The following is a 56,510-nucleotide window of genomic DNA, read 5'->3' as shown; positions in this document are numbered from 1 at the left end:
CCGTCTGCCCCGCACCCCGCAGCAGCTGACCGCGTCCCGACGCGCCCTCCTCGGCCTCGGTGCCGCTGGCGCCGGCGCCCTGGCCCTCGCCGCCTGCGGCGGCCCCTCCGTCGGCGGCGGCGACTCGGCCGCGAGCGACGCTGGCGGCGAGGAGGTCGACTTCTCCGCGATCGAGCCCGCGACCGAGATCGCCTTCTGGACCAACCACCCCGGCGGCTCCAAGGACGTCGAGGCCGAGCTCATCGCGGCCTTCACCGAGGAAACCGGCATCACCGTCAACCACGTCACCGCAGGCTCCAACTACGAGGAGATCGCGCAGCGCTTCCAGACCGCGCAGGCCGCCCAGGACGACCTGCCCGCGGTCGTGGTCCTCTCGGACGTGTGGTGGTTCCGCTACTTCATCAACGGCAACATCGCTGCGCTCGACCCGATGATCGAGCAGCTCGGCATCGACGTCGCCGACTACCGCGACTCGCTCGTGGCCGACTACCAGTACGACGGCAAGCAGTGGGCGCTCCCCTACGGCCGCTCCACCCCGCTCTTCTACTACAACAAGGACCACTTCGCCGCCGCGGGCCTCCCGGACCGCGCCCCGGAGACCTGGGCCGAGTTCGAGGAGTGGGCACCGAAGCTGACCCAGGGCGATGTCCCCTACATGTACCCCGACCTCGCGGGCTACGCCGGCTGGACCCTCCAGAACGTCCTCTGGGGCCGCGGCACCGCCTGGTCCGAGGAGTGGGACCTCGCCGCCATCACCTCCCCGGAGACCGTCGAGGCCTTCCAGTGGGTGCAGGACTCCGTGTACTCGAACGGCTGGGCCCAGGTGTCCTCGGGCGATTCGGCCGACACCTTCGCGGCGGGCGTCTGCTCCACCACGATCGCCTCCACCGGCTCCCTCGTGGGCGTCCTCGAGGCCAGCTCCTTCGAGGTCGGCGTCGGCTTCCTGCCGGCTGGCCCGGTCGACGGGCCCGTCTGCCCCACCGGCGGTGCGGGCCTCGGCGTGCCCGCGTCCATCACCCCGGAGGAGCAGCTCGCCGGGGCGATGCTGATCGAGTTCATGGGGCGCCCCGAGTCCACCGTCGCCTTCTCCGGTGCGACCGGCTACATGCCGATCCGCAAGAGCGCCGACGTCACCGAGCTGCTGGAGACCACCCCGCAGATCCAGACCGCGATCGACCAGCTCGAGGTCACCCGCACCCAGGACTACGCGCGCGTGTTCCTCCCGGGTGCCGACCAGGAGATGGCCAACGCCGTGGGCACGATGCTCACCGCCGAGGGCGATGTGGAGCAGGCCCTGACCGACCTGCAGGCGACCCTCCAGGGCATCTACGACTCGCAGATCGAGCCGAACCTCCCGGCCTGATCAGTCCCCGCCCCGGCACCCGCCGGAACGACGACGGCGCCCCCGGGATGTTCCCGGGGGCGCCGTCCGCGCTCGTCTGAGCTGCGGGCGTCAGGCGGTCGTGCGCGCCCCTCCCCCTCGCCCGGCGGCGACGAAGAAGGCGCTCGAGACCAGGGCGCCGAGGAGGATCGCGAGGGCCATCGGCAGCGAGGAGTGGGTGCCGGCGAGGCCGACGAGGGGCGCCGCGATCGAGGCCGAGAACGAGAAGCCGAGGCCGAGCATCGCCGAGCCGGTGCCCGCGAACTCCCGCGCTTGGTCGCTCGCGAGCGCACCGCCGTTGCCGAGGATCAGGCCCTGCGGGGCGACGGTGAAGAAGAACGCCGGCAGCACGATCCATGTGGGCGACCCCAGGAAGAGGCTGCCGATCAGCAGCACGGCGCTGGCGATGATCACGATGATCAGGCCCACGCGGATGATCGAGCGCGGATGGATGGTGCGGGTGAGCCGCGCCGAGAGCAGCGAGCCGGCCATCATGCCCGCCGAGTTGATCGCGAAGCTGATCGAGTAGGCGGTCGAGCTGAAGCCCAGCATCTCCTGCACCACGAAGCTCGACGCCGAGACGTAGGCCATCACCGCGAAAGCCGAGAAAGCGTTGACCAGCAGGTACGCGACGAACTGGCGTCGGCCGAGGAGCACCCGGCAGTTGTGCAGGAAGGTGCGGAAGCCGCCGGCATGACGGCGGCTCGGCGGCAGCGACTCGGGGATCAGGAAGATCGTGCCGAGCAGCGAGACGAGTGACATCGCGGCGATGATCAGGAAGATCTCCCGCCACTGGCCGACCAGCAGGATGAGCCCGCCCAGCAGCGGCGCGACGATCGGGGCGATGCCGCCGATGCCCTGCATGAGGTTCATGATCCGGAACAGCTCGGGGCCGTCGGTCATGTCGATGAGCACGGCGCGGCCCAGCACCATGCCGAAGCCGCCGCCGATGCCCTGCAGCACCCGCATCGCCATGAGCAGCTCGGCGCTGTCGGCGAGGGCACAGCCGATCGAGGCCAGCAGGCACAGCACGATGCCGATCAGCAGCGGGGTGCGCCGACCGAGCCGGTCCGAGAGCGGTCCCGCGACGACCTGGCCCGTCGCGGTGCCCAGGAAGAAGGCGGTGATGGTCAGCTGCATCCGGGTCGCCGTCGTGCCGAGGTCGTCGGCGACGTCGGGGAAGGCGGGGATGTACATGTCCGTGGCGAGCGGGCCGATCGCGCTGAGGGTGGTCAGCACGACGATCACCAGGACGGTGACCTTGGATCGGGTGCGCCGCAGTTCCTCCTCCGTGGGGAGGTGGGCGATGTCCTGGTCTGCCGGGTCCTCGAGGACCGGGATCGCGCCGGTGATCGTGGGGATCTGACCGGTGACGGTCGGCACCTGACCGGTGGTGACCGGCACCTCGCCGGTGCGGGAGAGCGGCTCGTCGGCGTCGTCGGGGCGGGGGGAAGGGGCGGCGGGTGCCACGGGGGTCCTTTCGGGCGGGCGTGGGCGAGCCGGGTGGGATCCGCGGATCCCACCCGGCTCGAGGACACGATGCTATGCCCGTCCCGGCCCGACGAGGAAGGGGTCCATCGGGCGAGATTCCCACGCGGGAGTCACACCGTGGACAGCGACTCCAGGCCGCTCCGGACCTGCTCCGTCGGGATCTGAGTGCTGCGCTCGACGCGCGAACGGCGCCGCTCGAGCAGCCACACGATGCCGACGAGGAGCAGGTCGACGCCGATCATCAGCAGCATGATCGGGCCGCCGGCGCCGGCCGAGCGGTCGATGACCACGCCGCCCCCGCCGGTCATCAGCGCGCCGAGGACCATGGCGAGCAGGTTGTTGACCACGTGGAAGGCGATGGGAGCCTCCAGGCCGCGGCTGATCAGCGCCATCAGCGCCCCGCACAGGCCGAAGGCCACGTAGTAGGCCATGAGCCAGAGGTCCCCCGCGCCGTGCGAGAGGCCGAAGACGATGCTCGAGAGGGTGATGCCGACGGCGAGGGCGAGCCGCTCGGGGCGGATCCACGAGGCGATCGCGGGGGTCATGACGCCGCGGAACATGAGTTCCTCGGCGGCGGCCTGGAGGGGCGTGCTCAACAGGGCGACGACCACCAGGGCGATGGTGGTGCCGGTGACGGTGATCTGTACGGACGGGTCGAGCAGCGAGGTCCCGCCGACCACGAGCCCGAGCGGGAGCACGAAAGCGGCCGCATAGAGGCCGAGTCGGCCCCAGCTGACGCCCCGAGGATGGCTGAGGACGGAGCGCAGTGGCACGCGGCCCACGAACCTCGTCAGCAGCAGGCCGACGACGGCCGCGACGACCAGCGAGAGGTTCAGGGCGAGCAGGCCCAGCGGTCCGATGGAGAGGAAGTCCTGCGGGTCACGGCCGAGCGCCATAATCTCGACGAATATGGCCACGGTCATCAGCACGATCTGGGCGAGCAGCATGATCACGCCCATCGGGACGATGATGACGAGCGGCTTCCACCAGGCCATGCGGAGGTGCGCTCCGAAGCGGCGGGACGCATCGACGGCGCTCGGGCGCGGTGCCGGGGCGGTCGCCGGGCCGTTCGGGGCCGCGGCCGCGTCGCCGGCGTTGACGGCGGAGGCGGGTGCGGGAGGAGGGACGGGGGCGGGAGCTGTGGTGTTCATGCGGCCACTGTGGTCCACGTCATGGACCCTGCGACAGCTCGGGGAGGCGAGGGACGTGCCCGACCTTCGTCGGCCCGGCGCGCCCCTCGCCCTCGCCGTCAGTCGCGGGCCGGGAGCGCCGCGAGTCGGGCCTGGTAGGTGGGATCGGTGCGTTTGAGGAAGCGGATGACCGCGGAGGTCACGGGGATCATCGCGTACTGGACGGCGACCTTGTAGGCGAATCCGAGGATCGTGTACTCGGCCCACTGCTCGATCGTGGTGATGCCGATCGCCGCCGCGGCGATGGTGCAGAAGATGATCGTGTCGACGAGCTCGCCGAGGCCGCTCGAGGTGAACAGGCGCCCGATCAGGCCCCGCTCCCCCATGCGCTGCTTCATCCGCGCGACGACGAGGGAGTTGAGGGTCTGTCCGGCGGCGAAGCCCGCGAGGCCGGCCAGGACCACGATCCACACCGGGCCCAGGGCGAGCTCGAGGGCGGCCTGCTTCGCGAGGCCGTACTCATCGGGGAAGGGCGGCAGCGCGATGATCACGAAGTAGCTGAGGGAGGCGATCACGCTCACGGTGAAGGAGGTGATCACGGCGCGGCGCGCGGCACGCGGGCCGTAGAGCTCGGTGACGATGTCGCCGAGGACGTAGGCGAGGGGGAAGAGGAAGAAGCCGCCGTCGGTGATGATCTCGAATCCGGTGCCCGGGACGGTGCCGAAGCTGACGCCCTTGGCGGCACCGATGCCGGAGAGGATCACGACCGTGACCATGGCGGCGAGGAGGATGTCGAAGTGGGAGGAGCCCCGGTCGGCGTAGACGGCGCCGGCCGGGCGTCCAGACACGGGGGCGGGGGACGGTGCGGAGGTGCGTTCTGTGTTGTTCACCGGGGCAGGCTACACAGCGGGCCGGGTCGCTCCCCCGTCGAGGTGACCCGGCCCGCAGCGCGGGATCAGATGCCTTCGGCGCCGTAGTCCTTCTCGCCGACGAAGCGGGCGAAGGAGTCCTCTCCGCCGTACCAGCGCACGGAGTCCCCCGCGAAGGGGCCGGAGTCCGAGTACTGCCACAGCTCCCAGGCCCACCAGCGGCCCGGCAGGCGGGTCGGGGCGGCGTCCTGGTAGGCGGCCAGGAAGAGCGGAGAGTTCTTGGGGGTCCAGTCCCCCACCACGTCCCGCCACCAGTAGTAGTTGGTGTAGATCACGGGGCGCCGGGTGGTGGCCTCACGGTACCGGGTGGAGAAGGTCGCGATCCATTCGCGCATCTCCTGCTGCCCGAGCCCGTAGTCCGCGGGCAGGCCCTCGTAGCCCTCGAAGTCGACCATTCCCGGGAGGGTGCGGCCGTCGTCGCTCCAGCCACCGCCGTTGGCGAGGAAGAAGTCGACCTGCTCCTCCGGGCCGCCCGAGTCGGGGCGGGCGAAGTGGTAGCCGCCGCGGACCAGTCCCGCATCGCCGGCGCCGCGATACTGGTGGTTGAAGGCGGGGCTGCGGTAGGTGCGGCCCTCGGTGGCCTTGACCCAGGCGAAGCGGGAGCCGGCCGCGGCCTGAGCGGCCCAGTCCACCTCTCCCTGCCAGCCGGAGACGTCCTGGCCGTGGATGCCCGCGGCCTGGGCCGCGGGGGAGGCGAGGGCGGAGGCGCCGACGCCGAGTGCGGCGGCCGAGAGGACCCCTCCCCGCAGGAGCGAGCGCCGCCCGGGATCGGTGCTGGAGCCCGGGGGCTCGGCCAGGTGCTTGGGGCGATAGGAGGACAGACGCAGTGAGGCCATGGAGGTCTCCCGGGGAAGAGGGGACGTGGGGAAGGAGGGTGCGGCGTCCTCCGCACCTGTGTCGACCCTAGGAGTTCGCTGGGGGCGAACCGGGGGTTTCCCCGGTGCTCGGCGTGTCGTGGGTTACGTCGGAGATCGCCGCAGAGGCCGACGAGGCGGACGGCGCGTCCGCTGGGGCCGACGGTGCGACCCGATCGAGCGGCTCCACGAAGGCGCGGAGCGTGCCGAGGATCGTGGTGGCGGCCAGCTCGGTGATGTCGCGGCCGTCCATCTGCTCGCGCACCATGAGGTCGACGAAGACGCCGATCAGCAGCTGGGCGAGGTCCTCCGGCGGGAGCAGCGGCCGCTCCCCCATCGCCTCCATGCGCTCGGCGAGCAGCGCGCCGATCTGGCCGCGCAGTCGACTGCGCTGGGCGGCGACCTCGAGGCGCATCGTCTCGTCCCGCAGGGCGCGGGCCACGGCCTCGGAGTACAGCAGGTACCACTGGCGGCCGAAGGGGCGGATCCCCTCGAACACCGCGACCATCACGTCGGCGTCCTGGAAGGCGCAGAGGCCGGTGCCCGCTCCCCGGGAGGCGGCCTCCTGGACAGCGGCCTCGACGGAGCTGTCCGCGATCGCGAGCACCTCCTCGGTCACCGACGCGAAGAGGGCGACGAACACCTCCTCCTTCGTCGAGAAGTTGGAGTAGAACGCCCCGCGGGTGAATCCGGCGGCCTTCACCAGGTCGTCCACGGTCGCACCGTCGATGCCCTTGTCCACGAAGACGTCGAGCGACGCGCGCACGAGCTTCGTGCGGGTGTTCTCCTTGCGACGGGTGCACGCGGACTCCGGCAGTGGATCGAACAGGTCGCTCATGGCGCGGTCAGGTCTCCTCGGGGGAATCGGCGGGGTGGCGCAGTGCTCGCGTCTCATCGGCTCGAGGAACGTCGAGGCTTCTGCGGACAGGTGGATGGTATCCCACTGGATGCATTAGTGTATCGAATGCGCGGGCGTCTCGAGCGACGGGCCGCCGACCGCCCTGCCCGCTCCTGTTCCTCTGCTGGAGGCCGCGTGTCCTCGTCCCTGTACCGCCTCGGTCTGTCCATGGCGTCCCTCCGCTGGAAGGTCGTCGCCGTGTGGACGGTCCTGCTGGTCGTGATCGGCGGCCTCGCCGTGGGCCTCGGCGGCTCCTTCTCCACCGAGTTCCAGATCCCCGGCACCGAGGCGCAGCGCGGCATCGACCAGCTCGCCACCCGCTTCCCCGAGATGGCCGGGACGGCTGGCCAGGTAGTGCTGGTGACCGAGGACGGTTCCGACATCGATGAGCACCAGGGGCAGATCGTCGCCCTCATGGAGGACATCTCCGAGGTCGAGGGCGTCGGCGCCGCCCCGGACCCCTTCGACGACCTCTCCCCCGGCACGCGGGATGACACGGACACCGCGATGATCGCCCAGTTCCAGATGGACGGCCAGATCGGCGAGTACCCCGCGGAGTCGGTCGACGAGATCGCGGCCCTCGTCGAGGCGGCCTCGACCGACGGCCTCGAGGCGCATCTCGGCGGCCAGGTCCTGCAGAGCGCCGAGATCCCCTTCAGCGCCGGCGAGGTGCTGGGCATGCTCATCGCGCTGATCATCCTCGCCGTCATCTTCCGCTCGTTCGTGCCGGCGCCCGTCCCGATCATCACCGCCGTGGTCGGCGTGGGCGTCTCCATGCTCGCCGTGATGGCCCTCTCCGCCGGCATGGAGATCCCCTCGGTGACCACCTCGCTCGGCGCGATGCTGGGCCTGGCCGTCGGCATCGATTACGCGCTGTTCATCCTCTCCCGCCACCGCGACCAGCTCAGCCGCGGGGACGATGTGCGGGAGTCGATCGGCGCGGCACTCGCCACCTCCGGCAGCGCCGTGATCTTCGCGGGCCTGACCGTGATCGTCGCCCTCGTCGGCCTGTTCATCACCGGCATCCCCTTCCTCACGATCATGGGCGTCGCGGCGGCCGGCACCGTCGCGCTGAGCGTGGTCGTGGCGCTCACCATGCTGCCGGCGATCCTGGGCATCCTCGGCGAGCGGCTGCGGCCGCGCGCCGTGCGCCGCGCGATGGCCGAGAACGGCGGGGTCCTGCCCCCGTCGGCCGACGGCGACCAGGCCGCACCGCGCCGTGGCCTCGGCCTCGCCTGGGTGCGCCTGGTGACCCGCGTGCCGCTGCTGACGATCCTCGTCGTGGTGATCGGCATCGGCGCCCTCGCGATCCCCGCGAAGGACCTCGCCCTCGCCCTGCCGGACCTCGGCACCGAGAAGCCGGGCACCGCGGCCCGCGACACCTACGACCTCGTCGACGAGACGTTCGGGCCCGGATACAACGGGCCCCTGCTGGTCACCGCCGACATCATCAACACCACCGACCCGCTCGGGGTCGTCGACGAGCTGGAGGCGGACATCGCCGCGCTCGACGGCGTGCAGGAGATCCAGATCGCGACCCCGAACCGCGGCGCGGACCTCGCCGTCATCTCCGTGATCCCCGAGGGTGGCCCCACCGAGCAGTCCACCAAGGACCTCGTCGCCGAGCTGCGCGGCAGCGCCGCGGCGTGGGAGGACGAGCTGGGCATCTCCGATGTCACCGTGACCGGCGCGACCGCCGTCGGCATCGACGTCACCGACAAGCTCTCCGAGGCGCTGATCCCCTTCGGCACCTTCGTGGTCGGCTTCTGCCTCGTGCTGCTCGCCCTCGTGTTCCGCTCCGTCTGGGTGCCGATCAAGGCCGCCCTCGGCTACCTGCTCTCGGTCGGCGCGGCCTTCGGCGTGACCGCGATGGTCTTCGAGTACGGCTGGTTCAACGGCGCGCTCAACGTGAGCGTCAACGGGCCGGTCGTCGCCTTCATGCCGATCTTCGTCATGGGCGTCCTCTTCGGCCTCGCCATGGACTACGAGATGTTCCTGGTCACCCGCATGCGGGAGGAGTTCGTGCACACCGGCGACGCGAAGGGCGCGATCGAGCGCGGCTTCGTCGGCAGCGCCCCCGTGGTCGTCGCCGCCGCGCTGATCATGGTCGCCGTCTTCGGCGGCTTCATCTCCTCCGGCTGGTTCATGCTCCAGCCGATCGCGATCGGCCTCGCCGTGGGCGTGCTCGTCGACGCTTTCGTGGTGCGCATGACCCTGGTGCCCGCGGTCCTCGCGCTGCTCGGCGCGCGCGCCTGGTGGCTCCCCCGCTGGCTCGACCGCCTGCTGCCGCGGGTGGACGTCGAGGGCGAGGGGCTCGCCGGGGTGCTCGAGCACCGCCGCTGGACCGAGGAGCACGGCGTCCACGCGCTGCGGCTCGAGGAGGCGGTCGTCCCGCTGCTCGGCGATCGCGGCACGCTCGGACCGCTCACCGGCTCCGTCGTGCCCGGCACGCTCCTCGTGGTCCGCGCGCCCGACGACGTGGACCGCGCGACCTTCCTCGCGCTCGCCGCCGGACGCGTCGCCCCCGTCTCGGGCATCCTCGCCGCGCACGACCGCCTCGCCCCCGACGACCTCGGCACGATCCAGTCCCGGGCCCAGTGGATCGGCGCCGGCGAGGATGTCGCCGGTCGCCTGCGCCGGATCGAGGGGCACGGGGTCTCCCGCTGCGTGATCGTGATCGAGCAGCTCGCCGACCTCGCGCACGCCGCCGAGGTCCGCGACGACACCCTCGTCGAACGGCTCGACGCCCTCCTCGCCGCGGGCGCCACCGTTGTCGTCGGCTCCCGCTCCGCCGCGCCGACGGACGCCGAGCGCCGCCTCCGGGCGACACTGCGCGAACCCGATCGACTGCTCGCCCTCGACGTGCGGCGCCACCACGCTCTCCCCGACAGCTCCCCCGCCACCCAGCCCGAAGGAGTCCCGGCATGATGCGCCTCGCACATCCCCGCACCCTGGTCGTCGTCCTCCTGCTCCCGCTGCTCGTGGTGGGGCTCGGGCTGTGGGCGCTGAGCGGTCGCGTCGACCGGCTGGACACCGTGCCCGCCGCCGTCGTCAACCTCGACGAGGGCGCCGAGATCACCGATGCCGACGGGAACACGCAGACCGTCCCCTTCGGCCGCCTGCTCGCCGGGGCCCTCACCCAGCCCGGCACCGTCGACGGCCAGGACGCCCCGGAGACGACCGGCTTCGACTGGCAGCTGACCAGCGAGGAGGATGCCGAGGAGGGTCTGCGCAGCGGCACGTACGCCGCCGTGGTCGTGATCCCCGAGGACTTCTCCGCGCACCTCGCCACGATCGGCACCCCCGAGGCGTCCCGCGCCATCCTCGAGGTCACCACGAACGACGCGAGCGGCCAGATCAACGCCCTGGTCGGCACCGCCGTCGCGGACGCCTCCGCCACCACCATGGGCGGCCAGATGGCGCAGCAGTACCTCGACGGCCTCTACCTCGGGTTCAACGACCTGCAGACCGGGTTCAGCGACGCCGCGGACGGTGCCGAGCAGCTCGCCGAAGGCACCTCGACCCTCGACGACGGCACCCAGCAGCTCGCCGACGGCACCCGCGATCTGGCCGACGGCGCCGAGGCCGCCGCGACCGGCACCGAGGAGTTCTCCGGCGGCGTCTGGAGCCTCGCCGACGGCGCCGACCAGACCGCGATCGGCACCCGGCAGCTCGCCGGCGGCCTGGACGAGCTGGCGACCGGGGCCGACGGCGCCGCGTCGGGGACGGGCGAGCTCGCCACCGGGCTCGACACCCTCGCCGGCGGCACCGAGGACCTCGACACCGGCGTCGCCGCCCTGCAGACGGGCATGCGCGGCACCGATACCCAGCCCGGTTTGCTCACGGGCGCCGAGCAGCTCGCCGCTGGCGTCGAGGGCGACGGCACCGCCGAGAACCCGGGCCTCGTCGCGGGCGCCGAGCAGCTCGCGAGCGGCGCCGAGACCTACGCCGAAGGCGTCGCGCAGGCCGGAGCGGCCGTCTCCGGGGACGGTACCGCCGAGAACCCCGGCCTCGTCCCCACCGCCCGGTCCGTGGCCGACGGCGCGGTCCAGCTCGGCGAGGGCGCGCGGCAGACCGCCGACGGCGCCGCGCAGCTCGGCGAGGGCGCCCAGCAGGTCGCCGACGGCACCGCCGCCCTCGCCCCCGGCGCCACCGATCTCGCCGACGGCACCGAGCAGCTCGCCGCGAGCGTGGCCGGCGACGGCACCGCCGAGAACCCGGGCCTGCTCGCCACCGCGCAGGGCCTCGCTGAGAGCCTCTGCGCCGAGGACGCCGCCTCCGCCGACTGCGCCCAGGCGCAGGGCCTGGTCGCCTACGCGGAGGGGATCGATACGGGCCTCACCGGCGACGGCACCGCCGAGAACCCCGGCCTCGTCGCCGGCACCCGCCAGATCTCCACGGCCCTCGCCGGCGACGGCACCGCCGAGAACCCGGGTCTCGCCGCCGGGGCGCAGGGCGTCGCCGACGGCCTGAACGGCACCGCCGAGCAGCCCGGGATCGTGCAGGGCACCGCCCAGATCGCGGACGGCGTCCAGGGCACCGACGAGCAGCCGGGCCTCGTCCAGGGCGCCCAGGGCACCCTCGCCTACGCGGAGGGCGTCGGCACCGCCTTCGCCGGGGACGGCACCGCCGAGAACCCGGGGCTGGTGACCGGGGCCGAGCAGCTCGCCGACGGCGCCCGCACGAGCGCCGACGCCGCCCCCGCCCTCGTCGACGGGGTCACCGCGCTGCGCGACGGGCTCGCGGACTACGCCGACGGCGTGGACCAGCTCGCGACCGGCACCGGCCAGCTCGCGACCGGCGCGCGCAGCAGCGCCGACGGTGCGGGTGAGCTCGCGACCGGCATGGAGCAGCTCGCCGCCGGGACCCGCACGAGCGCCGACGGCGCCGGGCAGCTCGCCGACGGCACCGACCAGCTCGCCGCGGGCGCGACCGAGCTCGGCCAGGGCGGCGACCAGCTCGCCACCGGCAGCCGCCAGCTCGCCGACGGCACGGGCGAGCTCGCGACCGGCACCGAGGAGCTGGCCTCCGGCACCGAGGAGCTCGCCTCCGGCACGGACGAGCTCGCGACCGGTCTGCGCGAGGGCGCCGACGGCGTGCCGACCTACTCCGGCTCGGAGCGGGAGCGGATGAGCGAGATGGCCGCTGACCCCGTCGGCACCGAGGCCACCCGCCAGAACGAGGCGGACGGCGCGACCACCGCGACGTTCCCGTTCGTCGCGGCGCTCGCTCTGTGGCTGGGGGCGTTCGCAAGCTTCCTGCTGCTGCCCGCCCTGTCCCGGCGTCTCCTGGACCGGGCGGTGCCGATGTGGCAGGTGGTGCTGCGGTCCCTCGCCCCGGCCCTGCTGATCGCGCTCGTGCAGACCGTCGCGGTCCTCGCCGTGCTGACGGCCGTGGGCATCGCCCCGGTGTCGCCGCTCGCGGTGGGGGTCGTGGCCCTGACCGGGTCGGTCATGTTCGCCGCCTTGCACCAGGCGCTGCTCGCGGTGCTCGGTGACCGGATCGGACGGATCGCCTCGATCCTGGTGATGGTGCTGCAGGTGGTGGCGCTGGTGGGGATCCTCCCCATCGCGACCGCTCCCCCGGCGCTGCAGGCCGTGAGCTCGCTGATGCCGCTCTCGATCGTCACCGAGGGCCTGGTGCACGCGGCCCTCGGCGGCTCGCTGGTCTCCACCTCGGGGATCCTGCTGTCGATCCTCGCGTGGGCGGCGGTGTCGCTGATCGCGACGCTGCTCGCGGCCCGCACGGCCCGCCGCGCCGAGCGCTCGGACCGGCTGCGGTTCGCGACGGTGCCCGCGACCGCCTGAGCCTCCCGGGCCCGTGCCCGAGCGCGGCGGCCCGCCGCACCGCTCAGCGGAAGTCCCTGGACCTGCCCGCCGCCGGCAGGTCCAGCGGCTCGACCCCGTCGGCCACCAGGTTCACCGCTCCCGTCGCGTTCTCCACGATCCCGCGCAGCACGACCGCCCGGGTGGTGCGCAGCAGCGCCCGGTGCCGCTGCCAGAAGCCCTGCGAGCAGATGACGTTGAGGATCCCGGTCTCGTCCTCGAGGCTGAGGAAGGTGATGTTCCCGGCGGTCGCGGGGCGCTGTCGGTGGGTGATCACCCCCGCGACCCGGATCCGGGTGGAGTCCTCCGCCGCTCGGGTCCCGCCGATGCTGAGCACCCCGTCGGACTGCAGGCGCTCCCGCACGAGCGCCATCGGGTGGTCGTCGAGGGTGATGCCGGTCGCCCAGGCGTCGGCGTCGGCGAGCTCCGCATCGCTCATCCCCGGCAGCATCGGCGCCCGCGCCCCCACCGCGAGGTGCGGGAGGGTCTCGGGGGACTCCTGGGCCGCGGCGCCCGCCGCCCACAGCGCCTGCCGACGCGACGGGGCGAGCGCGTCGAGCGCCCCCGCGGTGGCGAGCGCCTCGAGCTGGCGGGCGCTCAGCCGCACGCGGCGGGCGAGATCCGGGACCGAGGCGAAGGGACCGCCCTCCTCGCGGGCGGCGACGATCGCCTCCGCGGTCTCGGTGCTGATCGAGCGCACCTGGTCCAGACCCAGCCGGATCGCGGGCCCGGCCGCGGCGGCCCGGCCCTGCACCTGCTCGCGGGCGGCCCCGGCGGCGACCTCCGCGTCGGAGCGCACCCGGTAGCCGTGATGCTCCGCATCGGTCTCCAGACCCGTGCGGGCCGCGCTGACCAGCACGTCGGGGCCGCGGGTGAGCACGCCGTGGCGGCGGGCGTCGGCGACCAGGGACTGCGGCGAGTAGAAGCCCATCGGCTGGGAGCGCAGCAGCGCCGCCGTGAACGCGGCCGGGTAGTGGCACTTGAGATAGGAGCTGGCGTAGACGAGGTACGCGAAGGAGTAGGCGTGCGACTCGGGGAAGCCGTAGTTGGCGAAGGCGAGCAGCTTGCGGTGCACCGCCTCGGCGTCCTCCCCGGTGATGCCGTGCTTCGCCATCCCGCTGAACAGGGCGTCGGAGAGGTCGAGCATTTTCTGGGTGGAGCGCTTGGAGCCCATGGCGCGGCGCAGCTGGTCCGCCTGGGCGGGGGTGAAGTCGGCGATGTCCACGACCATCTGCATCAGCTGCTCCTGGAACAGCGGGATCCCCAGGGTGCGGCGCAGCGACTTCTCCAGCCGCGGGTGGAGGAACGTGACCTCCTCCTCCCCGGTGCGGCGGCGCAGGTAGGGGTGGACGCTGCCGCCCTGGATGGGGCCGGGGCGGATCAGCGCCACCTCGACGACGAGGTCGTAGAACACGCGCGGCTTCAGCCGGGGCAGGGTGGAGATCTGGGCGCGGGACTCGATCTGGAACACGCCCACGCTGTCGCCGGTGCAGAGCATGTCGTAGACCGCCGGGTCCTCCTGCGGCAGGGTGCGCAGCTCGAAGTGCTGGTCGTGGTGCTCGGCGACGAGGGCGAGGGCGTGGTCGAGCGCCGTGAGCATCCCGAGCCCCAGCAGGTCGAACTTCACGAGGCCCGCGTCGGCGCAGTCGTCCTTGTCCCATTGCAGCACCGAGCGGTCCGCCATCGCCGCCCACTGCACGGGGCACACCTCGATCACGGGCCGGTCGCACAGCACCATGCCGCCGGAATGGATGCCGAGGTGACGGGGCGCGTCGCGCAGCTGTCGGGCGAGGCTCAGCACGTCCTCGGGGATCCCCGCCCCCTCGATCGAGGAGTGGGAGTGCTCGAGCCGACGGGAGAAGGCGTCCTGCGCGCCGACGTCGTGGCCGAGCGCCCGGGCCGCGTCGCGCACCGCGAGCTTGCCGCGGTAGGTGATGACGTTCGCGACCTGCGCCGTATTCTCCCGTCCGTAGCGCTCGTAGACGTACTGGATGACCTCCTCGCGGCGGTCGGAGGCGATGTCGATGTCGATGTCGGGCGGACCGTCCCGCTCGGGCGCGAGGAAGCGCTCGAACAGCAGGTGGTGGCCGACGGGCTCGACCGCGGTGATCCCCAGCGCGTAGCAGACGGCGCTGTTGGCGGCGGAGCCGCGGCCCTGCGCGAGGATCCCCTCGCGGCGGCAGAAGGCGACCAGGTCGTGGACGATCAGGAAGTAGCCGGGAAAGTGCAGGTCGGTGATGACCCGCAGCTCGTGGTCGATCTGCGCCCACGCCCCGGGGATCCGCTCCTCGGCGCCGCCCCCCGCGCCCGCACCCGGCCTGGGCCCGTAGCGCTCGCGGCCCTCGACCTCCACCAGCTCCCGCAGCCAGCTCGCCTCGTCGTGCCCGGCCGGGACGGGGAAGGGCGGCAGGTCGGGGGCGAGCAGGCGCAGGTCGACGGCGCAGTCCCGGCCCAGGCGCGCGGCGGCGGCGAGGGCCGACGGGTAGCGGGGCAGCAGGCGGTCCATCTCCTCCCCGCTGCGCAGGTGCGCGGGGCGGGAGGGGAGGTGCGCGTCCGCCTCGGCGAGCGGCACGGCGGCGCGCAGCGCGGCATGGGTGTCGGCCAGGCGCTTGTCCGCGGGCCGGGCGTAGTGGGCGTTGGTCGTGGCGACGAGCGGGAGGGTGATCGCGTCCAGGCCGTGGGATTCGCGCACCAGGCGGGCGCCCTGGGCGAGGGCGTCGTGCAGCTCGTCGGCCTCCCCGCCGCCCCCGGCGACGAGCTCGACGGCCACGTTCCCCACCCCGAACAGCTCGACCAGGCGGCCGATCTCCTCGGCGGCGGCCTGGGCGGCGCCCTCGAGGTCCCCCGCGGCGAGACGGGCGCCCGCGGCGCGGGTGACGGCGCCCTTGCGGCAGCCGGTGAGGATCTGCCAGTGCCCCTCGGCGGCCAGACGGGACAGCTCGGCGAGCCGGTAGCGGGGCGTGCCCTTGCGGCGGCTGTCGAGGTGGGCGCGGGCGATCGCGGCGGAGAGCATCCGGTAGCCCTCCTGGTCCCGGACCAGCACCAGCAGGTGCTCCCCGTCGGGATCCGGGATGCCGGTGCGGGGCGCGGCGATCATCGGGGAGCCCCCGGCCCGGTGCCCGCCGGGCTCGAGGCCGAGGGTCAGCTCCGCACCGAAGACGGTCGCGATCCCCGCCTCCCGGGCGGCCTGGGCGAAGCGCACCGCCCCGGGCAGGCCGTCGTGGTCGATCAGGGCGAGGGCGTCGAGGCCCAGCCGGGCGGCCTGGGCGACCATGTCCTCGGGGCTCGAGGCGCCGTCGAGGAAGCTGAAGTGGGAGTGGGCGTGCAGCTCCGCGTAGGCGACGCGCTGTGCGGGCCGGTAGCCGTCCTCGGCGACCTTCCCGGTGTGCTCGACGATGATCGGCGGGGAGACCAGCTCCGCGGGACGGTCCGAGAGGATCGCCTCGATGTCCTTCCAGGCGGGCGGGCCCAGGAACCAGCCGGCCATCAGCGGGGCCCCGGGGACGGCGGGGTCAGGGCGGCGGCGAGGGGCGAGGGGTCAGTCATAGATCCCCTCCAGGGTCCAGGCGCCGGTGCGGGAGAGGGCCAGCGCCGCGGTCTCCTCCCCCGTGGCGGTGCGCAGCACGAGCGGCAGGCGGGCGGCGCGGGTGCCCGTCGGAGTCCACCAGCGCTCGTCGAGCACCGTCGGCGCGCCGTGGGAGAGCACGGGATGCGCCGTGCCGACCCGCAGCCCGAGCGCCTGCAGCGCGGGCGCCCCCGGGGCGGGGACCAGCAGGCGCGCGGGCGGGGCGCTCAGCAGGCCCCGGGCGGTGACCACCACCGGCTCCCCCGCCGCGTCCTCGAGCCGCACCGGCGGCGGGGTGCGGAACACGGTGGCGGGCACGGGACGGGGCAGGGAGCCCGGCCAGGGGCCCTCGCGGCGGGCGGGCCGCTCGGTGCGCCAGGGCACCGCGACCACCTCGTCCGCGAGCAGCCGGCCCCCGACGGGGACGGGGATCTGCACGGCGTCCTCCCCCGCGAGACCCTGGGCACGGGCGAAGGCGCGGGCGGCCCGCTGCGCGGCCTCCCCCGAGCTGCCCCAGAGGGCGGGCGCGGCCTCCCCGGCCGGGGCCAGCTGCAGGGGGTGCAGGCCCAGGTGCACGATCGCCCCGGTCCGGGGCCCGCCGAGGCGCGCGCGGGTGATCCAGCCGTCGCACTGCCAGCGGATCCGGTCGACCACGTCGGCGACGCCGAGCGCGCCGTCGTGCCGCCAGGTGCGCTCCATCTCCTCGCCGCTCTCGGTGCGGGCCACGATCCGCAGCCGCGTGCACACCAGTCCCCGCTCGGTGAGCATCGCGTGCAGCTGCTCGGCGAGCGGGCGGGCCACGAACGCCGCCTGGTCGGTGCGCACCAGCGGGGTCTCCAGGGCGGCCTCGGCGAGCACCGGCTGGGTGGGGTGATGGGCGGAGGGCGGGGCCGGCTCCCCGCCGCGGGAGAGCAGGTGGAGGGCGGCCACGTCCGGGCCGAAGCGGTCGGCGACCGAGGCCGTAGGCAGTGCGGCGAGATCGCCGAGGGTGGCGACGCCGAGCCGCTGCAGCAGGTCGACGGTCTCGGCGAGCTCGAGGCGCCTCTCGGGCCGGGTCGCGGAGGGCTGGCCGCGATGCCCCCAGCCGGGGCCGACGGGGGCGTGCCGCAGCGCCTCGATCGGGTGCGGGGCGAGGTAGTCGGCACTGCGGCCGGGGCGGATGATCCTCCCGGCCGGGGCGGCGAGCAGGGCCGCGAAGGGGCCGTCGGCGATGCCCACGGTGCACTCCCAGCCGGTCAGCTCGGCGACCGCGTCGAGGATCCGCTCCGCGAGCGCCGCCTCCCCGCCCTGGTGCCGGGCGGGCCCGCGGGCCGACATCAGCAGCACCCCGGGGCGGAGCACGTCGACCCCCGCGGCGATGGTGTCCACGGCGGCGGCGACCAGCTCGAACAGGGCGGACTCGGCGTCGCGGTCCGTCTCCAGCACGAGCGCCTCGGGGCAGGCGGCGCGGGCCGCGCGACGGGTCATGCCGGGACGCACCCCCGCCTCCCGGGCGGCGGGGCCGACGTGGGTGACGCGATGGTTCTCGAGCAGCAGCACCGGCACGGCCGACGGGTCGACCGGCCCCGGCGGGCCCGCGCTCTCCTCCCCCGTCGCTGCGGTGCTCGCCTCCGCGCGGCGCTGATGGCGGTCCAGCGCCGCGAGCAGCGGCCAGTCGGGCACGGTCACGGCGACCGTGCGGGTGGCGTCGGCCATCAGCCGGCCCTCGGGACCATCTGCAGCGGGCGCACCTCGGCCGCGGCGGGACCGGCGGCGGAGCTGGCCGCGGCGGTGCTGGACAGGGCGGGGCCGGGGATCGCGGCGAGGAGCCCGCGGACCTCGGGCAGCAGCACCTCCACGCTGCGGCCCGCGCCGATCCCCCGCCCGCTCGCGGTGACCGCCAGGCGCCGCCGACGCAGCCGTCCCGAGCCCTGGCCGAGACCGGTCCAGCCGCGGCTCTCGGTGCGCAGCACGAGATCCGCCCGACCGGGCGGGGAGGCGGCCAGCAGCAGGGTGTCGGCGGTGCGGGCGCGGCCCTGGAGGGTGCGCCACAGGGCGGGGGCGGGCAGCGCGCCGGGGCCGAGCACGAGCACCCCCACGCCGTCGGCGAGGGCCGAGAGCACCTGCGGGGCGCGGTCCCCGTCGGCCGGGGCGAGGGCGAGGCGGAAAGGATCCAGCCCGGCGTCCAGGGCGGCACGCAGCCCGAGGTCCGGCAGGCCCGCGAGCGCGCACCAGGAGTCCTCCCCCGCGGCGGCGGCCGCGAGGGCGAGCAGCAGCGACGTGCTCCCCGCGCCCTCGATCGCGACCGAGCTGCCCGCGCGCAGGCCGGTGCGCGGGAACAACGGGGCCAGCGGGGCGGGGACCGGCAGCCGGGTGCCGGTGGGATCGGCGGCGGTGAGGCCCGCTGCGGACCCGCCGGGCTCCCCCGCCGTCGGCCTCTCCCCCACCGTGGCGGGGCCGACGGGAGCCGACGCGCCGGGGACGGACGGCGCCGCGGGCTGCAGCGCGGTGCGGTCGATCCGCCCGCCCCAGCGGGCGGCGGAGCGCTCTGCGGCGCTGAGCGCGGCACGGGCCCGGGAGAGCCGCTGCTCCCGGTCCTCGCTCTGCAGGGCGGTGCTCATCGTGCTCCTCCTCCCGGACGCCATTCCCTCGCACACATGTTCGAACAGGGATTCGAACTGTACGCCGCGGAGGGGTGGCTCTCAAGGTGTCCTGGTCGTGACATCGAACGTATGTGCGAAGTCTGCGGGAGGGGTGTGACAGACGAGTCGGGGGCCTCCCACTGGGAGACGGACACCCTCGCGCGGCGCGAGCAGAACTGGCGGCGGTGGCTCGAGGGCGGCAGCGCCGTCACCGTGGCCGAGACCGTGGCCGAGCCCGTAGGAGAGGAGAGCGGCGCGATCATCGGTTTCGCCATGACCGGGGACGCGCGGACCGTCGGCGAGCACGCTCCCGCCCGCGAGCGGGAGCTGTTCTCGATCTACGTGCTGGCCGCGCATCACGGCGGCGGCGCGGGTCAGGCCCTGCTGGAGGCCGCCCTCCCGGCGGGCACCCCGGCCCAGCTGTGGGTCGCCGAGCAGAACCCTCGCGCCCGACGCTTCTACGCCCGCAACGGCTTCGCCCCCGACGGGGTGCAGGTCCTGGATGCCGTGCTCGACCTGGAGGAGCTGCGACTGGTCCGCTGAGCCGTCAGGGGCGGAACAGGCCGGAGCTCGACCCCGCGCCCGTCAGAGGGCGTCGAGCAGGCGCCGCCGGTCCAGCAGATGCCAGCCCCACAGCAGCGCGCCCACCACCACGTAGCCGAGCGCCGCGAGCGCCAGCACGGTGAGGCTGCCGGTAACCAGCGGGGCGACCACCCCGGAGAGCAGCGCGTTCATCACCAGGGTGAAGAAGGTGCCCAGCGAGGCCGCGGCGCCGCGCTGGTGCGGGAACAGGTCGAGGATCTCCAGCTGCATCGGGGCGAAGAACAGCGAGGCCGTGAAGGTCATCAGCATCGGCCCCACGAGCACCGGGATCAGGGAGGGGTCCAGGCCGCCCGACGGCGCCGGGACCAGCATCACCACCACCAGGTTGAGCACGGTGGTGATCAGCGTGCCGAGGAAGCCGAGGGTGATCAGACGGCTGCGGTCCATCGACTCGGCCACCCGACCGACCACGAAGGACCCGGCCATCATCCCGAGGATCAGGGGGCCGAAGAGCACCCAGAAGTCCTGCTCGCCGAGGCCCAGCAGGCGCACTACGACGATCGGGGCAGCGGCGACGAACACGAAGTGGGCGGCGAAGCCGAAGGCCGTCGCGAGCGCGATCCGCACCATCATCAGCGAGCGGCCCACCTCCCACAGTGACCCCAGCACCGCCCCGATCCGCAGCGGGATCCGCTGCTCGCGGGGCAGCGACTCGGGCATGAGCGCCGTCAGCACCAGGACGAGCACGCCGTAGAGGCCCACGCCCGCGAACACCCACCGCCAGTCCCCCAGCAGCATCAGCCAGCCGCCCAGCATCGGCGCGATGACCGGGGAGAGGGCGAAGATCATCATCACCCGGGCCATCAGGCGCTGTGCCTCGGCTCCCTCGAAGAGATCGCGGATCACCACGCGGGAGACGATCGTGGCGGCCCCCGCGCTGACGCCCTGCAGCACGCGCAGGGCGATGAGCATGCCCATGCCGGAGGCGAGCACCGCCCCGAACATCGCGAGGATGTAGATCGCGAGCCCCGTGAGCATCACCGGCTTGCGGCCCAGCGCGTCCGAGAGCGGGCCGTGGAAGACGCTCATCACGGCGAAGGACGCGAGGTACACGCTGATCAGCTGCTGCAGCACCACGTCCGAGGCGCCGAACTCCCCGCCGATCTGGGCGAAGGCGGGGAAGATCGTGTTGATCGTGAACGGACCCAGCATGCCCAGCGCGGCGAGGGTCAGCGTGATCCGGGCACCGCCGACGCCCCGGGGCGTCGAGGGGGCGGAGCGGGACGGATCAGCGGTGGTCACCGCCCGATCCTAGTCGGGAGGACGACCGGCGTGGCGGACGGTCCTGACGCCCCCGCGTCGGCCGATGCCATGATGGGCGGACGCCGATCCGATGGAGGAGAAGAGCATGCGAGCACTGGTGCTGCACGAGAAGGGCCGGATGGCCCTCGAGGACGTCCCCGCGCCGGGAGCGCCCGGACCCGGTCAGGTGCGCATCGGGATGCACACCGTCGGCATCTGCGCCTCGGACGTGCACTACTGGACCGACGGGAAGATCGGCCCCTTCGTCGTCGAGGCGCCGATGATCCTCGGCCACGAGGGCGCCGGCACCGTCCTCGAGGTGGGCGAGGGCGTCACCGGCCTCGCCGTCGGCGACCGCGTCGTTATGGAGCCGGGCGTGCCCGACCCCGCCTCCCGCGCCGTCAAGGAGGGCAACTACAACGTCGATCCCGGCGTCGAGTTCTGGGCCACCCCGCCGGTGCACGGCTGCCTCGCCGAGGAGGTGCTGCACCCCGCGGCCTACACCTACCGGCTGCCGGAGTCGATGAGCTTCGCGGAGGGAGCGCTGATCGAGCCCTTCGCCGTGGGCATGTTCGCGGCGACCAAGGCGGAGATCTCCCCCGGGGACGTCGCGGCCGTCGTCGGCGGCGGCACCATCGGGATCATGACCGCTCTCGCCGCGCTCGCCGGCGGGGCGAGCCACGTGTTCCTCTCCGACGTGCTGCCCGAGAAGCTCGCGCTGCTCGACGGCATCGCCGGGATCACCACGGTGAACGCCAAGGAGCAGGACCTCGGGGAGGTGGTCCGCGAGGCGACCGGCGGCTGGGGCCCGCAGGTGGTCTTCGAGGCGACCGGCGCCGCGCCCGCGTACCGGGCGCTGTGGTCGCTTCCCGCTCCCGGCGGCCGCATCGTGCTGGTGGGCATGCCGGTGGACCCCGTCCCCTTCGACATCGCGACCGCGCAGAGCCGCGGGATCTCGCTCGAGACGGTGTTCCGCTACGCGAACGTGCACCAGAAGGCGATCGACCTCGCGGCGAGCGATGCCGTGGACCTCTCCCGCTTCGTCAGCGAGACCTTCGCCTTCGAGGACTCGGTCGCCGCCTTCGAGCGCTTCCTCGAGGGCCGCCCGACGGACGTGAAGATCCAGATCACGCTGTGAGGCGGGTGCCGCCGGTCCTCCTGGGCCTCGACGGCACCCGGGAGGACCGGCAGCGGGCCCTCGAGGACTGGGCGCGGTCCTTCCTCGACGGGGCCGGTCACAGCGTCCCCAGCGCCTCCCCGGGTCCGCGTCGAGGTCGAGGCCCTCGAGCACGGTGAGCAGCTGCCGCTCCTCGTAGCGGACGTGGCTCTCCATGATCGCGGCGATGCCCTCGAGATGGCCCGCGAGCACCGCCGGGGAAAGCGCGAGGCCACCGCCGCCTGCAGACCGCCGAGCAGGTGGCCGATCATCGAGTTGTCCTGCTCGAGCGCGCGCAGCACCGGCGCGAGATCGGGATGGGCGGCCGCGATCGCCGGGAACAGGGTGCGGTCCTCGCCGGTGTGGTGGGCATCCAGCGCGCTGCAGAACCCGTGGCAGAACAGCAACAGCTCCCGGGTGGGATCCTCGGCGGGATCACCCCGATCCACGGCCTCGCGGGTGATGCGCAGCGCTTCGCGCAGGCGCGCATGCACGCGCCGTATCTCGTGGCTCCAGGCGATGAGCCGGGTCGTCTCGCGCTCAGTCACGCGCGGACGACGGGGGCGACGAAGTCATCGTCGGTCTCCCTCGGTTCGGCGCCTCCATGCCTGACACGGTCTGCCACCGGCACGCGACGCTGGCGGGAACGGTACCAGGGCGGTGCAATCCGCTGGACGAGCGCGGCGGGCGGTGCCAGTCTCGGGCGATGAGCACCCACGAGACCACCCGCTCCGCCTGGGAGGACGCCTCCCAGAAGCATGTGCGGGAGTACGCCGAGCATCTCGAGCAGGCCCGCACCGCCCGCCTGCTGCCGATCGAGGAGAAGGTGCTCGGCGCGTTGCTCCCCGGCTCCGCGGTCCTCCACCCGCAGAGCGGTCATGGCCTCGACGACCACGCCCTGCTGCGACTCGGCGCCGCCTCGGTGCACGGCCTGGACTACAGCCCGACGGCGGTCGCGGCGGCGCAGCGCCGGGCCGACGAGCTCGGTGCCGCCTGCCGCTACGAGGTCGTCGAGCTGCCGGAGACCGGACTCGAGGACGGGATCGCCGACCTCGTCTACACCGGCAAGGGCGCGCTGATCTGGATGGCGGACCTGCACGCCTGGGCGCGGGAGATGCACCGCCTGCTGAGACCGGGCGGGCACCTGTTCGTGCTCGAGGCGCATCCGCTCGTGCCGCTGTGGGCCTGGGACGCCGACGAGGCGCGGGTGCGTCCGGACCGCGGCTACTTCGCGCCGAGCCACGCCAACGACACCTTCCCGGCGCGCGGGGCGACGGAGCATCAGCGCACTCTCGCCGAGCTGGTGATGACGGTGCAGGGCGCGGGCTTCGAGCTGCTGCACCTGGCCGAGCATCCCGAGCCGTTCTGGCAGCCGGACGGGGAGGAGCCCGCGGCCGCCTGGGACGGCCGTCTGCCGAACACGATCAGCCTGCTGGCCCGTCGGCGGGTGGACCGACACCCGTCCTGACGGCCCGACCACGAGGGGTGCCCTGTCAGGTCCTCCCGGTCGGAGCCGGAGCCTCCTAAGGTGCCCGGAGCCCCCTCCGGATCGTCGAAGGACCCCATGACCACCGCCATCCCCCGGCCCTCCCCCGTGCCCCGCCTGCTCGTGCCCGCCTCGGCGCTGCTGTGGGGACTGCACTCCTCGCTGCTGAGCCCTGCGCTCGCCCTGATCCTGGCGACGCTCTACGACGCCTCCACGGCGGACATCGGCTGGACCCTCGCGATCTACAACGCGGGCGGATTCCTCGCCGCGCTCGTGCTGCCGGCCTGGGCCGACCGGCGCCGCAACTACCTCGCGCTGCTGATGGCCGCCGCGGGGCTGACCATCGCGCTCGCCGCAGCCCTCGCCGTGGCCACCACCCTGCCGTGGGCGACCCTCGCCCTGGTGGTGCTCGGCGGACCGGCGGGTCTCGGCACGACGATGCTCTTCGCGCACCTGCGGGACGCGGGCGAGAGCACCTCCTCGATCGTGAACACGCGCGCGATCATCTCCGCCGCGTGGATGGGCGGGCCCCCGCTCGCCACCGTGATCATCGGCTGGGTGGGGCCGCGCGGCATCCTCCTCGCGCTCGTCGTGATCGCGGTCGCGAACATCGCCACCGCCGCCGTGATGATCAGCCGCCGTCACGCGCAGAGCGAGGAGGCCGCCGTTCCGGCGCGCTCCCCGCACGGCCTGCCGCCGGGCAGCCGTGCCGCGACGCTGCTGATCATCGGCGCCTTCGTGCTGTTCCAGGCCACCAATGCGACGGCGATGACCTTCATGACGCTCTACGTCACGCAGACGGTGGGCCTGCCGGTGCTGTGGGCGGGCGTCGCACTCGGGCTGACCGCGGCGCTCGAGGTGCCGGCCCTGGTCATGGCCGGCCGGCTCGGGGAGCGCACGTCGCATCTGCGGCTGGTCGCCGTCGGCGCCCTGCTCTCTGCCGTCTACTACGCGGGGCTGGTGATCGTCACCGAGCCGGTGCTGCTGCTCGTCCTGCAGATCCCCAACGCCCTCGGCTTCGCCGCGATCTCGGGGATCGGCCTCGCCCTGTTCCAGGACATGATCCCCGGGGCGGGCGTGTCCACGGGCCTGTTCATGAACGCGCGGCGCGTGGGCGCGGTGCTGTCCGGGCCGATCATCGCCGCGGGGGTGCTGCCGCTGCTCGGGCAGCGGGGAGTCTTCGTGATCTGCGCGGTCCTGACTCTCGCCGGCCTCGCCCTCATCCCGCTCGCGAAGCGGCTCGCGGCCCCGCCGGAGACGGCCGCCGTCGCCGAGTGAGCCGGCTGAGTCGACGGAGCCGACCAGGACCGGGCTCGACCCGTGCTGCCCCAGGGGATCAGGCGCGCTCCGCGGCGGCGGTAGAGCCGGCGGCCGGGGCGGGAGAGGTCTCCGCGAGACTGCCCAGCAGGCGCAGCCGCTCCGCGCTGGGCGAGCCCGGCTCCGCGGTGTACCCGAAGAGGAACCAGTCGGGATGGGCGGGCAGGGCCATCGCCTCGTAGCCGAGCTCGAGGTCGCCCACCTCGGGGTGGCGGATGCGCTTGATGCCGGTGCGATGGTGGCGCACGTCGTGCGCCGCCCAGCGCACCCGGAAGTCGTCGCTGCGGGTGACCAGCTCGCCGATCAGGTCGGTGAGGCGCCTCTCCCGCGGGCTCTGCCCCGCATAGGTGCGCAGGGTGGCGACGATGCCCGAGGCGTTCTCCTCCCAGTCGGGGAAGAAGGTGCGGGAGGCGGGGCTGAAGAAGACGAACCGTGCGGTGTTGCCCCGGGCGGCGGGGTCGCTGATCACCGGGGCGTACAGGGCGCGGCCGATGGGGTTCGCGGCGACCAGGTCCATGCGACGGTCCCGCATCCACACCGGCACGGACACCGCGTCGAGGAAGCGCTGCAGGGTCGGGGGGACCTCGGTCTCGGCGGCCCTCGGGCGCCGCCGGACGGGCGGACCCGCGGCCTCCGCCAGATCGTGCAGGTGATCGGACTCGGCCTCGTCGAGCTGCAGGGTGCGGGAGATCGCCTCGAGCACCTCCGGGGAGACGCCGCGCAGGTCGCCGCGCTCGATCCGGGCGTAGTACTCGACGCTGATGCCCGCGGCCATCGCGACCTCCTCGCGGCGCAGCCCGGGGACGCGCCGCCGACCGCCGCCGAGGATCCCCGCCCGTTCGGGCGTGATCCGGTCGCGGCGCGTGCGCAGGAAGTCGCTCACCTCTGCTCGATGGTCCATGGGGGCACCGTAGTGCGTCTCGCTCATCCCGCCAGGCTAGGTCGGCCCGACGACCGGAGGGAGGACCTGTCGGTTTCCCCTTGGCCGCCGCGTCCGCGGCGCGGTGCTCAGCGGGTGGCGAGGGATGCCAGGTGCCGGTCGAGCGCCGTGATCGCCTCCTCCTCGCCGGTCCCGGGCGGACGCCGCACCACGTGGAGGGCCAGCCCGTCGACCAGGGCGTGGAGGCGGGCTGTCTCGACCGCCCGGACCCGCAGGTCCGCGTCGCCGCACAGGGCGCTCAGGGCTTCCGCGCACACTCCGCGGATCGCCTCGTGGAGCTGGAGGTGGAGGGGCACCAGGGCCTCGTCGGTCATGGCCGCGGTGCCGAGCTCGAGCGTCACCTCCATCTCGACTCGGCGCGTCGCATCCAGCGGCAGGAGCTCGTGGAGCACCGCCCGCGCCCAGGGGATCCCCGCCGGCTCCCCGGCGGCCCCTATCCGCTGCTGGAGTCGCTCGAGGAGCAGCTCCATCGCCTGCTCCCGCAGGCTCGCCTGGGTGGGGACCGCGTAGCGGAGGGAGCTCGGGGCGAGCCCGGCTTCGGCGGCGACGTTGCGCACTGACAGGGCCCGCAGTCCGTCCCGGGCGAGGACCCTCAGGGCGGCGCCGGCGATCTCCCGCCGCCGGTGCTCGAGCTCGTCGCGCGTGGTCATCGGGGTCTCCTCGTCATGCGGGAATCCTCGCACAGCCGTGCGAGATGGTGATCTCTCTGGCAGGAGCTTCCCGAAGCTCGTACAACTGTGCGACTCTTGAGATGTCGCACAGTCGTACGAACGAGAGAGGGTGAAGGACCGATGAGCTGGATCGTGCTGATCGCCTCCGGGATGCTGGAGGCCGTCTGGGCGCGCGCCCTGGGCGTGAGCGAGGGGTTCACGAAGATGGGGCCGACGGTGCTGTTCGCCGTCGCGCTCGTGCTGAGCATGGTGGGTCTGTCCCTGGCCATGCAGACGATTTCCGTCGGCACCGCCTACGCGGTCTGGGTCGGCATCGGCGCGTTGCTCACCGCGCTCTACCCGATCCTCCGCGGCGAGGAGACCCTCGGGGCCGCACGGGGATTCCTGCTGGCCGTCCTCATCGGCTCCATCGTCGGCCTGAAGGCGGTGGCGTGATGGTGTGGATCGTGCTCGTGGCCAGCGCCTTCCTCGAGGCGGTTTGGGCCAATGCGCTCGGCGCGAGCGACGGCTTCACGAAGCTGCTCCCCTCGCTGGTCTTCGTCGCCGCGGTCATCCCGGGAATGGTCTCCCTCGCCTGGGTCGCGAAGCGGATGCCGATCAGCACCGCCTACGCCCTCTGGGCCGGGCTCGGCGCCGCCTTCACCGTGCTGTGGGCGATGCTCGCCGGCACCGAGCCGGTCACCGTGCTGAAGGTGCTGATGCTGACCGGCATCGTCGGCAGCGTCGTGGGGCTGAAGCTGCTCACCCCGGTCACGACGACGTCCGCGAAGTCTGCGGAGTCCGAGGAATCCTCCGCGGAGTCGGAGGAGACCTCCGCGGCGACGGCGCCGTAGGAGGAGGCGCCCGCCCGGGCGGCTCAGGCGCGGCCCAGCATCGCCCGGCGCTGCCAGAAGACCACCGCGCTCGCCGCGGCGACGTTCAGGGAGTCCACTCCCCCGGCCATCGGAATCACCACGTGCTCGTCGACGGCCCGCAGGGTTGCGGGCTTCAGGCCGTGCCCCTCTGCGCCGAGGACCAGGGCGACCTTCCGATCCGCCCCGAGATCGACCTCGTCGAGGGAGCGGGCTCCGTCGGTCAGCGCAAGGGCGAGCACGTCGAAGCCCGCCCCGTGCAGCACGTCGATCCCGTCGCCGGGCCAGGCGGGTAGGCGGGCCCACGGCACCTGGAAGACCGTGCCCATGGACACGCGGATCGAGCGGCGGTACAGCGGGTCGGCGCACTGCGGCGTGACGAGCACCGCGTCCACGCCGAGCGCGGCGGCGGAGCGGAACATCGCGCCGACGTTCGTGTGGTCGACGATGTCCTCGAGCACGGCGACGGTGCGGGCGCCCTCGAGCAGCTCTGCGACGCCCGGCAGCTCGGGTCGCTGCATGGCCGCGAGCGCGCCGCGATGGAGGTGGAAGCCGGTGAGCCGCTCGAGCAGGGGCTCCTCCCCGACGAACACGGGCACCTCCGGGAAGCGCTCGTAGAGCGGCGCGAACCTCTCCAGCCACTTCTCGCTCATGAGGAAGGAGCGGGGCGCCATCCCGGCGTCCATCGCGCGGGAGATCACCTCGTAGCTCTCGGCCATGAACAGGCCGCGCTCGACCTCGACGCGGGAGCGGAGCTTGACGTCCGTCATCCGCAGGTAGTCGTCGAGGGCGGGGTCGGCGAGGTCGGTGATCGGTCGCAGCTGCTCGCTGCGGTCCTCCGTCACCGGGTCAGTCCAGCGACAGCGAGCGGGCGGTGAAGCGCTCCCCGCGCTGCTCGACCACGAGCGGCAGCCCGAAGGTGCGGGTGAGGTTCTGGGAGGTGAGGGTCTCGGCGATGGGGCCGGCGGCCACGATCTTCCCTTCGCGCACCAGTGCCGCGTGGGTGTACCCCGGGGGGATCTCCTCGACGTGGTGGGTGACCAGCACGGTCACGGGGGTCGCCGGGTCCTTCGCGAGGCGCCCGAGGGAGCGCACCAGGCCCTCGCGGCCGCCGAGGTCGAGGCCCGCCGCGGGCTCGTCGAGAAGCAGCAGCTCCGGGTCGGTCATCAGGGCCCGGGCGGCGAGAACCCGCTTGCGCTCGCCGGTGGAGAGGGTGCCGAACATGCGGTCCGCGAGGTGACCCACGCCGAAGGCGGCCAGCAGCGTGCTCGCCCGCTCGGTGTCCATCTCGTCGTAGGACTCCTGCCAGCGGCCCACGATCGAGTAGCCCGCCGTCACGACCACGTCGAGCGCCTTCTCCTCGACGGGGATGGTGTCGGCCAGCTCCTGGCTGGCGAGGCCGATCAGCGGGCGCAGCTCGAAGATGTCCACCCGCCCCAGCTGCTCGCCGAGGATGGTGACGGTGCCGCTCGTGGGGTGCAGACGCGTGGAGAGCAGCCGCACCAGGGTCGACTTGCCGGCGCCGTTCGGGCCGAGGACCGCCCAGCGCTCGCCCTCGTGGATCTCGAGGGACACGGAATCGAGGATGTTGCGACCGCTCCGGCGGACGACGACATCGGAGAAGGAGGCAGCTGCGACGGACATGCTCCGAGCCTATCGTCAGCAGGGCGTCGGGGTCGGCACTGACCGGCCGCCGCGCCCCTAGACTGACCGCACCCCAGCCGCCGCCCAGGAGGTCCTGTGCCGCATCGCCCCGTCTCCCTGCACGCCCCACGAGGATCGGTCGCCGCCGACGTGATCCGCGAGGGGATCGACGTCCTGCTCGCCCGGGACGGTGAGGAGGTGCCGCTCGCGTTCCCGGCCGAGGTGCTCGCCGCGGCCGAGGCGGCCGCCGCCCGGGATCCCGCCGCCGAGGAGCGGGTCGATCGCATCGACGTCCCCTTCGTCACCCTCGACCCCGCCTCCTCCACGGACCTCGACCAGGCGATGCACCTCGAGCGGCAGGGCGACGGCTTCCAGGTGCTCTACGCGATCGCGGACGTCCCCTTCTTCGTCGACCTCGACGGCCCGATCGATCACGAGGCCCGCCGCCGAGGCGAGACCCTCTACCTGCCGGATCGGCGGATCCCGCTGCATCCCGAGGTGCTCTCGGAGGGCGTCGCCTCGCTGCTGCCGGACCAGACCTGCCCCGCCTTCGTGTGGGTGCTCGACCTGGACGCGCGCGGTGAGGTGCGCAGCGTCGACCTCGAGCGGGCGCTGGTCCGCTCCACCGCCAAGCTCGCCTACGACCAGGTGCAGCAGGAGCTGGAGACGGGCGAGGGCCACCCCACGATGCTCCTGTTGCAGGAGATCGGCGGCCTGCGCACGGCGCTCGAGGCCGAGCGGGGTGGGGCGAGCCTGAACGTCCCCGAGCAGGAGGTCATCGCCGAGGGCGACTCGGTGCGGCTCACCTGGCGCCGGCCTGCCCCGATCGAGGACGCCAACGCCCAGATCTCCCTGATGACGGGGATGGCCGCGGCCTCCCTCATGCTCGAGCACGGGGCAGGGATCCTGCGCACCATGCCCGCCGCCGAGCAGCGGGCCGTGGACCGCTTCCGGCGGCAGAGCGAGGTTCTCGGCGTGCCCTGGCGCAGCGACCAGGCCTATGGCGAGTTCCTGCGCACCCTCGACTGGCGCGAGCCCTCCCATCTGGCATTGCTGAACCAGGCCACCTCGCTGTTCCGCGGCGCCTCCTATGCGGCGTTCACCCGTCCCGAGGAGATCCCCGAGGATCCCGTGCAGGCCGCGATCGCCGCTCCCTATGCCCACACCACCGCTCCCCTCCGCCGGCTCGTGGACCGCTTCGTGCTGCTGGTCTGCCACGCCCATGCCCAGGGCCACGCCCCGGCCCCGGAGCTGCTCGCCGCCCTCGGGGAGATCCCCGGGGCGATGCAGGAGACCGGTCAGCGAGCCGGAGATCTCGAGCGGCGCGCCCGCGAGCTCGTCGAGACCCTCGCCCTCGCCGCCTGGGAGGGCGAGACCTTCGACGCGACCGTCATCGAGCGGCGCGAGGCGAGCGAGGGCCGGGACGGCGAGGGCGGCGCTCCGACCCGCGTCGAGGTCCAGCTGCTCGACCCGCCGGTCACCGCGTGGGTGCCGATGGACGCCGAGCCCGGCACCGTGGTGCGGGTGCGGCTGGAGTCCGTGGACCCGACGCAGCGCACGGCCGAGTTCGTCGCCGCTGACCGGGCTGGTTCCGAGGACGGGGCGGGCACCATCGTCGCGGCGGATCCGGCCCACTCCACGGAGTCCTCGTGAGCGAGCCGGGCGGTCGCGACCTCGTCGCCCTCCCCCGCGCCGCCGTGCTGATGCTGTGGGCCTCCGCCTACCTGCGCGGCGATGTCGGACCCGACGACGTCACGGAGCTCTCGATCGGCGCGGACCGCTCCGGGCCCAGTGGCCAGGGCGAGGACCTCTTCGACTGGCTCACCGCGCTGCGTCGGCTTCCCCTCCCGCAGCTGCGCCTGGTGCTCCCGGCGCCGGGCCGCATCGCCGGACTGGTGGGTCCGCCGCAGGCCCTCCCCGCGGCGCTCGAGGCGGAGCAGGCGATCGTCGTGACCGTCGCGGGCATCGCGGGCATCGCCGACCACACCCTCGTGCCGCTGGTGACCGAGGTGCCGGAGAGCGCCCGTCCGATGCATGCCGTGACCTGGATGCGCTTCCCCGCCCCGCTCGGCGCGCAGGTGCCGCCGCCGGCGAGTTCCGGTAGCGCCCGCGAGGAACTGCTGCACGCCCTGCGACGCACAGCCGAGGGCAGCGTCGACCTCGATCTCGTCCCCGACGAGCCGGTCGAGCTCGCCCGGGTCCCCGCGACCTGGACCACGACGGGCCTGCCGCGGCATCTCGAGGCCGGGACCGCCCACCTGCTGGTCCTCGCGGCCCGCACCCTGCTGCTCACCCGCAGCGAGATCGAGGAGGGGCACGGGCACACGCAGCACCTCGCCGAGGCCCTCGCCCGCCGCGGACTCCTCGACGAGCTGCACGACGCGGCGCGGTCGGCGCTCGTCGAGGTCATCGAGCGGATCGTTACCGCGGAGACCGACGGCATCGGCTGACCACCAGGGCCCGCCGACGGGGGCGGGTCCCGTCGGCCCTCCCCCGTCGGCCGCCGCCGACGGCACCGGCTCAGCCGAGCGGGATCAGCCGTGCCGGGCGAGGACCGTGCGGTACACCTCGAGGGTGCGCTCGGCGATCGAGGCCCAGGAGAAGTGCTCCGCCGCGCGGCGCCGCGAGGCCTCCCCCATCTCCTGCGCCCGTACCGGGTCCGAGACCATGCGCACCAGGGCGTCGCGCAGGTCCGCGACGAAGCGGTCCGGGTCCACCGGGGTGCCGGTGCCGTCGGTGAGCTGCTCGAGCTGCACCAGGTAGCCCGTCTCGCCGTCGACCACGACCTCGGGGATGCCGCCGGTGGCGGAGGCGACCACGGGGATCCCGCAGGCCATCGCCTCGAGGTTCACGATGCCGAGCGGCTCGTAGATGCTCGGGCACACGAAGGTGGTCGCGTGGCTGAGGATCTGGGTCAGCTCGTGCCGGGGCAGCATCTCGGTGATCAGGTGGACCGTGCCGCGCTCGGCGGCGAGCTCGCGGACCAGTCCGTCCACCTCGGCGGCGATCTCCGGGGTGTCCGGGGCGCCGGCGCAGAGCACCACCTGGTACTCGGCGGGCAGTTCGCGCACCGCGCGCAGGAAGTAGGGCAGGCCCTTCTGGCGCGTGATCCGGCCGACGAAGACGATCGTCGGTGCCTCCGGGTCGATGCCGCGGGAGGTCAGGGCCGAGGTCTCCGGGTTCGGCTGCCAGACGTCGACGTCGATGCCGTTGTGGACCACGTGGACCTTCTCCGGGTCCACGCCCGGGTAGGCGCGCAGGATGTCCTCGCGCATCCCGGCGGAGACGGCGATGATCCCGGCGGCGCCCTCGTACGCGGTGCGCTCGGCGAAGGAGCTGACGCGGTACCCGCCGCCGAGCTGCTCGGCCTTCCAGGGACGCAGCGGCTCGAGCGAGTGCGCCGAGAGCACGTGCGGCATCCCGTGTAGGAGGGACGCCATGTGGCCGGCGAAGTTCGCGTACCAGGTGTGGGAGTGGACCAGGTCCGCGCCCGCGCAGTCCGCGGCGATCAGCAGATCGGTACCGAGGGTCGAGAGGGCGGCGTTGGCGCCCTCGAGCTCGGCGGGGGTCGTGTAGGAGCGGGTGTCCATCTCGTCGCGCTCCGCGCCGAAGGCCCTCACCTGCACCTCCACGTGCTCCCGCAGCACCCGGGTGAGCTCGGCGACGTGCACGCCGGCCCCTCCGTAGATCTCCGGCGGGTACTCCTTCGTCAGCAGGTCCACGCGCATGTCCCGGCCCCTCTCCTGATCCTCTGGTCCACCGGCACCGCCCGCCGTCGATCGACGTCCGCGATCCCGGCGTGACCGGTGCCACGTCTGCACTATCCTCGCATTATGTCCTCCAAGAAGGTCCTCGCCATCGTCCTCGCCGGCGGAGAGGGGAAGCGGCTGATGCCGCTGACCCTGGATCGTGCGAAGCCTGCCGTCCCCTTCGGCGGCATCTATCGTCTGATCGACTTCGCCCTGTCCAACATCGTTAACTCGGGCTACCTCCGAGTGGTCGTGCTGACCCAGTACAAGTCCCATTCCCTGGACAAGCACATCGCGCAGACGTGGCGGATGAGCTCCCTGCTCGGGAACTACGTCGCTCCCGTCCCGGCGCAGCAGCGCCTGGGCAAGCACTGGTTCCGCGGGAGCGCCGATGCGATCGCGCAGTCCCTCAACCTGATCCGCGACGAGAAGCCCGAGCACGTGCTCGTGGTCGGGGCCGACAACATCTACCGGATGGACTTCTCGCAGATGCTCGAGGCCCATGTCGCCTCGGGGAAGTCCTGCACCGTCGCCGCGATCCGCCAGCCGCTCGAACTCTCCGACCAGTTCGGCGTGATCGAGACCGACCCGGCGGACCCGACCACCATCAAGGCCTTCGTCGAGAAGCCGAAGGAGACGGAGGGGCTCGCCGACGACCCCACCCAGATCCTCGCCTCGATGGGCAACTACATCTTCGACGCGGATGCCCTGGTCGAGGCCGTGACCCGCGACGCGGAGGACGACTCCTCGGCGCACGACATGGGCGGCAACATCGTCCCCGGCTTCGTCGCCGCGGGCGATGCGGCGGTCTACGACTTCATCCGCAACGACGTCCCCGGCTCGACGGACCGGGATCGCGACTACTGGCGGGACGTCGGCACGCTCGACGCCTTCTACGACGCGCACATGGACCTGATCGCCGTGCACCCGGTGTTCAACCTGTACAACAGCGACTGGCCCACCTTCACCGGCCATCGCAACGAGCCGCCGGCGAAGTTCGTGCACGCCGGCCCCGGCCGCGTGGGGACGGCGGTGGACTCCGTGATCTCGCCCGGCGTGGTGATCTCCGGTGCGCAGGTCTCCAACTCCGTGCTCTCCCCGGGCGTGCGGCTGAACTCCTGGTCGACGGTCTCCGACTCGGTGCTGATGGACAACGTGACGGTCGGACGGCACTGCCAGATCCACCGCGCGATCATCGACAAGGACGTGGTCATCCCGCCGCGCACGCAGATCGGGCTGGATGCCGCCGCCGACCGCGCCCGCGGCTGGGTGGTCACCGAGTCCGGGATCACCGTGATCGGCAAGGGCACGGTCATCGAGCCGTGAGCGGGACGGTGCGCACGGCGACGGGCCTGCTCGTGTCCGACGTCGACTCGACCTTCCTCACGCAGGAGGTGATCGAGCTCGTCGCCGAGCACGCGGGAGTGCGGGACCGGGTCGAGGAGATCACCACCGCCGCCATGCGCGGGGAGCTCGACTTCTCCCAGTCGCTGCGCGCCCGGGTGGCGCTGCTCGAGGGGCTCGAGGAGTCGGTGCTCGCCGAGGTGCGGGCGGTGCTCGTGCCGACGCCAGGCGCGCTCGAGCTGATGGCCCGGGCGCGGGCCGCCGGCTGGGTGACGGCTCTCGTCTCCGGAGGCTTTCACGAGATCATCGATCCCCTCGCCGCCGAGACGGGCATCGATCACGTGCTCGCCAACCGCTTCGAGATCGTCGACGGTCGCTTCACCGGCAAGGTCAGCGGTCCGATCATCGACGGCGAAGCGAAGCGGCGCACCCTGCTGGAGCTCGCCGAGCGCTACGGGCTGCCGCGCGAGCGGGTGGTCGCGATGGGCGACGGCGCGAACGACCGGCTGATGGTCGAGGAGGCGGGGACCGGTATCGCGTTCCGGGCGAAGCCCGCGCTGCGTGAGGCGGCCGATGTCATCCTCGACGGAGAGTCGCTGCTCGATGCGTGGCCGCACCTGGAGGCTGCGGCCTCCCGCCGACCCGTCAGCAGTCCCTGACGAGGATCGGCCCGCCCGGCGTTGCGCGCGGAGCGGGCCGATCCTCGTCGTGGCGGTGGAGCGCCCGAAGCGGTGTGCGCGAGCTCAGGGGCGCACGATGGTGTGCAGCGTGAGCCCGTCCTCGTCGAGGTCCTGCCAGTGAGGCAGCGCGCCGGACAGCACGCCCATCGCCCCCGTCGGCATGCCGATGCGGGCCTGAGCCTCGGCCCCCGAGTCGGAGTCCTCGGCGGCGAGATGCGAGATCACCGCGGAGATCGTCGGCTCGTGCCCGATGACCAGCAGCACCGAGTGCTTGTCCTTCACCTCGCGGACGAGGGAGAGGAGCTCCCGCCCGCCGCCGGTGTAGATGTCCTCGTGGAAGGTCACCTTGCCGTCGAAGGACGGCATCGCCGAGAGCACCGCCTCCCAGGTCTCAGTGGTGCGCCGGGCGTCCGAGACGAGCACCCGCGAGACCCGCACGTTCTGGGACTCGAGGTACTCCCCGACCAGTTGGGCCTGGGACCGGCCGCGGTCGGCGAGGGGACGCTCGTGGTCCGCGACGCCGGTGCCGCTGTCGGCCTTGCCGTGACGCATCAGGAGCAGGAGGCGACTGTCGGGGTCCGAGGATGACATGGGGCTGCGTTCACGCCTTCGTTCGTTCGATGGGGAGGGGCCGGTCGAGGGCCGGGCTCAGTGTCCCATGCCGAGGCCGCCGTCGACGGGGATGACGGCGCCGGAGATGTAGGCCGCGTCGTCGCTCGCGAGGAAGGACACAACGCGTGCGACCTCGGCCGGATCGGCGAAGCGGCCCGCCGGGATGGCCTTGCGGTACGAGGCCTGGAGATCCTCGGAGAGGGCCTGGGTCATCTCGGTGTCGATGTAGCCGGGGGCGAGGACGTTCGCGGTGATGCCGCGCGAGCCGAGCTCGCGGGTCAGCGCGCGGGCGATGCCGACGAGCCCGGACTTCGAGGCGGCGTAGTTGACCTGACCGGGCGAGCCGTAGAGGCCGACGACCGAGGAGATCAGCACGATGCGGCCCTTCTTCTTGCGCACCATCGACTTGATGACGCGCTGGACGACGCGGAAGGAGCCGGTGAGGTTCGTGTCGATCACGTTCTCGAAGGACTCATCGCTCATGCGCAGCAGCAGCTGGTCGTCGGTGATGCCGGCATTGGCCACGAGGACCTCGATCGGGCCGTGCGCCGACTCGGCGGCGGCGATCGCCGCATCGAGGGAGGCGCCGTCGGTGACATCCGCGGCGACGGTGAGCGCACCCTCGGGACCGCCCTCGCCCGAGCGGCTGGTGACTGCCACCCGGTCGCCGCGGCGCAGGAACTCCTCGGCGATGGCGCGGCCGATGCCGCGGTTGCCGCCGGTGATCAGGACGCTGCGGGGCTCATGGGGGGCGTCGGACATCGGGGGCTCCTTGCTGGTCGGCATCGTTCGGCACGCTTCGGGGATGCATCTCCCGCGGCGCAGTGTGCTCTACGATACGGTGCGAGAGAGTGTCGGGGTTCTTGGGGGAAGCCCGTCCGTGGATACAGCCTCTGGAAGGTGCTGCCTGATGGCCTACCGATTCAATCCTCCGCCGAACTGGCAGATCGACGATCCCAACTGGACCCCGCCGCCCGGGTGGCAGCCGGATCCGGCCTGGGGTCCCGCCCCCGAGGGCTGGAACTTCTGGGTCGAGGGCGAGGCCGCCCCGGTCGATCAGGCGTCCGTCGAGCAGGCCCCTGCTGAGCAGGCCCCTGCCGAGCAGCCCGTGGCTCCCGCCGACGAGCCGAGCGCCCCCGCCCAGGAGGCGCCGCTCGCCGAGGACGCGGCTGCCGCGCCCGCCGTCGAGGAGCAGGACGATGCCACGCGGATCGTCTCCGCGGGTTCCGTCGTCCCGAGCGGCGAGGAGCAGGCTCCCGCCGCCGAGGCCCCGTTGGCCGAGACCCCGCTGGGCGGGGCGCCCGCGGAGTCCGGCGTCGCCCCGCAGGGCGAGGCCCTCCCCGCCGAGCAGGCGTCGTCCGCCTCCCAGGAGCCCACCGACTCCGAGCCCGCGGCCGCCCCCGAGTACACCGGGAGCTACGCCGGGGCCGCGGACGCCTACAGCGCGTCGGCGTCCGGGTCCGCATCCGGCGCAGGATCTGCGTCCGATGCCTCCTTCTCCTCCTTCTCCTCCTCCGCGTCCGACGCGTCCTCCTCCGACGGCGCGGCGGCTGAGGAGCCGTCCGCTCCGGCCGAGGAGAGCACCTCCGGCAGCGAGGACTCCGATGTCTCGTCGGCCGCGACCGCCGGAGCCGTGGGCGCCGGGGCCGTCGGAGCCGGTGCAGCCGCCGGATACGTCGGCTCCCATCGCGGGGAGCCCCGCGAGGAGCAGCCGCTGGGGACCGACACCGGGGCCGGCACCGACACGGCCGGCGCCGAGTCCGAGCTGTCGTCGGCGGGCGACCCCGCCGTCGCGGATGCCGACGCGACGCACGTCGCCGGGACCGACGAGCAGGCCGCAGCCGCTCCCGTCGGCGATGCCGACGCGACGCACGTCGCGCGGACCGACGAGCAGGCCGCTGCCGTCCTCGACGACGACGCCACGCACGTCGCGAGCACCGATCAGCAGGCCCAGGTGGCCGGCGGCGCCGAGGCGCCGGCCACGGGCGCGAGCGAGACGGCCGAGTACCAGGGACCCGACCTGCAGGCGGACCTCGCCCAGCAGACCCCCTACGAGACCGCGACCGGCGCCGAGCAGCAGGGCTCCGCGCCGTCCGAGCAGGGGCAGGATGCGGCGGCCGCGGCGCCGGCTTACGGACAGGATGGCGGCATGACCAACGGATACGGCCAGCAGGGCGGCTACGGGGACCAGTCCTCGTCGGGCTACGGCCAGCAGGGCTCCGGCGACGGCTCCGGCGAGTCCTCGCCCGCCGGCTACGGCCAGCAGGACCAGGCCGCGGGCTATGGCCAGGCGTCCCCTGCCGGCTACGGCCAGCAGGACCAGGCCGCGGTCTACGGCCAGGCCTCCCCCGCCGGCTACGGCCAGGCCTCCCCCGCCGGCTACGGCCAGGGGTCGCCCGCCGGGTACGCCCAGGGCTCCGCCTCGGACTACGCCGCCCCCGCCTTCGGGCAGGGCTCGCCAGCCGCGTCCCCGGGAGGCTGGACCGCCACGACCGGCCCGAACGAGGCGCCGAAGAAGGGTGTCGTCGCCCGCTTCTGGTGGGTGGGCTGCATCGCCCTCGTCCTCGTGTTCGCCCTGATCGCGGCCATCATCGGCATCGTCCTGTTCACGCGGGGCGGGAACGACGAGGCCGGCGGCGGTGGTGGCGATCAGACCACGACCTCCGAGGAGACCACCGAGGAGGACCCCACCGCTACGGAGGAGGAGCCCACCGACGAGGAGACCACCGAGGAAGAGGAGGAGTACGTCTCCCCCGATCCGACCACCCCTGTGCCGACCATGCCTGCCGAGGGCGCTCAGACCCAGGAAGTCATCAGCGACACCGGCACCGCGAACGTCACCGTGCACATGCAGTGGCAGACCGCGGAGAACCTGCCCAGCAGCTACGGCGGCACCATCGAGCCGGCCGAGTTCGGCGAGTACCTCGTCGTCACCGCGCAGATCGAGGTCACCGAGGGCGAGATGGACTTCCCGTCCTTCTACTGGGAGCTGAACACCCCCTACGGCGGCACCGTCAGCGAGTCCATCGAGACCTACAGCCTCGCCGACAACGGCCGGGACTACGACAGCCTCTACCCGTTCAAGGCCGGGGAGACCTACACCTACATCCTGCTGTACGACGTGCAGCGGGCCGGTGGCAACAAGCTCGTCTACAACAACTGGACCGACGAGTACACCTGGGACGTCGTGGCGTGAGTCCGCGCTTCAACCCCCCGCCCAACTGGCCGGAGCCCCCGCATGACGGGTGGACCCCTCCGGACGGCTTCCGGCCCCCGCACGCGTGGGGGCCGGTGCCGGCGGGATGGCGGCTGTGGCTGCCGGACGAGCCTCTCGCCCGCACCGCACCGCCGCTGCTGGACTCCGTCGATGTCCCCGCGAGCGGTGCCCGCCCCCGGGCTCGCGTCGACACCTACCCCGTCTCCGTCCTCAACCCCGGAATGTGGTCCCAGAACCATCTCGAGGACGAGGACTACGGCTTCCCGCCGGCGAAGCCCGAGAAGCGGCGTCCGCGCCTGCGCCTCGGCATGACGATCACGGTGACGGCCCTCGGATTCGTCCTCGCCGCCCTCACCGCGATCGTCTTCGTACGGCTCGTCGACTTCGCCGTTGACGACCTCATCGGCGTGCTCACCGAGGCCTCCGGACACCTGGGAGCCGTCACCGCGATCGAGGGAGACCAGGCGCGCACGCCGGACGCCCCATGACCGGTCCGCTGCACCCCGCTCCCCCGACGGCGAGTGCGGGGAGCGACGCCTCGCCACGGGTCTCCTGGCGCCGAGTGCTCCTCAGCCGAGAGACCCTCGTCGGTCTGCTCCTCGTGGCCCTCGCCGCCACCGTCTGCCTGGGCCTCGGCCGCTGGCAGTGGCACCGCTTCGAGGAGCGCCGCGCCGAGGCCGCCGTGATCGAGGCCAACTACGACGCGGATCCCGTCGCCCTCTCCCGGCTGCTGCCCACCCCGGGCAGCACGCTCGCGGCCGAGGACGACTGGCAGCGCGTGGAGCTCCGCGGCGAGTACTGCACCGACCCGGGCTGCGTGCTCTACGTCCGCAACCGCCAGTACGGCGGCGCCACCGGTTTCTATCAACTGGTCCCCTTCCGGGCCGAGGACGGCACCGTTCTGCTGATCGTGCGCGGCTGGGTCGACTCCCAGGACTCCGCCTCGCAGCCCGACGACCCCGCCCCCGTCCCCGCGGGCGAGCTGACCCTCACCGCCCGGGTGCGGCCCGCCGAGCGGGTCCTGGATCGTGAGCGCCCCGAAGGCCAGGTCCACTCGATCAACCCCCAGCAGATCGCCGCGGACCTCCCCCTCGACGGCGAGATGGTCACCGGTGCCTACGCGGTGCTCGATGCCGAGCAGCCGGAGTCCGCCCGCCCGATCGCCCTGCCCGCTCCCGACACCTCGCTCGGCCCCCATCTCTCCTACACCGTGCAGTGGGTGCTCTTCGCGATCTTCTTCCCCGCGGCGCTGGTGTACGTCCTGCGACGCCGACTGCAGGATGAGCGCGACGCCGTCGCCGCCGAGAGGTCCGGTCCCGCGGACGAGTCGGCACCCGCCCCGGGGACGACCCCGACCATGCCGGAGCCCGCCCCGGCCACGGTCGCGGCGGCTGGGGGCTCCACGACGGAGCTCTCGAGCGAACAGAGCACGAGCTGCGGCCGCCCCCGTCGGACCCGCACCAGCACCCAGCCCCGGACCGTCGCCCGTGCGCGACGCCGAGGCCAGGACGAGGAGGAAGAGGATGCCCTCATCGATCAGCAACAGCACTGAGGGGCGACCGCACTCGCGTTTCCTGCCCGGGGCCCGGCCGCGGCGGATCGCGCATCGGGGGCTCGTCGCGGACGGCGCCGAGAACACCCTCGGGGCCTTCGAGCGCGCGATCGCCGCGGGCGCCGACGTCCTCGAGACCGACGTGCGCGCCACCGCGGACCACCTCGCGCTGACCGTCCACGACCCCGATCTGCAACGGATCGCCGGGGACCCCCGCCGCATCGCGGAGCTCAGCGCCGAGGAGGCAGGCGCCATCCGCCTCGCGGGCGAGGAGCCGCTCGCCATGCTCGAGGACGTGCTCGGAGGCTTCCCCGAGGTCCAGGTCAACGTCGACGTCAAGGTTCCCGAGGCCATCGGGCCGACCGTCGCGGCCATCGCCCGCACCCGCAGCGCCGACCGCATCTGCCTGACCAGCTTCCACGACGTCGTGGCGCGCAAGGCCGTCGCGACGGTGAAGGCCGCCACCGGGGTCACCCCGGTCCGCTCCCCCGGCCGCGCCACGATCGCCGCCTTCCTCGCGGCCCGCGCCGTCGAGGCGCCCGACAGGGTCATCGCCCGGATCCTGCGGCCCTTCGGCGCGCTCCAGGTGCCGGAGACCTACCAGGGCGTGCCCATCGTCACCCCCGCGAACATCGCGGCCGCTCACCGCGCCGGCTGCGAGGTGCACGTGTGGACGGTGGACGACCCGGAGCACATGCGGGATCTGCTGGTCAGCGGCGTGGATGGTATCATCACCAATCGCGTCGATCTGTTCTCGGAGCTCCTCTCCGGGCAGGCCGACGGCGCGTGACCGACGGTCCGCCGCGGGCACCGGTCCCCCGACCGGAACGGGAACAGATCGTGCCCGTGCGGCGTTGACCGACACAGACCTTCCGGGCGGCACCCCGCCCGGAGCATCTTTCCGGCAGGAAGCGAGAACCGCATGAACAGCCGCAGTCTGCGAGGAACCCGTCTGGGCTCCCTCTCCATGGAGACCGACGAGGGCGTGCTGGCCGCTCCGCGTCAGGAGGCCATCTACGACTGCCCCAACGGCCACAACATCGTGCTGCCGTTCTCCGTCGAGGCCGACGTCCCGGCCGTGTGGGAGTGCCGCTGCGGCGCGACCGCGGTGCTCCGCGACCACGAGAAGCCCGAGGAGAAGCCCGGCAAGCCGGTGCGCACCCACTGGGACATGCTCCTGGAGCGTCGCAGCGAGGAGGACCTGCAGGTGCTCCTCGACCAGCGCCTCGCGCTGCTCCGCGCCGGCAAGCTGCACCAGCGCACCCACTTCTGATCCCGACGGCCCTGCCGTCGCCGCAGAGCCCCCGCATCGTCCGAGACGGTGCGGGGGCTCTGTCGTGAGGTTTGGTCCTGTGGCGCGAGAGGGTCAGTCCTGCTGGATGACCGGCGGGGTGGAGCCGCCCTCGCCACCGGTGCGCCGCTGGCCACCCGGCCCCTGCTCGGGCCGCTGCGCATCGAGGATGATCTCACCGTCGATCACGCCGCCCGTGCTGCGCCGGTAGAGCACGCGCGAGGCGCCCTCGGAGCCGCCGGAGAGGCCCATGGCCCGGACGGTGCGGCGCTGCACCGGGGTGAGCAGCAGGATGATCCCGATCAGGTCGCTGAGCACCCCCGGGAAGGCGAAGCAGAGCGCGGCCAGGAGCGTGAACGCGGGGCGGGAGAGATGCTTCTGCACGTCGCCGCGCCCTCCGAGGGCGCGGAACAGCGACCGCAGCCGCACGAAGGACTGCTGCCCGGCCGCGACCACCAGGGCGACCGCGACGATGCCGCCGACGAGCACGATGACCAGGGGCCACCACAGGTTCGTGTTCACGCCGATGACGATCAGGAGCGCGAGCTCGATCAGGCCGAGGGCGATGATGCCCACCGGCACGAGCACGCCGAGGCGGGAGCGGAGCGGTCCGGGACGCTCGGAGCCGGTCCCCGTGGAGCTGGTCATCGTGCGTCCCCCTTCGCTGCCGTGACGGACCTGCGGGCGCGGCCAGGGTAGCGCAGGGCCGTGCGCAGCTGCTGGGTGCGGTGCGCGACCCCCCAGAGGGTGACCTTCACGAGCGCCTCCCGCACGATCCGCGAGGACATCTTCGAGGCGCCCTCGGTGCGCTCGTCGAAGTCGATGGGGACCTCCGCGATCACGGCGCCGGCGGCGCGGGCCCGACGGGTCATGTCCACCTGGAAGCAGTAGCCCTGCGAGGCGACCCGGCCGCGGACGATCCCGGCGAGGGTCTCCGCGCGGAACGCCCGGAAGCCCGCGGTCGCGTCCCGCACCCCGAGGCCCAGGACCAGCTGGACGTAGAGGTTCGCCCCGCGGGAGAGCAGCAGGCGGCGCAGCGGCCAGTCGTGGACCCTGCCCCCGGTCACCCAGCGGGAGCCGATCGCGAGGTCCGCCCCGCGGCGCAGCCCCTCGAGCAGCCGCTGAAGCTGCTCGGGACGGTGCGAGGCGTCGGCGTCCATCTCCACGAGCTGTGCGTAGCCGCGCTCGAGGCCCCAGGCGAAGCCCGCGAGATAGGCGGGGCCGAGGCCCTCCTTGCCCGTGCGGTGCAGGACGTGCACGTGATCGTCCGCGGCCGCGGCCTGGTCCGCCCACTGCCCCGTGCCATCCGGGGAGGCGTCATCGACCACGAGCGCGTGCGCTCCGGGCACCGCGGCGCGGAGCCGGGCGAGGGTCCCGGGGAGGGCGTCGCGCTCGTCGTAGGTCGGGATCACGACGAGGGTGGGCGGCAGGGAGGCGGTGGAGGGGTGCATGCTCAGGTCCTGGTGGATCGACGGGGACGGGGGCGCGCGAGCGCCCGACGGGAGGTGGACAGCGCCCCGAGGAGTCCGAGGACCGCGACCGCGCTGATCCCCACGCCGATCCACGGACCGGCGGCGACGGCGAGCGTGGTGCCGGTGCGGAGCGGGACGTCCGCGACGACCGCTCCCTGGTCCCAGTGATCCACGAAGTCGAGCTGCCGTCCCTCGGGGGTGAAGATCGCGCTCTGCCCGACGGTGGAGACGTGGACGACGCTCCGCCCTGAGACCACGGCCATCACCTTCGCCTCGGCGAGCTGTTGGATCGCCTCGTGCGAGTCCCCGAAGAGGGCGTTGTTGGACTGCACCACGATCACCTCGGCACCGTCCTCGACGACATCGCCGACGAGGTCCTGGTAGGCGATCTCGAAGCAGATCAGCACGCCGACGGATCCCTCGCCCTGCCCGACGGCGGCGAGGTCCAGCACCCCCACCTCCTCGCCGGGGATCATGTCGCGGCCGATCAGGTCGACCTTGTCGGTGAGGGTGCGGAAGAAGTCCCGGAAGGGGACGTACTCGCCGAAGGGCACCGGGTGCCGCTTCGCATAGGAGTAGGGCATGTCGCCCTCGGGCGTGATGAGGACCGATTCGTTCAGCCGCTGCGTCTCCCCCACCGCGGACTGGGTGCCGATGAGGATCGGGGCGCCGGCCTCCGCGGAGGCGGCGGCGAGCTGCTGGGCGAGCCGGGGATCCTGCCGCGGGTCGTAGCCGGTGGAGTCCTCGGGCCAGACGATCAGCCCCAGTTCCGTGCCGTCGGCCTCGGCGTCGGCGATCACCTGGTGGGTGGTCTCGAGGTGGTTGTCGAAGACTCCCTCGGGCATGGCCATGGTCGCGGGGGCGATGCGTTCCATCGAGCCTTGCACCCCGGCGATGCGCATCGTCGGGCGGCCCTCGGGGGCTCGGTTGGCGGGATAGGGGGTGAGGACCGTGGCGAGCACCGCGGCGACCGCGATCGCCAGCGGCCACACCCCCGAGAAGCCGACGAGGCCCCGGTGGCGCCGGCCCAGGAGCGACAGGGCACCGTGCACCAGCAGCTGGCCGAGCAGGGCCGTCACGAAGGCGAGGCCGGACATGCCGACCCACGGGCCGAGGTTCAGCAGGGGCGAGTCGCCGAGCGCGAAGGCCGCCGATCCCCAGGTCAGTCCGCCCCAGGGGACGGTGCCGCGCAGCAGCTCGACCGCGGTCCACAGCGCGGCGACGACGATCGCCGAGCTCAGCGAGAGACCGCGGCGCACCATCACGGTGCGCGCGGCGAGGCCGTAGACCACCATGTACAGCGCCTCGAAGACGCCGAGCGCGATCCACGGCATCCACCCGGCGTAGGTGCTCGCCCACTGGGTCAGCGGGACGAAGAACGCGAGACCCCAGACGAGGGAGACCAGCATTGCGAGGCGCACCGTGCGCACCAGCAGCGCGGCGCTGAACAGGGCCAGCGCCACCGGCAGCAGCATCCACAGGTCATAGGGAGGGAAGGCCAGCAGGGCGCAGACCCCTCCGAGGGCCGCGAGCAGCAGGGCGACGGGCCAGGGCGTCGGGTCGACCTCGTCGGACGTCGTCTCCGCGGTCCCCCGCGCGGCGGCGGTGCGGGCGGCCGCGCTCATCCGCGCCCCTGCCCGAGCAGATCGTGGACGATCCGGCCGTCGACGATGGTGCGCAGCGCCCGCGGGCTGCCCTGGTCGAGGTCGGGCAGCAGGGGCGTGCGCGAGCGCGGGTCCGTGGACCACGAGTCCACCCCGGTGGCCTTGGACTGGACGGTGAGGTCCCACGGCTCCCAGACCACGAAGGTCGCGGGCTGGCCGGTGCGGAGATCCCCGGGGTGGCGGTCCCCGGCGAGGCGGCGACCGCCACGGGTCGCGGCGAGGAAGGCGGCCCGATCGCTGATGCGCTGCTCCGCGGGCGGCCGGCGGGTCGCGCCCCGCAGCCATTCCCACGGATCCGCCGCCTCGGGGACACCGCCGGAGCCGAGGGCGAGCGGCGTGCCCGAGATGGTCAGATCGAGGAAGTCGGCACTCTCGGTGACCGGGGCGATCACGCGCATCCCGTCCCGCTCCCCCGTCGGCCCGGGAAGGCGCAGCACGATCCCGGAGGCAGCGGCCGCCGCGTCGTCGGCGGGATCGAGTGCCGAGCCGTCGGCGGTCGCGGCGGCGTCGACGAAGCCGGGAGTGAGCAGGCAGCCGGTCGCGTCGACGCGCTCTGCTTCGGGGAAGAGCACGGCGGCGGAGTCCTCCGGGCCGGTCCAGGCGATCAGCCCGTCGGCGACCAGCATCGCCGCGGCCTCGGGGTCGACGGTGCTGTACAGCACGATGCCGGTGTAGAGCACGGGCGCGGAGGCGGCGGGGACGGTGTCGGGCGTGGTCACGGACCCCAGGGTGACGTGTCCTCCTGGGAGAACGCTCATCGGTCGATCTCCTGGGCGACGAGGCCGCGGCGCACCGCCGTGATCGCACGGCGCGCGGTCGCCGCGAGCTCGGGGTCCTCGGCGAGCTGGTCGAGGAGATCGATCACCTGGCGGCAGTGGCGGACGAAGTCCCCGGCAGGGAGGTCGTTGCCGTCGAGGGCGGCGGCGAGATGCTCCCCGCGCGCCCAGCGATGCACGATCCCGGCGATCGCCGGATCCGGGGGGACCGTCGGCTCGATGCCGTGCCGGGATTCCGCGGCCTGCAGCTCCCGGGCGAGGTGCGCGGAGGCCACGAGCGCCGCGTCCACGGCGGGATCCGGGATCGCCTCGGGGGCGCGGTCGTCGCGGCGGGACTCGTGCACCGCGGCCGAGACCACCGCCGCGAGGCCCGGGGCGTCCAGGCCCTTCCAGGCCCCGTGCTCGAGGCACTGGGCGATGAGCAGGTCCCGATCGCTGAACAGTCGGCGCAGCCGCAGCCCGCTCGGGGTGGGGCGCAGATCGGGCTCGGCGGCTGAGCTGTCCTCGGAGGACTCGAGGTACCCGAGCTCCTGGAGCAGGTCGGTGAGCCGGTCGAACTGCCGGGCCAGCGAGCTGGTGCGCCCCTCGATGCGCCGCTGCACGCCCTCGAGCTCGCGCCGGCTCGAGCGCCAGCGGCCGACCCAGCGCAGGTGGGCGGCGAGATCGGGGCAGGCGGCGCACGGGTGCGCCGTGAGCTCCTCCCGCAGCCGCAGCAGCGTCTCGTCGGTCGCGGCGCTCGAGGGGACCTTCTCCGCCCGGCGCCGCACCTCGCGGCGCGCGTCGTCGTCCGCGCCCGAGAGCCGCTGGCGCAGCGCGGCGGCGGTGTCCTTGCGGACCTTCCCGCTGCCGAGCGCCTCCTGCCGCGGCAGGCGCAGGGTGTCGAGGACGGCGGGCGGCGAGGGCACGTCCCCCGGGCGGAGGCTGCGGCGACGGCCCTCGGTGTCGAGCAGGTCGAGCTGCGGGCCGCCCAGCACGGTGCGGTCCACGTCGAGCACCACGGCGTAGCCGTGCCGCTTCCCGCCGGGCAGGGCGATGACGTCCCCGCGGCGGAGCGAGCCGAGCACGGACCGGGTGCGGTCCTGCTGGGCGGAGGCCCGGGATCGCGAGAGGGACTTCTCGCGCTCCGCGATGCGCTCCTGGATCTCCGCGTAGCCGAGCAGGTCCCCGTGCTCGCAGGTGATCGCCTCGAGATAGGAGTCGGCGGTGTCCTCGAGCTCGCGGGCGCGCCGCGCGAGGCCCACCACCGAGCGGTCCGCCTGGAACTGGGCGAAGCTGGTCTCGAGGGTCTCCCGGGCGCGGGACAGGTCGAAGCGGTCCAGCAGGTTGACGGCCATGTTCGGCGTCGGCCGGAACGCCGAGCGGAGGGGGTAGGTGCGCCGGGAGGCGAGGGAGGCGACGGCCGCGGCGTCGAAGTGCGGCCCCGCGAGCACCACCGCATGCCCCTCGGTGTCGATGCCGCGGCGTCCCGCCCGCCCCGTGAGCTGGGTGAACTCCCCCGGGGTGAGATCGGCGTGCTCGACCCCGTTGAACTTCACCAGCTTCTCCAGCACCACCGAGCGGGCCGGCATGTTGATGCCCAGCGCGAGGGTCTCCGTCGCGAAGACCACCTTGATCAGGCCCTGCGCGAAGAGCGTCTCCACCACCGACTTCAGCAGCGGCAGCATGCCCGCATGATGCGCAGCGTAGCCGTCGAGGGCGGCGCGCCGGAAGGCCTCGATCCCGAGCACCTCCTCGTCCTCGAGGCCGATCTCGGCGAGGTGCTCGTCGAGGACCGCCCGGATCCGGCGGCGCTCCTGCTCGTCGGTGAGGTGGACCCGCGCCCGGGAGCACTGCTGGACGGCACCCTCGCAGCCGGCGCGGGAGAAGATGAACACGATCGCGGGCAGCAGCGCCGCATCGTCGAGCAGCACGATGACGTCGGCGCGGCGCATCGGCCGCTGTCCGCCGCCCGGGCGACCGCCCCGCGGCCTTCCGTCCAGCCCACCGTCGCGGTGCCCGCGGTCGGGTCGACCGCCCTGCCGGTGGTCGCCTCGGCCGTCGCCGACCGAGGAGGCGCCTCCTGCTCCGGGGCGATCGGGACCCTGATCGCGGCCTCCGCGCCGGCCGTGCTGACCCGAGCCGCGGGGCCGGTGCCGACCGCTGGTGCCCTTCCGCCCGCGGTGTCCGCGTCCGCGCGGGCTGCCGGAGCGCTCGTCGACCGGGAGCGAGAAGGAGGTGACCTTCTCGATCTCGGGGTTCACCACGCGATGCGCCCGGGCGCCGGGGCCCTGGGAGACCACCGCCTCACCGGCCTCGTCGACGAAGAGGTCCAGCAGCTCCTCGCCGGCGATCACGTGCTGCCAGAGCGGCACCGGCCGCGTCTCCGAGACCACGATCTCGGTCTCCCCGCGGACCTCCTGCAGCCACGCCCCGAACTCCTCCGCGTTGGAGACAGTCGCGGAGAGCGCCACGAGCTGCACCGAGAGGTCCAGGTGGAGGATGACCTCCTCCCAGACCGGCCCGCGCAGGCGGTCGGCGAGATAGTGCACCTCGTCCATGACCACGAAGCCGAGGTCCGTCAGGAGGTCCGAGTCGGCGTAGAGCATGTTCCGGAGCACCTCGGTGGTCATCACGACCACCTCGGCCTCGGGCCGGATCGAGGTGTCGCCCGTCAGCAGGCCCACCCGGTCATGTCCCAGCCAGTCCACCAGCTCGCCGAACTTCTGGTTCGACAGCGCCTTGATCGGTGCGGTGTAGAAGACCTTGCGGCCCTGTGCGAGGGCGAGGTGGACTGCGAATTCGCCCACCACGGTCTTGCCGGCGCCGGTCGGGGCGGCGACCAGGACGGAGCTGCCGGCCTCGAGGATCCGGCAGCCCTCCAGCTGGAAGTCGTCGAGGGTGAAGTCGTAGCGCCGCGTGAAGGCGCTCAGGGCGGAACCGGCCTCGCGCCTCTCCGCTGCCCAGCGGGCGTAGCGATCCGCGGGTGAGGTCATCGGGTCCTCCTGGTGGTGCTCGCCTCCTCGGCCCCCGGCTCCGGCACCTCCGCCAGCAGACGGACGGCGCCGGGCAGCACCCGGACGGTCAACGGGAGCAGGGCGCGCGCCTCGCCGTCGGCATAGGCGCGCAGGCCGCGCCCGTGGCGCAGGCCCACCGTCACCTCGCGCACGGGGCGGGTCGCGAAGCCCCGCACGGAGGTATGGGTGCCGCGGAAGACGCGGGGGAAGAAGCGCAGCAGCTGGATGCGGGAGAGTCCCTCGAGGGTCACGAGCTCGAGCTGACCGTCGTCGACCCGCGCGTCGGGGACGACCCGCATCCCCCCGCCGAACAGACCGGTATTGGACACGGTCAGCAGGGTCGCATCGATCTCGATCCGTTCCCCGCCGTCGATCTCGAGCCAGTACGGGAACGGGGAGAACGCGGCGAGCTCCCGGAGCACGGCCGCGGTGTAGCGGGTGGACGCCCCCCGGGTGGAGCTGTTGGCCCGGGCGTTGACGAGGGCGTCGAAGCCGAGGTTCACGTTGCCCAGGGCGAGGGAGCGGTGCGGCAGGGAGTGCTCGCCGGCGGCGGTGATCTCGAGGGCGTCGATGGTCACCGCGGGGCGCGAGAGGGCGTGCAGCAGCGACCGGGTGGACGCCTCGGGATCGTTCAGCGGCAGCCCCAGGGCGCGCGCGAAGTCGTTGCCGCTGCCGGAGGGGACCACGCCGAGCCGCACCGGCGAGCCCGCCACGATCTCCGCGCCGAGGGAGACGGTGCCGTCCCCGCCCACGACGACGAGGGCGGTCAGCGTGTCCCGGATCTCGAGGGCGCGGGCCCGCGCCACCTGGGCCGACGGCCCGGAGAGGTCGACGACGGAGATCCCGGCGAGGCTCAGCAGGTTCGCGACCTGCCGGCCGGTGCGCCGTGCCGCGCCGAGGGCCGCCGTCGGATTCGACAGCAGTCCCACTCGGAGTCGACTCACCGATCGTCCTCGTCCAGGCGCGAGGGCCCGTCGATCTCGCTCGCCTCATCATCGGCGAGCCCGTCCTCGGGCTCCTCGCCGGTGATGCCGTGGCGCTTGTCGTGGATCAGTGCGATGACGATCGCGCCGAAGAACAGGGAGGCCACGGCCGCGGACATCGCCAGCAGCGTGAAGGGCTCCGGGGTCGGCACCATCACCGCGGTGAACAGCACGCTCGCGAAGATCAGCCAGCGCCAGGCCTTCAGCATCGTCTTGCCGCGGATGATGCCGAGGAAGTTCAGCAGCACCATCACCACCGGCAGCACGAAGGCGATGCCGAAGGCGAGCATGGTCTTGACCAGCATCGCGAGGTACTCGTCGTACCGGATCAGCTGGTCGGTCGTGTCGCCCTGCGGGGTGAAGGAGAGCAGCACCGGCACCAGCTGGTTGATCGCCCAGTAGCCCGCGGCGCAGCCGAGGAAGAACATGGGGATCGCGGTGCCGAAGAAGCCGATCGCGTACCGGCGCTCCGTGCGGTGCAGGCCGGGCATCACGAAGAGCCAGATCTGCAGCATGATCATCGGCGAGGACAGCAGCAGGCCCACGTAGGCGGACATCTGCAGCTTCACGCTCAGGCCGGTGCCCACGCCCTGGAAGTTCAGCGAGGCGGGGAGCCCCTGCGCCTCGGCGAGGCGGAAGGGCCGCTCGAGCAGCGCGTACACCCAGTCGAAGACGAACCAGCCCACGACCGCGAAGACCACGACGGTGATCGCGCAGATCACCAGGCGGTTGCGCAGCTCCAGCAGGTGCTCGCCGAGGGACATCCGCCCCTCGGGGTTCTTGGGCGTGCGCGAGCGCTTCTCCTGCGCGGTGCTCTGGGCGTCGCCCTGGGTGTCACTGGCCACGTCGGTCTCTCCTCCCCGTCGTCGACGGTCCGGTCCGCAGCTGCGGACCGGACCAGCAGCGTCCTGTGTCGACGCTGATCAGTCGCGACGGTAGGAGTCGTCGTCCTCCCGGGAGCGGACGGGCTCGCGGTCCGCCTCGTCGCGGGGGTCGTACTCGCGCTCGTCCCGGCGGGGACGGTCCTCGCGGCGACGGTCCTCGTCGCGGGCGGGGCGCTGACGCGGGGCGTCGTCGTCTTCGTCGTCCTCCGCGCGGTCGTCGCCGCGCAGCTCCTCGACCTCGCTCTTGAACACGCGCATGGACCTGCCCATGTTGCGGGCGAGACCGGGCAGCTTGTTCGCGCCGAACAGCAGCACGACGAGCACGATGAGGATCACGATCGGCCAGGGGCTACGGAAGAAACCCATGAAATTCCCTTTCAACAGCGCCGCGGAGGTCTCGCGAGCGCACCTATCATCCCACAGCGGATGGGGCACATGACGAGCGGCGAGGTCCGGGATCGGGCCTCCGCACGGCGGGTCGATTCAGGGTAGCGGCCCCGTCTGGGTGTGACGAGCGTCCGCGGCCTGCGCCACGGTCACGATCGTGTCTCTCAGATCACTCGGGGCGAGCACCTCGGCCGCTCCCGCCGCCTCGAGCACCGCGTCGACGAGCGCGGCGCGGATCGGCGAGTCGAGCCGGGCGAAGGTCCGTCCGTTCTCCCCGTCGCGCAGCTCGGCCGCCGCGAAGGACTCGGCGATCCAGTGCGCGGGCGGCTCGAGCGCGAGCCAGACCTCGCCCTCGACGCGGCCGCCGAGCTCCACTCCCGCGGCGTCCTCCGCTCGGGACTGCGGGGTTCCGTCCGGCAGCAGCTCGACGATGCGGTCCAGGCGGAAACGGCGCGGCCCCTCGGCGAGCTCGCAGTCGGCGATCAGGTACGAGCGGGAGCCGTCGGTCTCGATCCGCTCGGGACGGATGCGGCGCACGCTGGTCCCGGGGCGGTCCGCCGAGGAGTAGCGGATGGTGAGGGCATCGGCGGCGTCGTCCCCGGCGGCGAGGGCGTGCTGGACCGCGGCGAGCACCGCCTCGGCGCGGTCCGCCGTGCGCGCCGCGGTGGCGTCGGCGGCGATCGCGTCGTCGACCTCCCGGGCCGTGGGGAGCACGGGGTCGCCGTCGGGCGCGGCGCTCGCGGGGTCCCCCGCGGTGGGTTCCCGGTCCGCGGCGACGTCGGCGTCCTCGCCCCGCAGACCGGCGAGCAGCTTGGCGCGGGCGCTCTCGAGAACGCCCTCGGCCTCGCCGGCAGCCTCCTCGAGGGTCGCGAGGCCGGCGAGCAGCGCCGTGATCTCGGGTGGCGTCAGGCGGAGGGCGCGGCGCAGCGGGTCCGCATTGCGCACCCGCACCGTGCCGGCCTCCCACTCGGCCTCGATGAGGTCCTCCCAGCCGGTGCCCATGTCCCCGCAGACGAAGAGCACCTGCAGGTCGTCGATGAGCTGCTTCTCGGTGACGCCGACGGCGGCGGCCAGTTCCGCGAGCTCGACCTCTCCCCGGCTCATCACATAGGAGGCCTCGGAGATCAGGCGGGAGAGCACGTCGCGGTCCGTCGCGGTGGTGCGGATCCGCGGCCGGGGGCGCACGGGTGCCGCCTCGAGCGCGGTGAGATCAGCGGCTCCCTCGTGGGCGGCGCGGAGAGCGGCGAGCACCTCCAGCAGCTCCTGGCGCCAGGAGTCGGGCCCGGTCAGCTCGAGCCAGCGGAGATTGCCGAGCACGAGTCGCCGCGCCGCGGTGCGCGGGAGTTCCGGCAAGGTGACCTCCCGCGCCTCGAGCGGGGCGCCGGCGCGGTCGCGGATCGCGAGGGCCTTGAACGGCTCCACGCGGAGGGTCGCCGGGGCCCGGTCGTCGCCGGTGTGCAGGGACTCGAGCGCGGTCGCCAGATCGATGCCCTCGGGGCGCGGCTGGGTGCTCGCGGGCAGGGCCGCGGGAAAGGACTCGATGCGGGAGGCGCGGAAGACGCGCGGCGCCTCGCGGTCCAGGTCCCAGCCATGGACGTACCAGTGCCCCTCATGGACGCCCACCACCCAGGGCTCCACGCGCCGCTCGGCGGGTGAGCCCTGCGCGGTGCGGTAGACGAAGCGCACCCCGTGCCCGGCGGTGACCGCCTCGAGCAGCGGCGAGAGCACGGGCAGGGACTCGACGGCGCCGCGCGGGGTGCGCCGCAACAGGTCTGGATCGGCGTCGTGGCCGAGGCTCAGCAGCTTCGCCCGGACGCGCCGCGCGGCGCCGCCGGCGGCCGCGGCGTCCCAGGCCCTGCTCGCAGCGAGCAGCACGGTGTACTCCGCGGCGGTGAGGTCCAGCACCGCCCCCGCACGGGGCGAGTCGATCCGGTAGTAGACCGTGTTCTCGTCGAGCACGTCCTTCTCGGTGGTGAGCGGCAGGCCGAGCTCGAGGATCGACGCCTTGTCCCGCTCGAACATCCGCTCGCGCGCGGTCTCGGAGGCGGCCTCCGCGTAATCGGGGATCACCGCGAACAGCTTCCGGCGATCGATCCGTCGCCGTGAGCCGATCGTCATGATGACGTTGAGCAGTCGTTCCACACCCTTGGCAGCCACCTGCCCAGACTACTGGTCCGAGAACCCGCTCCCTCCCGCCTACGCTGGTGCCCATGCTGCGTTGGGAACGAGGGACCGTCGTCGAGGAGCGCCCGGGGTGGCCGGGCGTCGCACGGATGCTGATCGCGCTGGACGACGGGACCGGACAGGTCCCGGCCCTCGCGTACACCGAGCTCACCGGGGCCCCGGCGCGCGGGGAGCGGGTCCTGCTGAACACCAATGCGCTGCGCCGCGAGCTCGGCACGGGCGGGGAAGCCCTGGTGATCGCCCGCCCCGACGTGCTGCCGGACGCGGAGGAGACCACGGGCCATCTGGTCAAGGCCCGGTACACCCCGATGCAGACCATGGTCGATGCGATCGACGACCCCGACGGCGAGCACTATGCGACCGTGCGCGACGCCGACTCCCTCGAGGGGATGCCGGTCGTCGTCGCGGACCTCCACTCGGCCCTGCCCGCGATCGTCGCCGGCGTGCGGGCGACCCGACGCTCGGCCCGCATCGCCTACGTCCACACCGATGCCGCGGCCCTCCCCGCGGCCTTCTCCCGCACCGCCGCCCGACTGCGGGAAACGGGCCTGCTGGCCGGGGTGATCAGCGCGGGTCAGTCCTTCGGCGGGGACCTCGAGGCGGTCACGGTGCACTCCGCGCTGCTCGGCGCACGGCACGTCCTCGGAGCCGACGTGGCGATCGCGATCCAGGGTCCCGGGAACCTCGGCACCGGGACCGGCTGGGGCTACTCCGGCGTGCAGGCCGCGGAGGCGCTGCACGCGACGGCCGTGCTCGGCGGGACGCCCGTCGCGAGCCTGCGCGTCTCGAGCGCGGACCCCCGGGAGCGGCACCGGGGCCTGTCCCATCACTCCTCGACGGCCTACGGCCGCGCGACCCTGGTTCCGGTGGACCTTCCCGTGCTCCCCCCGAACGACGTTCGCTACAACGCTTTTCATGCGTCTGTGCGGGAACAGGTGGAGACGTCGATCCTTGCGCCTTCGATGTCCCGCGGCGACGCTCATCGGATCGTCGGTGTCGACGCGCGCGGCCTGCGCGATGCGCTCGAGGAGATGCCCGTGCGCCTGTCGACCATGGGCAGGACCCTCGCGGAGGACCCGGAGTCCTTCCTCTATGCCGCGCTCGCCGGACGCCGGGCCGCCGAGCTGCTGCCCCCGCGCTCCTGACCGCTGCGGCGGAGCGCCCCGACGCGGGACCCGGTCAGGCGCCGTCGGCCGGGTCGACGGCCTCCCCGCGCTCCCGGATCAGCTCGCGCAGCCGGTGCGCGGCGGCCACGGCGCGCGGTCCGTCGTAGCGCTGCAGCGCCTGGAGCGGATGGGTGGTGCCGTCCCACAGGTTCACGTGCGCCCAGGGGTCCCCCATCGGGAAGCTGACGTCGAGGATCTCCGGCCAGCTCAGCTCGCGCCGCGAGAAGACGTTCTGGATCACGAGGCTGTGCGGCCCCGCGATCAGGCGCACGCGAGCCTCGAGGTGGCAGAAGGCGAGGGCGGCCACGCCCAGCGCCACGAGCCCGGCCCGACCGGCCGGCTCGAAGGATTGCAGGAGGATCGCCCCCGCGATCATCCCGACGAGCACGATGCCGCCGGAGAGATAGGCGGCGACCCGCACCGCCCGCGGACGCATCACGATCGGAGGGTCGTGCAGGGCGTCCGCTCCCCCGGTCGAGGGGTCCGCTCCCCCGGTCGGCGTCATCGCGCCGCCTCGGCTCGGCGGAGGCCCCGTCGTCCCGGCATGCCCGGTCTCAGATCCGGCAGGCCTGGATCGCGGTGACCAGGATGGCGCGGGCGCCGGCGTCGTAGAGCTCGTCCATCATGCGGTGTGCGGACCGGCTGTCGACCATGGCGCGCACGGCCGACCATTCTCCGCCGTGCAGCGGCGAGACCGTCGGCGACTGCAGGCCGGGGGTGATCTCGACGGCGCGCTCGAGCAGCGAGGTCGGCACGTCGTAGTCGAGCATCACGTACTCGCGGGCGACGAGCACGCCCCGAAGACGTCGCTCGAGCACCTCGAGGGAGCGGGCGGCCTCGTCCTCCAGCTCCATGCCGGGGCGCGAGAAGAGGACGGCCTCGCTGGTCATGATCGGTTCGCCGAACGGCTCCAGCCCCGCTTGGCGCAGGGTCGTGCCGGTCTCCACCACGTCGGCGATCACGTCGGCGACGCCGAGGCGGATCGAGGACTCGACCGCACCGTCCAGGTGGACCACCCGGGCGGTCACGCCGCGCTCGGCGAGGTGGTCCTCGACGAGGTTCTCGTAGCTGGTGGCGATGCGGGCGCCGGCCAGCTCGGGCACGTCCAGCTCGGCGCCGATCGGGGCCGCGAAGCGGAAGGTCGACCGGGCGAAGCCGAGGGCGAGGATCTCGGCGGCCGGGGTGCGGGAATCGAGCAGCATGTCCTGCCCGGTGATGCCCACGTCGACCGTGCCGGAGCCGACGTACACGGCGATGTCTCGCGGTCGCAGGTAGAAGAACTCGACGTTGTTCTCGCGGTCGACGACCACGAGCTCCTTGGACATGCCGCGGCGGCGGTAGCCCGCCTCCTGCAGCAGCTCGGCGGCGGGCTCGGAGAGGGCGCCCTTGTTGGGGACGGCGATGCGGAGCATGGATCCTCCTGGCCGCGGGGCGGCCGACGGGTCGGGGTGGGGCGGGGCGCGCTGGGCGCGCTCGGCGGGTCGAGTCGAGCGCTGCGGGCGCTCAGAGGTGGCGGTACACGTCCTGCAGGGAGATGCCCTTGGCCACCATCATCACCTGCAGGTGGTAGAGCAGCTGGCTGATCTCGAGGGCGGCGTCCTCGTCGGTCTCGTGCTCGCAGGCCATCCAGACCTCGGCCGCCTCCTCGACGATCTTCTTGCCGATCTGATGGACGCCCGCGTCGAGCTCGCGGACGGTGCCGGAGCCCTCCGGTCGGGTGCGGGCCTTCTCGAGGAGCTCCGCGTACAGGCCCTCGAAGTCCTTCGGGGCGCCGTCGGCGGTCTGCATGTCGGAATCGTTCACCCGGTCAGGGTACGCGTCCGGGGAGGATGCGCCGACGGGCGGCCCGTCCAGCGGACCGCCCGTCGGGAGAGGGACGGAGGACTGTTCAGTCCCGGTGCACCGTGGGATCGAGATGCGCGGTCTCCACGGAGACCGCCCCGCCCTCCCCGGCGACCCGTCGGCTGCGCACACGCCACCAGACGACGAAGCCGATGGCCGTGAAGCAGCCGTAGAAGATGTACATGAAGGCGCTCGCCCAGTACCCGGCGCTGATCAGGAGCGGCACGCCGACCACGTCGACGGCGACCCAGATCAGCCAGAACTCGACCCAGCCCTTGGCCATGCCGTAGGTCGCGAGGAGCGATCCCATGAAGATCCAGGCGTCCGCCCACACCGGCTCGTAGGAGCCGAGCGCGCGGAAGAGCGGGGTGAGCAGGGCGGTGCCGCCCACCATCGCGACGACCAGCAGGGCGCGCGTGCCCCACGAGGCCCATTCGGGCTCGACGGCGGTGCCGCCCTCGTTGCGGGCCTGCCGCCAGCGGACCCAGCCGTAGATGCTGGTGGCGATGAACATGATCTGGCGGCCGGCCTGCCCGAGGAGGTTCACGTGGTCGGCCTCGCCGAAGAGCGAGCCGAGGAACACGGTGAGCAGCAGCAGGTTGCCGACGATGCCCACGGGCCAGGCCCAGACCTTACGTCGCATGCCGCCGAGCGCGCTGAGCAGTCCGAAGACGTTGCCGAGCACCTCGCGCCAGAGGAGGAACTGACCGTTCCCGAATTCGAGTCGGGCGTGGAAGAGCCACTGCAGAAGATCCATGAGGGTCCTTTCTCCCGTCGGATGCAGTGGCTCCGGGGGAAAAAGGGATCCAGCAGGCCTCGGCGAGCACCGCGGGGGTGCGTCCGAGGACCTGCAGGACGTGCGCCTCTCATCCAGGCTGTACTGTCGGTGCCGGAATTCCACCGGCTCCACCGCAGGGATGCGGGTCGCGGACTGTCACCGCCGGCTCGGACTTTCACCGACCCCGGAGCACGTCACTTCGTGTGACCGGCACAGGATACCCCCGCAGCGCGCGGCACGGCACGCCCTGTGACCGGAGGATCCTCCGCGGCCGTCCGCTCAGTGGGCGCGGTGGGCCGAGGCCAGCTCCCGCAGCGCCGAGATCTCGTCGG

General features: G+C 73.3%; 49 protein-coding genes, 1 pseudogene and 1 riboswitch (2 of these 51 cut by a window edge). Of the genes and pseudogenes, 19 read left to right on the top strand and 31 right to left on the bottom strand.

What is annotated here, in order from left to right; genetic code table 11:
• A protein-coding gene (locus V1260_RS10235; RefSeq protein WP_329746711.1) for an ABC transporter substrate-binding protein crosses the window boundary here: on the top strand, window positions 1–1,363 show its 3' portion. 5 nt of this gene lie to the left of the window's left edge; the window shows 1,363 of its 1,368 coding nt (coding positions 6–1,368); the start codon falls outside the window, past its left edge; it ends in the stop codon at window positions 1,361–1,363.
• Between the two features lie 90 nt (window positions 1,364–1,453).
• Here the strand turns inward: V1260_RS10235 and V1260_RS10230 are convergent, their stop codons facing one another.
• The 5 genes from V1260_RS10230 to V1260_RS10210 all read right to left on the bottom strand — a co-directional run bounded on the left by V1260_RS10230 (window position 1,454) and on the right by V1260_RS10210 (window position 6,623).
• Window positions 1,454–2,851 carry a multidrug effflux MFS transporter gene (locus V1260_RS10230; protein WP_329746710.1) on the bottom strand — a complete coding sequence of 466 codons (1,398 nt, stop codon included), beginning with the start codon at window positions 2,849–2,851 and terminating at the stop codon, window positions 1,454–1,456.
• Between the two features lie 131 nt (window positions 2,852–2,982).
• Window positions 2,983–4,023, bottom strand: a complete 1,041-nt coding sequence (locus V1260_RS10225; RefSeq protein WP_329746709.1) for a CPBP family intramembrane glutamic endopeptidase — start codon at window positions 4,021–4,023, stop codon at window positions 2,983–2,985.
• Between the two features lie 98 nt (window positions 4,024–4,121).
• Window positions 4,122–4,892 carry a queuosine precursor transporter gene (locus tag V1260_RS10220; protein ID WP_329746708.1) on the bottom strand — a complete coding sequence of 257 codons (771 nt, stop codon included), beginning with the start codon at window positions 4,890–4,892 and terminating at the stop codon, window positions 4,122–4,124.
• Window positions 4,893–4,957: 65 nt separating this feature from the next.
• The gene (locus tag V1260_RS10215; protein WP_329746707.1) at window positions 4,958–5,767 is read right to left on the bottom strand and encodes a GH25 family lysozyme; all 810 of its coding nucleotides are present in this window, start codon (window positions 5,765–5,767) and stop codon (window positions 4,958–4,960) included.
• 67 nt (window positions 5,768–5,834) lie between these two features.
• Window positions 5,835–6,623 (bottom strand): TetR/AcrR family transcriptional regulator, encoded by a 789-nt coding sequence (locus tag V1260_RS10210; protein ID WP_329746706.1) that lies wholly within the window; start codon window positions 6,621–6,623, stop codon window positions 5,835–5,837.
• 195 nt (window positions 6,624–6,818) lie between these two features.
• Here V1260_RS10210 and V1260_RS10205 point away from each other — a divergent pair, with 195 nt between their 5' ends.
• A complete protein-coding gene (locus V1260_RS10205) occupies window positions 6,819–9,611 on the top strand; it encodes an MMPL family transporter (protein WP_329746705.1) in 2,793 nt (930 codons plus the stop codon).
• On the top strand, window positions 9,608–12,490 hold the full coding sequence (locus V1260_RS10200; protein ID WP_329746704.1) for a YhgE/Pip domain-containing protein: 2,883 nt from the start codon (window positions 9,608–9,610) through the stop codon (window positions 12,488–12,490). The genes V1260_RS10205 and V1260_RS10200 overlap by 4 nt, the downstream gene beginning before the upstream one ends.
• 43 nt (window positions 12,491–12,533) lie before the next feature.
• On the opposite strand, the gene V1260_RS10195 is transcribed toward V1260_RS10200, so the two are convergent.
• Genes V1260_RS10195 through V1260_RS10185 form a run of 3 tightly spaced genes read right to left on the bottom strand, consistent with a single transcriptional unit; the run spans window position 12,534 to window position 18,673 of the window.
• Window positions 12,534–15,995, bottom strand: coding sequence for an error-prone DNA polymerase (locus V1260_RS10195; RefSeq protein WP_329746703.1), 3,462 nt, complete (start codon window positions 15,993–15,995; stop codon window positions 12,534–12,536).
• A 51-nt stretch (window positions 15,996–16,046) separates the two neighbouring features.
• Complete coding sequence (locus tag V1260_RS10190; RefSeq protein ID WP_329746702.1) at window positions 16,047–17,768, bottom strand: DNA polymerase Y family protein; 1,722 nt, start codon at window positions 17,766–17,768, stop codon at window positions 16,047–16,049.
• Complete coding sequence (locus V1260_RS10185) at window positions 17,768–18,673, bottom strand: hypothetical protein (RefSeq protein ID WP_329746701.1); 906 nt, start codon at window positions 18,671–18,673, stop codon at window positions 17,768–17,770. The genes V1260_RS10190 and V1260_RS10185 overlap by 1 nt, the downstream gene beginning before the upstream one ends.
• A gap of 135 nt (window positions 18,674–18,808) precedes the next feature.
• Between V1260_RS10185 and V1260_RS10180 the strand changes: the two genes are divergently transcribed.
• Window positions 18,809–19,237 carry a GNAT family N-acetyltransferase gene (locus tag V1260_RS10180; protein WP_329746700.1) on the top strand — a complete coding sequence of 143 codons (429 nt, stop codon included), beginning with the start codon at window positions 18,809–18,811 and terminating at the stop codon, window positions 19,235–19,237.
• Between the two features lie 42 nt (window positions 19,238–19,279).
• On the opposite strand, the gene V1260_RS10175 is transcribed toward V1260_RS10180, so the two are convergent.
• Window positions 19,280–20,539: a Bcr/CflA family efflux MFS transporter gene (locus V1260_RS10175; RefSeq protein WP_329746699.1), complete on the bottom strand. Its 1,260-nt coding sequence runs from the start codon at window positions 20,537–20,539 to the stop codon at window positions 19,280–19,282.
• A 106-nt stretch (window positions 20,540–20,645) separates the two neighbouring features.
• Here V1260_RS10175 and V1260_RS10170 point away from each other — a divergent pair, with 106 nt between their 5' ends.
• On the top strand, window positions 20,646–21,677 hold the full coding sequence (locus V1260_RS10170) for an NAD(P)-dependent alcohol dehydrogenase (RefSeq protein WP_329746698.1): 1,032 nt from the start codon (window positions 20,646–20,648) through the stop codon (window positions 21,675–21,677).
• A 302-nt stretch (window positions 21,678–21,979) separates the two neighbouring features.
• Here V1260_RS10170 and V1260_RS10165 read toward each other — a convergent pair.
• Window positions 21,980–22,144 (bottom strand): annotated as a pseudogene (locus V1260_RS10165) (hemerythrin domain-containing protein); the annotation flags it as partial.
• A gap of 257 nt (window positions 22,145–22,401) precedes the next feature.
• Here V1260_RS10165 and V1260_RS10160 point away from each other — a divergent pair.
• Together V1260_RS10160 and V1260_RS10155 are read left to right on the top strand one after the other, a co-directional pair.
• On the top strand, window positions 22,402–23,163 hold the full coding sequence (locus V1260_RS10160) for a methyltransferase domain-containing protein (protein WP_329746697.1): 762 nt from the start codon (window positions 22,402–22,404) through the stop codon (window positions 23,161–23,163).
• 96 nt (window positions 23,164–23,259) lie between these two features.
• Window positions 23,260–24,459 carry an MFS transporter gene (locus tag V1260_RS10155; protein WP_329746696.1) on the top strand — a complete coding sequence of 400 codons (1,200 nt, stop codon included), beginning with the start codon at window positions 23,260–23,262 and terminating at the stop codon, window positions 24,457–24,459.
• A 58-nt stretch (window positions 24,460–24,517) separates the two neighbouring features.
• On the opposite strand, the gene V1260_RS10150 is transcribed toward V1260_RS10155, so the two are convergent.
• Both V1260_RS10150 and V1260_RS10145 read right to left on the bottom strand, forming a co-directional pair.
• Complete coding sequence (locus V1260_RS10150) at window positions 24,518–25,399, bottom strand: helix-turn-helix domain-containing protein (protein ID WP_442878151.1); 882 nt, start codon at window positions 25,397–25,399, stop codon at window positions 24,518–24,520.
• Between the two features lie 107 nt (window positions 25,400–25,506).
• Window positions 25,507–26,088 (bottom strand): TetR/AcrR family transcriptional regulator, encoded by a 582-nt coding sequence (locus V1260_RS10145; RefSeq protein ID WP_329746694.1) that lies wholly within the window; start codon window positions 26,086–26,088, stop codon window positions 25,507–25,509.
• Between the two features lie 141 nt (window positions 26,089–26,229).
• Between V1260_RS10145 and V1260_RS10140 the strand changes: the two genes are divergently transcribed.
• Both V1260_RS10140 and V1260_RS10135 read left to right on the top strand, forming a co-directional pair.
• Window positions 26,230–26,544, top strand: coding sequence for a DMT family transporter (locus V1260_RS10140; protein ID WP_329746693.1), 315 nt, complete (start codon window positions 26,230–26,232; stop codon window positions 26,542–26,544).
• Window positions 26,544–26,942 (top strand): DMT family transporter, encoded by a 399-nt coding sequence (locus V1260_RS10135; RefSeq protein ID WP_329746718.1) that lies wholly within the window; start codon window positions 26,544–26,546, stop codon window positions 26,940–26,942. Before V1260_RS10140 ends, V1260_RS10135 begins: the two co-directional genes overlap by 1 nt.
• 23 nt (window positions 26,943–26,965) lie before the next feature.
• Here V1260_RS10135 and V1260_RS10130 read toward each other — a convergent pair whose 3' ends face one another.
• Window positions 26,966–27,730 (bottom strand): TrmH family RNA methyltransferase, encoded by a 765-nt coding sequence (locus V1260_RS10130; protein WP_329746717.1) that lies wholly within the window; start codon window positions 27,728–27,730, stop codon window positions 26,966–26,968.
• Window positions 27,731–27,809: 79 nt separating this feature from the next.
• On the bottom strand, window positions 27,810–28,604 hold the full coding sequence (locus V1260_RS10125; RefSeq protein WP_329746692.1) for an ABC transporter ATP-binding protein: 795 nt from the start codon (window positions 28,602–28,604) through the stop codon (window positions 27,810–27,812).
• A 96-nt stretch (window positions 28,605–28,700) separates the two neighbouring features.
• On the opposite strand from V1260_RS10125, the gene V1260_RS10120 reads away from it, so the two are divergent.
• Both V1260_RS10120 and V1260_RS10115 read left to right on the top strand, forming a co-directional pair.
• Window positions 28,701–30,257, top strand: a complete 1,557-nt coding sequence (locus tag V1260_RS10120; protein ID WP_329746691.1) for an RNB domain-containing ribonuclease — start codon at window positions 28,701–28,703, stop codon at window positions 30,255–30,257.
• Window positions 30,254–31,054, top strand: a complete 801-nt coding sequence (locus V1260_RS10115) for a hypothetical protein (RefSeq protein WP_329746690.1) — start codon at window positions 30,254–30,256, stop codon at window positions 31,052–31,054. Before V1260_RS10120 ends, V1260_RS10115 begins: the two co-directional genes overlap by 4 nt.
• Window positions 31,055–31,138: 84 nt before the next feature.
• Here V1260_RS10115 and glgA read toward each other — a convergent pair whose 3' ends face one another.
• Complete coding sequence (glgA, locus tag V1260_RS10110; RefSeq protein ID WP_329746689.1) at window positions 31,139–32,332, bottom strand: glycogen synthase; 1,194 nt, start codon at window positions 32,330–32,332, stop codon at window positions 31,139–31,141.
• A 105-nt stretch (window positions 32,333–32,437) separates the two neighbouring features.
• Between glgA and glgC the strand changes: the two genes are divergently transcribed.
• Both glgC and serB read left to right on the top strand, forming a co-directional pair.
• The gene (gene glgC, locus V1260_RS10105; protein WP_329746688.1) at window positions 32,438–33,679 is read left to right on the top strand and encodes a glucose-1-phosphate adenylyltransferase; all 1,242 of its coding nucleotides are present in this window, start codon (window positions 32,438–32,440) and stop codon (window positions 33,677–33,679) included.
• On the top strand, window positions 33,676–34,356 hold the full coding sequence (gene serB / locus V1260_RS10100) for a phosphoserine phosphatase SerB (protein WP_329746687.1): 681 nt from the start codon (window positions 33,676–33,678) through the stop codon (window positions 34,354–34,356). Before glgC ends, serB begins: the two co-directional genes overlap by 4 nt.
• 84 nt (window positions 34,357–34,440) lie before the next feature.
• Here the strand turns inward: serB and V1260_RS10095 are convergent, their stop codons facing one another.
• Both V1260_RS10095 and fabG read right to left on the bottom strand, forming a co-directional pair.
• On the bottom strand, window positions 34,441–34,968 hold the full coding sequence (locus V1260_RS10095; RefSeq protein WP_329746686.1) for a SixA phosphatase family protein: 528 nt from the start codon (window positions 34,966–34,968) through the stop codon (window positions 34,441–34,443).
• 57 nt (window positions 34,969–35,025) lie between these two features.
• On the bottom strand, window positions 35,026–35,751 hold the full coding sequence (fabG, locus tag V1260_RS10090; RefSeq protein WP_329746685.1) for a 3-oxoacyl-ACP reductase FabG: 726 nt from the start codon (window positions 35,749–35,751) through the stop codon (window positions 35,026–35,028).
• A gap of 148 nt (window positions 35,752–35,899) precedes the next feature.
• On the opposite strand from fabG, the gene V1260_RS10085 reads away from it, so the two are divergent.
• From V1260_RS10085 to V1260_RS10065, 5 genes are all read left to right on the top strand, one after another.
• Window positions 35,900–38,185 (top strand): hypothetical protein, encoded by a 2,286-nt coding sequence (locus V1260_RS10085; RefSeq protein WP_329746684.1) that lies wholly within the window; start codon window positions 35,900–35,902, stop codon window positions 38,183–38,185.
• 95 nt (window positions 38,186–38,280) lie between these two features.
• Window positions 38,281–38,694 (top strand): hypothetical protein, encoded by a 414-nt coding sequence (locus V1260_RS10080; protein WP_329746683.1) that lies wholly within the window; start codon window positions 38,281–38,283, stop codon window positions 38,692–38,694.
• A 74-nt stretch (window positions 38,695–38,768) separates the two neighbouring features.
• Complete coding sequence (locus V1260_RS10075; RefSeq protein WP_329746682.1) at window positions 38,769–39,758, top strand: SURF1 family cytochrome oxidase biogenesis protein; 990 nt, start codon at window positions 38,769–38,771, stop codon at window positions 39,756–39,758.
• Window positions 39,730–40,548 (top strand): glycerophosphodiester phosphodiesterase family protein, encoded by an 819-nt coding sequence (locus V1260_RS10070; RefSeq protein ID WP_329746681.1) that lies wholly within the window; start codon window positions 39,730–39,732, stop codon window positions 40,546–40,548. Before V1260_RS10075 ends, V1260_RS10070 begins: the two co-directional genes overlap by 29 nt.
• A 132-nt stretch (window positions 40,549–40,680) precedes the next feature.
• Complete coding sequence (locus tag V1260_RS10065) at window positions 40,681–41,031, top strand: RNA polymerase-binding protein RbpA (RefSeq protein ID WP_329746680.1); 351 nt, start codon at window positions 40,681–40,683, stop codon at window positions 41,029–41,031.
• Between the two features lie 93 nt (window positions 41,032–41,124).
• On the opposite strand, the gene V1260_RS10060 is transcribed toward V1260_RS10065, so the two are convergent.
• From V1260_RS10060 to V1260_RS10020, 9 genes are all read right to left on the bottom strand, one after another.
• Window positions 41,125–41,697 carry an FxsA family protein gene (locus V1260_RS10060; protein WP_329746679.1) on the bottom strand — a complete coding sequence of 191 codons (573 nt, stop codon included), beginning with the start codon at window positions 41,695–41,697 and terminating at the stop codon, window positions 41,125–41,127.
• The gene (locus V1260_RS10055) at window positions 41,694–42,500 is read right to left on the bottom strand and encodes a polyprenol monophosphomannose synthase (RefSeq protein WP_329746678.1); all 807 of its coding nucleotides are present in this window, start codon (window positions 42,498–42,500) and stop codon (window positions 41,694–41,696) included. Before V1260_RS10055 ends, V1260_RS10060 begins: the two co-directional genes overlap by 4 nt.
• A 2-nt stretch (window positions 42,501–42,502) precedes the next feature.
• Window positions 42,503–44,146, bottom strand: a complete 1,644-nt coding sequence (gene lnt, locus V1260_RS10050) for an apolipoprotein N-acyltransferase (RefSeq protein WP_329746677.1) — start codon at window positions 44,144–44,146, stop codon at window positions 42,503–42,505.
• Window positions 44,143–44,904 carry a hypothetical protein gene (locus V1260_RS10045; protein ID WP_329746676.1) on the bottom strand — a complete coding sequence of 254 codons (762 nt, stop codon included), beginning with the start codon at window positions 44,902–44,904 and terminating at the stop codon, window positions 44,143–44,145. Before V1260_RS10045 ends, lnt begins: the two co-directional genes overlap by 4 nt.
• A 35-nt stretch (window positions 44,905–44,939) precedes the next feature.
• Complete coding sequence (locus tag V1260_RS10040) at window positions 44,940–47,933, bottom strand: DEAD/DEAH box helicase (RefSeq protein ID WP_329746675.1); 2,994 nt, start codon at window positions 47,931–47,933, stop codon at window positions 44,940–44,942.
• Window positions 47,930–48,898: a diacylglycerol/lipid kinase family protein gene (locus V1260_RS10035; protein WP_329746674.1), complete on the bottom strand. Its 969-nt coding sequence runs from the start codon at window positions 48,896–48,898 to the stop codon at window positions 47,930–47,932. Before V1260_RS10035 ends, V1260_RS10040 begins: the two co-directional genes overlap by 4 nt.
• Window positions 48,895–49,782, bottom strand: a complete 888-nt coding sequence (gene tatC, locus V1260_RS10030) for a twin-arginine translocase subunit TatC (RefSeq protein WP_329746673.1) — start codon at window positions 49,780–49,782, stop codon at window positions 48,895–48,897. The genes V1260_RS10035 and tatC overlap by 4 nt, the downstream gene beginning before the upstream one ends.
• Before the next feature lie 78 nt (window positions 49,783–49,860).
• Window positions 49,861–50,187, bottom strand: a complete 327-nt coding sequence (gene tatA / locus V1260_RS10025; protein WP_329746672.1) for a Sec-independent protein translocase subunit TatA — start codon at window positions 50,185–50,187, stop codon at window positions 49,861–49,863.
• Window positions 50,188–50,304: 117 nt separating this feature from the next.
• Window positions 50,305–52,365: a WYL domain-containing protein gene (locus V1260_RS10020; protein ID WP_329746671.1), complete on the bottom strand. Its 2,061-nt coding sequence runs from the start codon at window positions 52,363–52,365 to the stop codon at window positions 50,305–50,307.
• 53 nt (window positions 52,366–52,418) lie between these two features.
• Between V1260_RS10020 and V1260_RS10015 the strand changes: the two genes are divergently transcribed.
• On the top strand, window positions 52,419–53,537 hold the full coding sequence (locus tag V1260_RS10015; protein WP_329746670.1) for a DUF3866 family protein: 1,119 nt from the start codon (window positions 52,419–52,421) through the stop codon (window positions 53,535–53,537).
• Between the two features lie 34 nt (window positions 53,538–53,571).
• On the opposite strand, the gene V1260_RS10010 is transcribed toward V1260_RS10015, so the two are convergent.
• The 5 genes from V1260_RS10010 to rpe all read right to left on the bottom strand — a co-directional run.
• Window positions 53,572–54,063 (bottom strand): PH domain-containing protein, encoded by a 492-nt coding sequence (locus tag V1260_RS10010; RefSeq protein ID WP_329746669.1) that lies wholly within the window; start codon window positions 54,061–54,063, stop codon window positions 53,572–53,574.
• Between the two features lie 49 nt (window positions 54,064–54,112).
• Window positions 54,113–54,970: an ATP phosphoribosyltransferase gene (gene hisG, locus V1260_RS10005; RefSeq protein ID WP_329746668.1), complete on the bottom strand. Its 858-nt coding sequence runs from the start codon at window positions 54,968–54,970 to the stop codon at window positions 54,113–54,115.
• A gap of 91 nt (window positions 54,971–55,061) precedes the next feature.
• Complete coding sequence (locus V1260_RS10000) at window positions 55,062–55,346, bottom strand: phosphoribosyl-ATP diphosphatase (protein ID WP_329746716.1); 285 nt, start codon at window positions 55,344–55,346, stop codon at window positions 55,062–55,064.
• Between the two features lie 100 nt (window positions 55,347–55,446).
• The gene (gene pnuC, locus V1260_RS09995) at window positions 55,447–56,157 is read right to left on the bottom strand and encodes a nicotinamide riboside transporter PnuC (RefSeq protein WP_329746667.1); all 711 of its coding nucleotides are present in this window, start codon (window positions 56,155–56,157) and stop codon (window positions 55,447–55,449) included.
• Window positions 56,158–56,254: 97 nt separating this feature from the next.
• Window positions 56,255–56,374: riboswitch (FMN riboswitch) on the bottom strand.
• Window positions 56,375–56,457: 83 nt separating this feature from the next.
• Window positions 56,458–56,510, bottom strand: partial view of a ribulose-phosphate 3-epimerase gene (gene rpe / locus V1260_RS09990; protein WP_329746666.1) — the final stretch only. Its footprint extends 634 nt past the window's final position; 53 of the gene's 687 nt are visible here — the last part of the coding sequence; its start codon lies beyond the right edge, outside the window — the gene reads right to left on this strand; its stop codon occupies window positions 56,458–56,460.

The sequence above is a fragment of the Brachybacterium sp. J144 genome (assembly GCF_036321705.1).
GTDB lineage: Bacteria > Actinomycetota > Actinomycetes > Actinomycetales > Dermabacteraceae > Brachybacterium.
The sequence above is the reverse complement of the archived record's forward strand: the minus strand, read 5'-3'. Positions and strand labels throughout refer to the sequence as shown.

Excerpts from the sequence above, each read along its gene's own strand:
- V1260_RS10225 (WP_329746709.1), bottom strand. The coding sequence starts at position 4,023 with ATGAACACCACAGCTCCCGCCCCCGTCCCTCCTCCCGCACCCGCCTCC.
- V1260_RS10215 (WP_329746707.1), bottom strand. The coding sequence starts at position 5,767 with ATGGCCTCACTGCGTCTGTCCTCCTATCGCCCCAAGCACCTGGCCGAG.
- V1260_RS10210 (WP_329746706.1), bottom strand. The coding sequence starts at position 6,623 with ATGAGCGACCTGTTCGATCCACTGCCGGAGTCCGCGTGCACCCGTCGC.
- V1260_RS10200 (WP_329746704.1), top strand. The coding sequence starts at position 9,608 with ATGATGCGCCTCGCACATCCCCGCACCCTGGTCGTCGTCCTCCTGCTC.
- V1260_RS10195 (WP_329746703.1), bottom strand. The coding sequence starts at position 15,995 with ATGGCCGGCTGGTTCCTGGGCCCGCCCGCCTGGAAGGACATCGAGGCG.
- V1260_RS10190 (WP_329746702.1), bottom strand. The coding sequence starts at position 17,768 with ATGGCCGACGCCACCCGCACGGTCGCCGTGACCGTGCCCGACTGGCCG.
- V1260_RS10185 (WP_329746701.1), bottom strand. The coding sequence starts at position 18,673 with ATGAGCACCGCCCTGCAGAGCGAGGACCGGGAGCAGCGGCTCTCCCGG.
- V1260_RS10170 (WP_329746698.1), top strand. The coding sequence starts at position 20,646 with ATGCGAGCACTGGTGCTGCACGAGAAGGGCCGGATGGCCCTCGAGGAC.
- V1260_RS10160 (WP_329746697.1), top strand. The coding sequence starts at position 22,402 with ATGAGCACCCACGAGACCACCCGCTCCGCCTGGGAGGACGCCTCCCAG.
- V1260_RS10155 (WP_329746696.1), top strand. The coding sequence starts at position 23,260 with ATGACCACCGCCATCCCCCGGCCCTCCCCCGTGCCCCGCCTGCTCGTG.
- V1260_RS10150 (WP_442878151.1), bottom strand. The coding sequence starts at position 25,399 with ATGGACCATCGAGCAGAGGTGAGCGACTTCCTGCGCACGCGCCGCGAC.
- V1260_RS10145 (WP_329746694.1), bottom strand. The coding sequence starts at position 26,088 with ATGACCACGCGCGACGAGCTCGAGCACCGGCGGCGGGAGATCGCCGGC.
- V1260_RS10140 (WP_329746693.1), top strand. The coding sequence starts at position 26,230 with ATGAGCTGGATCGTGCTGATCGCCTCCGGGATGCTGGAGGCCGTCTGG.
- V1260_RS10135 (WP_329746718.1), top strand. The coding sequence starts at position 26,544 with ATGGTGTGGATCGTGCTCGTGGCCAGCGCCTTCCTCGAGGCGGTTTGG.
- V1260_RS10130 (WP_329746717.1), bottom strand. The coding sequence starts at position 27,730 with ATGACGGACGTCAAGCTCCGCTCCCGCGTCGAGGTCGAGCGCGGCCTG.
- V1260_RS10125 (WP_329746692.1), bottom strand. The coding sequence starts at position 28,604 with ATGTCCGTCGCAGCTGCCTCCTTCTCCGATGTCGTCGTCCGCCGGAGC.
- glgA (WP_329746689.1), bottom strand. The coding sequence starts at position 32,332 with ATGCGCGTGGACCTGCTGACGAAGGAGTACCCGCCGGAGATCTACGGA.
- glgC (WP_329746688.1), top strand. The coding sequence starts at position 32,438 with ATGTCCTCCAAGAAGGTCCTCGCCATCGTCCTCGCCGGCGGAGAGGGG.
- V1260_RS10095 (WP_329746686.1), bottom strand. The coding sequence starts at position 34,968 with ATGTCATCCTCGGACCCCGACAGTCGCCTCCTGCTCCTGATGCGTCAC.
- fabG (WP_329746685.1), bottom strand. The coding sequence starts at position 35,751 with ATGTCCGACGCCCCCCATGAGCCCCGCAGCGTCCTGATCACCGGCGGC.
- V1260_RS10085 (WP_329746684.1), top strand. The coding sequence starts at position 35,900 with ATGGCCTACCGATTCAATCCTCCGCCGAACTGGCAGATCGACGATCCC.
- V1260_RS10070 (WP_329746681.1), top strand. The coding sequence starts at position 39,730 with ATGCCCTCATCGATCAGCAACAGCACTGAGGGGCGACCGCACTCGCGT.
- V1260_RS10065 (WP_329746680.1), top strand. The coding sequence starts at position 40,681 with ATGAACAGCCGCAGTCTGCGAGGAACCCGTCTGGGCTCCCTCTCCATG.
- V1260_RS10060 (WP_329746679.1), bottom strand. The coding sequence starts at position 41,697 with ATGACCAGCTCCACGGGGACCGGCTCCGAGCGTCCCGGACCGCTCCGC.
- V1260_RS10055 (WP_329746678.1), bottom strand. The coding sequence starts at position 42,500 with ATGCACCCCTCCACCGCCTCCCTGCCGCCCACCCTCGTCGTGATCCCG.
- lnt (WP_329746677.1), bottom strand. The coding sequence starts at position 44,146 with ATGAGCGCGGCCGCCCGCACCGCCGCCGCGCGGGGGACCGCGGAGACG.
- V1260_RS10040 (WP_329746675.1), bottom strand. The coding sequence starts at position 47,933 with ATGACCTCACCCGCGGATCGCTACGCCCGCTGGGCAGCGGAGAGGCGC.
- tatA (WP_329746672.1), bottom strand. The coding sequence starts at position 50,187 with ATGGGTTTCTTCCGTAGCCCCTGGCCGATCGTGATCCTCATCGTGCTC.
- V1260_RS10015 (WP_329746670.1), top strand. The coding sequence starts at position 52,419 with ATGCTGCGTTGGGAACGAGGGACCGTCGTCGAGGAGCGCCCGGGGTGG.
- V1260_RS10010 (WP_329746669.1), bottom strand. The coding sequence starts at position 54,063 with ATGACGCCGACCGGGGGAGCGGACCCCTCGACCGGGGGAGCGGACGCC.
- hisG (WP_329746668.1), bottom strand. The coding sequence starts at position 54,970 with ATGCTCCGCATCGCCGTCCCCAACAAGGGCGCCCTCTCCGAGCCCGCC.
- V1260_RS10000 (WP_329746716.1), bottom strand. The coding sequence starts at position 55,346 with ATGCAGACCGCCGACGGCGCCCCGAAGGACTTCGAGGGCCTGTACGCG.
- pnuC (WP_329746667.1), bottom strand. The coding sequence starts at position 56,157 with ATGGATCTTCTGCAGTGGCTCTTCCACGCCCGACTCGAATTCGGGAAC.